The organism is Streptomyces sp. Y309 (assembly GCF_056712025.1).
Window position 1 is genome coordinate 517,907 of record NZ_CM160048.1, and the last position, 57,671, is coordinate 575,577.

The following is a 57,671-nucleotide window of genomic DNA, read 5'->3' on the forward strand; positions in this document are numbered from 1 at the left end:
TCCGGCGAGGCACGTACCCTGCGCGCCGACGGCCCTGGCTGGTCCATGGTCGCCAGGACTGACGACATCGCGTTCGTGCTGCTCGACGAGGAGCCCGGAGAGGTCCTGCCGGTGGGGCGCGGGCCCGAGTTGCCGGGGCTGCTCGAAGCGCTCGACAAGATGGCCGTGCGCCCCGCCTGAGTCGTGCCTCCCGCCCGGTCGTGGATGGGTGTCGCTCACCCTCCGAGTCGCTCTGAGCGGCGCGTCGGTGACCGTTCGACGGCAAGGCGTCGTTCGACAGCACGGCATCGTTCGACGTCGAGGCAGCGCTCGGCGGCGTCCTTTCGGAGCCATGGCGCCTCGGCCATCAGCGCCGCTTCGCCTCCACAAGGAGCGCTGCCGCAGCCGTGTCGGCGTCAGCGTGGTCTCGCAGGGCGGACAGTTCATCGCGCCACGTGTTCTTCCAGGAGGTCGCCCGCCCTCCCACGCCCACCAGCGCAAGAGCCATCACCGCCGCGACCGGAGTGCCACGTTCTCGCAGCATGCGGGCAGCGGCGAGCAGGGCCTCCCGCGCGCGTGGGCCGTCGATGTCCAGATACAGATCGCCCTCCAGGGGGAGCCGGTCCGGCCGCTCCTCGACCAGGAGCAGCAGTCTTTCCCAGCGCTCGGGGTCGTACTGTCCGTGCCGCAGGGCCGCGAGTGACGCCTCCCCCATCAGCTGGGCCGCCTCTCTGGCCAACCCGACAGTGTGCAGCGTCGCAGCGACTGCGTCGGCGGCGGGCAGCGCCCCAGCCGGGCCCCGCTGCACTCTCAGCGCACCGGCGATGTCCGCGAGGCGGCGCAGCGCGTCGGCCCGCACCTGTGGGTCCGGCTCGCTCGCGCGCTCTTGGAGTGCACCGAGGACACCCGTCAGGACGGACTCGCCGCCCGGCCCGGGCGGGAAGTGCGCCAACTCCTGTGCCGCGACGCTCCGCAGGCGCCGGTCACGCGCCGGATCGACGACAAGGTCCGCCACGGCCCGCATGGCGTCGACGGACTCCGGAGTGAGCCAGCCGGGCAGGGCCCGGCACGCGGCGACGGCGGTGTCGTCGTCGCCCTCCCGCACCAGGCGCGTGAGGAAGGCACGATAGGCGGCGGTCGCGGAGTGGGGCACCGGTCCCACGCGCGCGTGGATGACCGCATCCCGTACCGCAGGCTCCGCGACCCCCGTCATCAGGCGATCGGCTGTCCCCGGGCGGTCGATGGCAGCGAGCAGCAGCCCGGCTACGACGGCACGGACGTCGCGATGCTGTCCGGGTGCGTCCCAGGCCGAGAGGAGGGCGGCCAAAGCGGCGTCACCCGTGAGCGTTCCCAGGGCACGTGCGGCTTCCTTGCGGGTGCCGACCGGTGTGTCCGGCGCGCAGGCCACGGGCGTGAGCAATGCGATTGCCCCGCGGTCGGGCAGGGTGTCGAGGAGGCCTCGCAGGGCCGCCATGGCTGCGCGTCCGCGGACACCGCCGGTGGCGGCGTGGCGCAGCAGGAGGTCACGGAGCGGCTCCTCCTCGGGAGTCGCGCTGTCGTGGATCGTGCTCCGGTCGCTCCGCATCGTGCCGGTGGCCGAGCTCAGCGCGATGAGTGCCGCGGCGGCGACCGGTTGGGGTGCGGTGTCCGCCAGTGCGGCGAGCAGCCGCGGGTCGTGCACGTACGCGACCGCGTCGGCTCGGGTGCGCAAGGCGGCGTGGTCGTCCTGCGCCACGCGTGCGTGGTGCTCGTCCCATGCGCGGCGCTGTTCGGGCAGCCAGCGGCCGGTGATCGCGGTGTGCAGCCGTGGCGTCCAAGGGGCGAGGCATGGGCGCACGCGGCCCTTCAGGCCGTGTGGGGCGGCCGTCAGGATGGTGTCGATGAGGTCGGTGCGGCGGGTGGTGGCCGTGCGCAGGATCAGGGGGACCGTCGCGAACGAGGCGTCGATGCCGATCAGTTCGGCGGCGCGCTGCTCGCGGACGTCGCCCGGTGCCACCCATGCGGCTGCGGCGCGGGCCGCGAGGTCCGGGTCGTCACCGTCGACCGCCGTGTGCCGTACGAGCGCGTCGAGTTCGGGCAGGGCGGTCAGGTGAGGCGCCAGGAGTTCGGCCAGGCAGGTGTGGATGTGCGCACGCGCGCGGATGTGCGGGGTTGTGGCGTTCCAGATGGCACGCGCCGTCGCTTCGTCGAGGCGCAGGGGGCGAACGGATGCACAGGAGCGGGAACGGGAACGGGGGTCGGAGACCACCTGGCAGAGCAGCTCCGCGGTGTACGAGGCCCGGCTCCGGCTGCCGTCGGCCGCCGCGACGTGGGTGACGCGGCGCAGCAGGCTCTCGGCGGCCCTCAGGGTGCGCGGGGTGGAGTCGCGGGACTGGACGGTGGTGAGGACCGCGTCGCGGAGCACCCGGTCCGGGAGCGCGGCGACCAGGCGCGCGGGGGCGCCCGCGAGTTGCTCCAAGGCCGCGCGGCGCACTTCGTCCTGGTCGTGCCAGGCCCGCTCGCAGTCGATCGCGACGCGGGCGAACTCATCCGGGTCGCCCTCGAGTTCGGCGCAGGCGAGCAGAGCGGGCCAGGCCATGGCCCGGAGCTGGGATCGGTGCCGCTCGGTGACCGCCCGCAGGAGCGGTTCGCCATCGGTGAGCGGGAGGACGGCGGCGAGCCGGCACACCGCCCGGTCGCGGCATGATCGCTCCAGCAGAGGCTGGACGACGCGGGTCCGGTCAGCCGGCTCCAGCGTGGCGAGCGTGGGCAGCGGGATGCCGTGGACGGCGCGCGCACGCGCTGTGCGTTCCGCCGCGATGCGACCGCGTTCCGGTGCCGGCAGCAGCGCCAGCAGGCCGTCCGGCGTGACGTCGAGGCGTCCCGGGCGGTCGCGGCGGGCTCGTGAGGCCGGGCAGCGTCGTGCGAGGTCGGCCAGGTCGGCGGGTGGGAGGGCGCGCAAGGCGCGCCGCGCGGCCGGCGGCAGCGGTCCTGTGGGCAGCCCGACCTCGCGGGGTGATCCGTCGGGGTTCGGCGGCGTGGCGCGCAGTGCGTCGAGCATCTGGGCGGGCCGTCGCAGCAGGATGTGGAGGGCGGCACGGGTGAGGAGGTTGGGCTCCGTCTTCAGGAGCAGTGGCGCGGCCTCGGGGTCGCGCCGTGCCGTGCCGCGAGGCTCGCGAGTGCCCGGTGGCAGCGCGTGAGCCGGTACCGGTGGTGGTCGGTGGCCTCTTGCAGGCGGCTGGCTATCAGGCGCGCCACCGCCACCGGGCGGTGCGGGCCAGGGCGTGGAGCACGCCCTGGGGAGGGTCGAGGCGGGGCAGCCAGTCGGCGACGGTTTCGGCGGGGCATGCGGGCAGGAGCAGGGCGGCTTCCCGGGCTCCGAACCGGTCGTGCACGGCAGGCAGCAGTTGTGCGGCGAGGCTGTGGCGGCGGCTGAGCCGCAGGACGCGGTACGTCTCGTGCCGTACCGCGGCGACGGGACTCAGCGCGAGCTGTTCCAGGACCGTGGCGTCAATCGGCAGCCGGATGGCTGCGGAGAGGGCGCGGCGGCGCAGCAGTGGGTCGGTCAGGGCGGCGGCGATCGTGGTGAGGTCGCGGCGGGCGACGGCGAGAAAGAGGGCCGTGTGGCGCTCGTCCGACGTCCCGGCGTCGAGGGTGCGGTGCAGCGTCGCGTACGCGTCCGGGGTGAGCGCCCGGGCGTAGCGCGCGAGGGCGCTCATGCGGGCGGGAAAGGGCAGGGGGTCGAAGTGCGTCCTGAGCCAGGCCGCGGTCAGGGGTGCGGGCGCGCTCTGGGGCGTGGTCGGGGACTGCGGGGTGTGCGCCTGGGGCGCGTCGTGTCCGGCCATCAGCGATCACCGTGGGATCGCTGGGCCTCCTTTCCGGAAGTCATGGGCGTCATGGTCACGGGCGAACGTCCGCCGTCGCAAGGGGTTTTCCGAGCCGCGAGGTCTTCCTGTCCGCATGAGGCTTCCGATGCGTAGGGCTTCCGACGCATGGGGCTCCGATGCGCGGGGCTTCCGATGCGCGGGGCTCCCGATGCGCCCGCGGGGCGGCGTCGGCTGCTCCGCGGGCGGTGCGTGGTTCCAACGGGGTGTGATCGCAGGTGTGGGGTGCGTGGCCTTCGTGGCCCTCGGCCTGGCGCGTCGCCCGGTCGGTGAGCCATGGCGGCTCAGCGGCCGAGCTCCTTGCGGCTGACGCGGCGCAGCCTGCGCCGCTGCTCGGAGTCGAGCGTCAGATAGGCCGCCGCCGGGACGCCGAGCACGATCAGGAGTGCGGCCCACCAGGGCAGCCAGATCAACAGGATGATCCCTGCCGCCACGCCTCCCGCGGCGATCTTCGCCTTCTTCGACATGTCCGTCGCCTCCTTCGCGGCTGGTGCCGCTCTCTGTCTTGAGAAACGGGATCGGACCGCGCCCAGTTCCGGAACGCGACCCTGACCGATCCCTGACGTACGACCCCTACTCGACCCTGAGTGGTTCGCCCACCTCGTACATGTGGCGAAGTACCTGCCGGTAGGAGTCGACGAGCCCGGTCTCCGCGTAAGACATACCCACAGCATGACAGTGCGCGCGGACGAGGGGCTGGGCCAGTCGCAGATGCGGCCGGGGCATGCTCGGGAACAGGTGGTGTTCGATCTGGTAGTTCAGCCCGCCGAGGAGCCAGTCGGTGAGGGCGCCGCCGCGGATGTTCCGGGAGGTGAGGACCTGGCGCTTCAGGTGGCCCCAGCGCTCGCCGTCGGGGTCGGGCATCTCCATGCCCTTGTGGTTGGGGGCGAAGGCCATGCCCAGGTGCAGGCCGAAGAGTGCCTGGTGGAGGGCTGCGAAGGCGATCGCGTGGCCCAGGGGCATCGCGGTCAGCAGAAGCGTCACGTAGCCCACGAGGTGCACCACCAGGAGGGGCCCTTCGACGGCTCGCTCGCGCGGGCTCTGACGGCGCAGGTCGCGGAAGCCGTAGACCTTCATGGCGATGCCCTGCAGCAGCGTCAGGGGGAAGAACAGCCATGCCTGGTTGCGGGTGAGCCAGCTGCGGAAGCCGGCGCGGAGCCCGGCCTGCTTCGCGGTGAACACCAGGATGTCGGCGGCGACATCGGGGTCCTTGTCGATGTGGTTGGGGTTGGCGTGGTGCCGGTTGTGCTTGTCGTTCCACCAGCCGACGCTCATGCCCAGGAGCAGGTTGCCGTGGAAGAGGCCGATGAGGCGCGCCACCGCGCGATTGCCCGTTATCTGGGAGTGCCCGGCATCGTGTCCGATGAAGGCGGTGCGGGCGCACAGCACGGAGAGCACGGGCGCGAGCAGCAGTACCCACCAGGTGTGCCCGACGGCGAACAGCCCCGCGCACACGGCCACCAGGGCTGCGGTGTTGAGGGCCATGCTGCGCAGGTACCAGCCTGTGCGCCGGTCGAGGAGCCCCCGCGCTTTGATGGTGCGTAGGAGCGGCGCGAAGTCGCTCCCGGAGGGGTGCCGTGCGGTGACGTCGGTGGGGCGTTCCGCGACGGCTGCGGCAGCCTGGGGCATGGCGAGGGTCTCCGGTCTCCGTGAGAATGCGCTGACCTCAGGAAACGTACGGATCTGTGACCTTCGGCAACCATGGCGCCACCACCCGTGTTCAGCCGGGTGCCAGCGCCCGCGCGGAGGGGTGCTGGGTACACCCCCGCCCACACGGCCCCACACGGAGGACTCCGAGCACACCTCCAGCGAAGTGAGCCAGATCACCGCGCAGCTGGCCCTCAAAGGGAAGATCGCACTGTATCCTCGGCCGCTCCGGTCTCATTAGTCAAACTTGAGGAATGCGCCATCGCTGTGCACAGGCTCTCCGCTGTCACCCCCTCCGAGATCTCAGAACTGTCCCGCTGCTCCGTCGTGTTCGTGCCCGGTGACCCCGGTCGCACCGGGCACGTCGCGTTCTGGCATGCCGACGGCGACACCCCGCCCATGTCGGCATCAGCGACCGCCGGTGAGCTGACCGTCGCCACGCCCGGGCCCGACGGAATCCACCTCGGGGTCGTCCCGGCGTCACTGCTGCCGGTGGGCGCCGCACTGCCCGTGCTCACGCGCGCACGGGCGGCGTCCGGCGCGCATCCGACTGCCGCGTTCTGGGGCACGGCAGCGGTGCTCGCCCTGCAACTGGCCGCCCGCGGGCTGCTGTTGCCCGGGCTCACCGAGAGCGACCACGACGCCTGGCGCGCGGGCCCCTTGAGCACCGAGGACCTGCGCAGGCTGCGCGACCTCGCCGCCGCGATGCCGCCCGCCGCCCATGCCGTCCCCCTCGACGCCGGCCCGCTGGTGCGCCTGCCCGCACCGGAGCGGCTGCTGCGCCGATTCCTGGACGCGGTCGCCGACACGCTGCCCCGCTCCCCCGCCGCCGTGGCGGCCGCCGGGCACCCCGCGTTCGCTTCGCCCGAGCCCCAGCACGTGCCGACGCAACGGGCCTGGGCCACCGACGTCGCCGCGGGCCACGACGCCGGAGTGCGGCTCTCGCTGCGTGTCGAGGTGCCCGGTCTGGTCTCGGACACGTCCGAGGAGACCCGGCTGCCGTTCCGGGCCGTCGTCCAGATCCACAGCGTCAGCGACCCGTCGCTCGTCGCGGACGCCGCCGAGGTCTGGGCCGGTTCCGGAGCCGCCGCCGGGGCATTCGGGCCACGCGCACGGATGGATGCCCTGCTGGCTCTGCGCCGCGCCACGCGCGCGTGGGCACCGCTCGGGCCGCTGCTCTCGGCGCCGGTGCCGGACGCGGTCGAACTCGCCGACGAGGAGGTCACGGAGCTCCTGGGCGAGGGGGCGCGCATGCTCGCCGTGGCCGGCGTGGATGTGCACTGGCCCAGGGAACTCGCCCGCAGCCTCACCGCCCGCGCGGTCATCGGCCCCGAAGACCCCGACGGCTCCGACAGCGGCGGCGAGAAGGGTCCCGGAAAGCTCGGGTCGGACGCGCCGTCGCATCTCTCCGCCGACGCCCTGCTGGCCTTCAACTGGCGCTTCGCACTGGGCGATCAGGAGTTGACCCGTGCGGAGCTCGACCGCCTCGCGGAGGCCAACCGCCCGGTGGTGCGCCTGCGTGACCAGTGGGTGCTCATCGACCCCGAAGAGGCACGGCGCGCCCGCGCACAGCAGGACCACAAGGTCACTCCCGTCGACGCGTTGAGCGCCGCCCTGACCGGCACCACGGAGGTGCAGGGCCGCCGCTTCGATGTCGAGCCCACGGGCTGGCTCGCGACCCTGCGTGAACGCCTCGCGGACCCCGAGGGCATGGACCCCGTGGGGCAGCCGGCAGCGCTCGCCGCCGAGCTGCGCGACTACCAGCTGCGGGGCGTCAACTGGCTGGCCCGGATGACGTCTTTGGGGCTCGGCGGATGCCTCGCCGACGACATGGGGCTCGGCAAGACCATCACGCTGATCTCGCTGCATCTGCACCGCCAGAGCGAGGAGACGACCGCGGGCCCCACGCTCGTCGTGTGTCCGACCTCGCTGATGGGCAACTGGCAGCGGGAGATCGAGAAGTTCGCGCCCGGCACGGCCGTGCGCCGCTTCCACGGGGCACAGCGTGGCCTGGACGACCTGGCGGACGGCGAGTTCGTGCTGACCACGTACGGAACGATGCGGCTCGACACGGACCGGCTCGCGGCGGTCGGCTGGGGCATGGTCGTCGCCGACGAGGCGCAACACGTCAAGAACCCGTACTCGGCCACGGCCAAGCAACTGCGCACCATCAGCACCCGCGCGCGCGTGGCGCTCACCGGCACCCCCGTGGAGAACAACCTCTCCGAGCTGTGGGCGATCCTCGACTGGACGACCCCAGGACTGCTCGGCAGTCTCGGCACCTTCCGCACCCGCTACGCCCAGGCCGTGGAAGGCGGCACCGACCCGGGCGCGGCCGAGCGGCTCTCCCAACTGGTGCGGCCCTTCCTGCTGCGCCGCCGCAAGTCGGACCCGGGCATCGCCCCCGAACTGCCGCCGAAGACGGAGACCGACCGCGCCGTCTCCCTCAGCACCGAACAGGCGGGCCTCTACGAAGCGGTGGTCCGCGAGACGCTGGCCGAGATCTCCGGCGCCGACGGCTTCGCCCGCCGCGGCCTGATCGTCAAGCTGCTGACCGGCCTGAAGCAGATCTGCAACCACCCCGCGCAGTACCTCAAGGAGGACAAGCCGCGCATTACGGGCCGCTCCGGGAAGCTGGAGCTCCTGGACGAACTGCTCGACACCATCCTCGCCGAGGAGGCGAGCGTGCTCGTGTTCACGCAGTACGTGCAGATGGCGCGTCTCATCGAACAGCATCTGTCGTCCCGCGGCATCGCCTCGCAGTTCCTCCATGGCGGGACTCCGGTGCCCGCGCGCGAGGCGATGGTCCGGCGCTTCCAGGACGGTGAAGTCCCGGTCTTCCTGCTGTCGTTGAAGGCGGCGGGCACGGGCCTCAACCTCACGCGGGCCGAGCACGTCGTGCACTACGACCGGTGGTGGAACCCCGCCGTCGAGGCCCAGGCCACCGACCGCGCGTACCGCATCGGGCAGACGCAGCCCGTGCAGGTGCACCGGCTGATCGCCGAGGGCACGATCGAGGACCGCATTGCCGAAATGCTGCTGCGCAAGCGCGAACTCGCCGACGCCGTCCTCGGCTCCGGCGAGGCGGCCCTCACCGAGCTGACCGACTCCGAACTGGCCGACCTGGTCGAGCTGCGAGGGGGGACGACGCGATGACCGACGCGTACGAGGAGACGTACGGCGAAGCACACGGCAGCGGCGGCAACGACAGGAGCGGCGACTTGACCTCGTACGACAACGAGCGGACCTTCGAGGCCCTGCCTCCCGCGCACGGGAAGGGGTTCGCGCAGACCTGGTGGGGCCAGGCGTGGATGAAGGCCCTGGAGGACACGGCGCTGGACCTCGCACAGCTCAAGACGGGCCGTCGGCTCGCCCGGGCGGGGGCCGTGGGCGCCGTCTCGGTGCGCCCCGGGCGCATCACCGCGGTCGTGCAGGACAAGAACGGCACAGCGCACCGCTCCGACGTGCTGCTGCAGGAGCTGAGCGACGACGAATGGGACCGCTTCCTCGGCATGGCCGTGGAGCGGGCCGGGCACATCGCCGCGCTGCTCGACCGGGAGATGCCGCCGCACCTGGTGGAGGACGCGGCGGCGGCAGGCGTCGAGCTGCTGCCCGGTATCGGCGACCTGGAGCCGGAGTGCGACTGCGAGGCGTGGGACCACTGCGGGCACACGGCCGCCCTGTGCTACCAGTTGGCGCGCCTGCTGGACCAGGACCCGTTCGTGCTGCTCCTGATGCGCGGACGCGGCGAGCGTGAACTCCTCGACGAGTTGCAGGTGCGCAGCGTCGCGCACCAGGCCGCGCCGGACGCCCCGGAGGAGGAGGCGCGGGAAGCCGCCCAGGAGGGCGTGGACGCCGCCGAGGCGTACGCGGACGGCGCGATACTGCCGCCGCTGCCCGGACCGCCCGTACTGCCCGCAGAGCCCGGTCTGCCGCCTTCGCTGGACACGGAGGCGGAGTCGGCGCCCGGCGTGGACGTGGCGGCGCTGGAGTTCCTGGCGGCGCGTGCGGCGGCCGAGGCTCACCGACTGCTGGCCGAGGCCCTCGCGCCCGGTCACGAGCGGCAGCCCGTCGAGCCCGGGCTGACACTCGGCGAGGATGCCGTCCGGCTGGCCGCCGCCTCTCCGGAGGCCTCGATCGCGGGGCGTCTCGCGGAGAGTTCGGGCCGCGACGGGCACGGCCTGGCACGAGCGGTGACGGCCTGGGGGTACGGGGGGCGTTCCGCGCTGGACGTCCTCGAGGAGGAGTGGGCCCCGGAGGCGGACTCGCTGGCACGCGCGCGTGCCGCGCTGGACAGCGCCTGGGACGAGGGCGAGCGCCCCACGCTGCGCGCCGCCCGCAACCGCTGGACGGTGGTCGGCGCCGACGCCCAGCTGCGCCACGGGCGCGACGGCCGCTGGTGGCCCTACCGTAAGGAGCACGGCCGTTGGGTACCGGCCGGACCGGCGGCGCACGATCCGGCGACCGCTCTGGCGGCCGTCACCGCGGGTGACTGACCGGTGCACTGCGCATGGCTGAAACCGCACAGCGGCCACCGGCGTGACCGCGTTGGTGACACGTGCGCCGGGAACACCGGCACACGCACTCACCCCGGTCAGCGATTGAGCAAGGTCATGACATCCAGGACCGTGGAACGCGCCCGCTCAAGCGTGCGGGTCCAGCCGAAGGCGAGATGACAGGGGCGTCGCACCCCCGCCGCCGCTGATCGCCTCGGTGATGACGGCGCCTCCTGCCCCTCGCGGGAGGCGCCGTCGGCGCGTCACGCTCCGTTCACTCATGAGCCGTCAGGCGTTTGCGCCGGCGGCGAAGGGTGACGCCGTCACCGAACTCACGCCCCAGGAGGCCCTGATGCCCTCACACGCCGCCGGCCGGCACCGCGTACGCCGCTCCGTCGCCCTCGGCGTGCCGCTCGCCCTGCTCACCGCCGCAGCGGTCACCGGCACCGCGATGGGCGTCCAGAGCGGGGCCGCGGGCGAGACCCGCGGCAAGGGCAGTGCGCCGCGCGTCACCCACACCGCGACGCTCGGCGACGTCCCCCTGGGCACCTTCAGCAACCGCCTCCTCCCGGGCACGGTGCGCGACGACCGCGGCGTGGACCTCGGCGGCATCGGCAGTGACATCTATCCAGCGGGACGCAAGGGCGAGTTCTGGACAGTCACCGATCGTGGCCCCAACGGTCAGATCAAGGTCGACGGCAAGAAGCGCCGCACGTTCCCCGTGCCCGGTTTCGATCCGGCCATCGTGAAGATCCGGGTGTCGGGGCGCTCGGTGAAGGTGATCGACGCGCTCCCGGTCACCACACGCTCCGGGAAGCCCGTCACCGGTCTGCCCAACCAGGAGGGGCGCGACGAGGCCCCGTACACGTACGACGCCAAGAAGCCCCTCTCCTACGACCCGAACGGTCTGGACACCGAGGGCATCGTCCGGGCCCATGACGGCAGCTTCTGGCTGGTCGACGAGTACGGCCCGTCCCTGGTCCACGTCTCCGCGCGCGGGAAGGTCATCAAGCGGTACGTCCCCAGAGGCCTGAAGCTGCGCGGTGCCGACTATCCGGTGGCCGAGGCGCTGCCCGGCGTCCTGCTGCACAGGAAGACCAACCGCGGCTTCGAGGGGCTCGCGCTGCTCCCGGGCGGTGACCTGGTGATGGCGGTGCAGAGTCCGCTGTCCCTTCCGGACGAGGACGCGGGTGAAAGGTCGCGGACGGCACGGCTGCTGCGGTTCTCGCCGAAGAAGCAGACGGTCTCCGCCGAGTACGCGTACCGCTTCGACCCGGTCGGTGTCGTCGACCCGGGCGAGGACGACACCTCCGAGCTCAAGATCTCCTCCGTTGTCGCCGTGGGCCGTGACCGGCTGCTCGTCGAGGAGCGCACCGACAAGGCGGCCCGGCTGCACCTCGTCCGCCTGAGCAAGGGGACGGACATCCTCGGCGACCGCTGGGACGACGCCGCGACCCGCCCCTCCCTGGAGGAACTGGACGACCCGGCCGCCTCCGGAGTGCCGGTCCTGCGCAAGCGCCTGGTCGTCGACCTGGGAACCGTCGACGGTGTGCCCGGCAAGATCGAGGGTGTGGCCCGGGTGAACAGCCGCACGCTGGCGCTGATCAACGACAACGACTTCGGGATGACCGACGGACCAGAGGCGTTCGACAAGGACGGCCGGCTCGTGGACAGCGACGTAGAGACCACGGTGACGTTCGTGCGGCTCCCCAAGGGGCTGTGACCGCCCTCTCCGGGACAGCGATTTCCCGAATCCGGTCCGCTTATTGAGTCCGGTTACTGAGTCCGGTCCAGTTCGCTGGGCAGCCCCGTGGGCAGCGTCGGGAGATCGCTGGGCAGCCGGGTCGGGAAGTCACTGGGCAGGTTGCTCGGCAGCTCCGTGGGGATCTCTGTGGGGATCTCCGAGGGAATGCTCAGCGACGGCGTGGGCCGGGGATCACTGCTCCTGCTGCTCTCGGTCGGGGTCTTCTTGTCCGGAGAATCGTCGTCCCCGGTGGCCACGACGACCACCGCGGCGACGGCTCCGGCGGCGACGATCGCGGCGAGCAGGACGACCAGCTTGTTGCGCCTGCGGGGTGGTCCGCCGCCCGGCGGCTGCGGGGACCATCCGTCGTCCCCAGGAGGCGGCCCGTACCCGCCCGGCGGAGGGCCGTACCCTCCGGGAGGCGGGCCGAAGTCACCACTCCCCGGAGGGGGTACGTCACCCGGCGGACGGGGAGGCTGCGGTGGTACCGGCGGCATGGCCATACCACCAAGAGTCGCCTCGAACCGGTCAAGAGGCGACCCTTGCGCGGAAGTTGCTACACGCTCATCCCGCGGACCGGAGGATTCCGGGGCGCACACCGGGTCGGCTCACGCCGCTCGGCACTGGCACCCCGGGATCAGCTCCGTACGCCCAGCAGGTGATCCATGGCCAACTGGTCGAGCCGCTCGAAGGCCATGCCGCGCGCGGCGGCCCCCTCCACGTCGAAGGCCTCGTAGGCGCTCCTGTCGGCGAGCAGGCCGGCGAGCCCGTCCTCGGCGGTGGGACACGCCAGTTCGTGCAGGCGCGCCTCGCTCAGCGCGTCGACCACGTCGGGGTCCGCGCGGAAGGCCGCCGCACGCTCGCGCAGGATCAGGTAGTTGCGCATGCACCCTGCCGCGGAAGCCCATACTCCGGCGTCGTCCTCCGTACGCGGCGGCTTGAAGTCGAAGTGGCGCGGTCCGTCGTAACCGGCCCTCTCCAGGAGGTCGACCAGCCAGAAGGCGCTGCGCAGATCGCCTGCGCCGAAACGGAGGTCCTGGTCGTACTTGATGCCGCTCTGGCCGTTGAGGTCGATGTGGAAGAGCTTGCCCGCCCACAGCGCCTGGGCGATGCCGTGCGGGAAGTTCAAGCCCGCCATCTGCTCGTGTCCCACCTCGGGGTTCACGCCGTACAGTTCGGGCCGCTCCAGGCGCTCGATGAACGCGAGGGCGTGGCCGACCGTGGGCAGCAGGATGTCTCCGCGCGGCTCGTTCGGCTTGGGCTCGATGGCGAAGCGCAGGTCGTACCCCTGCTCGGTCACGTACTCGCCGAGCAGGTCGAAGGCCTCCTTCATGCGCTCCAGGGCGTCTCGTACGTCCTTGGCGGCGCCGGACTCCGCGCCTTCCCTGCCGCCCCAGGCGACGTACGTGCGCGCGCCGAGCTCGACGGCGAGGTCGATGTTGCGGATCGTCTTGCGCAGCGCGTAGCGGCGCACGTCGCGGTCGTTGGCGGTGAACGCGCCGTCCTTGAACACCGGGTGCGTGAACAGGTTCGTGGTCGCCATCGGCACGACAAGTCCGGTGGCGTCCAGGGCCTCCCGGAAACGCTTGATGTGCCCCGCGCGTTCGGCGTCCGTCGATCCGAACGGGATGAGGTCGTCGTCGTGGAAGGTCACTCCGTAGGCACCCAGTTCGGCCAGATGCCGTACGGAGTCGGCCGGGTCCAGTGGCGCCCGGGTGGCGTCCCCGAAGGGGTCCCTGCCCTGCCAGCCGACGGTCCACAGGCCGAAGCTGAACTTGTCCTCAGGGGTGGGCTGGTAGTTCATGCGCGACTCCTTGCCGGCTCCTCGACCATTTCGTCATGGCGATTGACAAATTAGTATCCCCAAGCACCGCTGGGAAGGTCGAAGGAAGAAAGTTCCCGTGCGCAGGCCCGGGAGAGTCACCAGAACGGAGTCGCGGATGTCATCAGCGCCATCAGGCCCCCTCGTCGTAGGTGTGGACAGCTCCACGCAGTCCACCAAGGTCCTGGTCGTCGACGCGGCCACCGGGGAGGTCGTGGCGAGCGGCCAGGCGCCCCACACGGTCAGCTCCGGAGCCGGCCGGGAGAGCGATCCGGAGCAGTGGTGGGACGCCCTGTGCGAGGCGCTGCGCCAGTGCGGCACGGCCGCGCGGGAGGCCGCCGCGGTGTCGGTCGGCGGCCAGCAGCACGGACTGGTCACGCTGGACGCCCGGGGCAGGCCCGTACGGCCCGCGCTGCTGTGGAACGACGTACGGTCCGCGCCGCAGGCCCGGCGCCTGGTCGAGGAGCTGGGCGGCGCCAAGGCGTGGGCGGACCGTGTCGGCAGCGTGCCGACGCCGTCGTTCACGGTGACCAAGTGGGCCTGGCTCGCCGAGCACGAGCCCGCGTCGGCCCGCGCCACGGCGGCGGTGCGACTCCCCCACGACTACCTCACACAGCGTCTGACCGGCTCGGGGACGACCGACCGCAGCGACGTCTCCGGTACGGGCTGGTGGGCATCGGCGACCGAGTCGTACGACGAGGAGATCCTCCGCCTGGTGGACCTGGACCCGGCACTCCTGCCGCGCGTGGTGCACTCCGGAGAGGTCGCCGGCACCGTGCACGCCGACGGCGAACTGCCCTTCTCCAAGGGGACGCTGGTGGCGCCCGGCACCGGCGACAACGCGGCCGCCGCCCTCGGCCTCGGGCTGCGCCCCGGCACACCGGTGCTGAGCCTCGGTACGTCCGGCACGGTGTACGCCGTCTCCAAGCACCGCCCCACGGACCCGACCGGAACGGTCGCCGGTTTCGCCGACGCGCGCGGCGCCTGGCTGCCGCTGGCCTGCACGCTCAACTGCACCCTGGCCATCGACCGGGTGGCCGCGCTGCTGAGCCTCGACCGGGAGGCCGTGCAGCCGGGCGGAGGCGTCACCGTGCTCCCCTACCTAGACGGCGAGCGCACGCCTGACCTGCCGCACGCCTCGGGAATGCTGCACGGTCTGCGCCACGACACGACGCCCGGCCAGGTTCTCCAAGGGGCGTACGACGGCGCGGTGCACGCCCTCCTTGGCGCACTGGACGCCGTCCTGGACGCGGACGCCGACCGTTCCGAACCGCTCCTCCTCATCGGCGGCGGAGCACGCGGCACGGCATGGCAGGAGACCGTACGCCGCCTCTCCGGAAGGCCCGTGCAGATCCCGGAGGCCCGCGAACTGGTCGCGCTGGGCGCCGCCGCGCAGGCGGCCGGCCTGCTGACCGGGGAGGACCCGGCGGCCGTGGCGCGGCGCTGGGGCACCGCGCGCGGGCCCGTCCTCGACGCGGTCGAACAGGACGAAGCGACGCTCTCGAGGATCTCATCGCTCCTCTCCGAAGCCGCTCCTTTGCTGGATGGGGCGCTGGACGGACCACATGGGGCGTGAGGATACGAAGCGGCATGAGGGTACGAAGCGGCGTCAGGGTACGGAGCGGCTCGACACCCCGAGGGAGCGGGAGCCCGACAGCCGTCAAGGGCGCCTGCCCGACACCCAACAGGGCATGCGTCGCCGCAACCTCTCACGGGTCATGCACACCGTCGCCGCCCACGGACCGCTCTCCCGGGCCGCCGTCGCCTCACGGATCGGCCTGACCCGGGCCGCCGTGTCCACGTTGGTGGACGAGTTGATCCGGACGGGGCTCCTGGAGGAGCTGGGTCCGGAGCGCCCGGCGAGGGTGGGCCGCCCGGGCTCCGCACTCGCGGTGAGCGCGCAAGGTCCGGCCGGCATCGGAGCGGAGGTCGGCGTCGACCATCTGGCGGTGTGTGCCGTCGATCTGCGCGGTGCGGTACGCGCGCGTGCCGTGCGGCACGTCGACAACAGGGGACGCGCTCCGGAGCCCGTGCTCGCGGACCTCGCTTCGCTGGTACGGCAAGTGGCCGAGGAGGCCGAGCAGGAAGGAATGCGCCCGGCCGGCCTGGCGATCGCCGTCCCCGGCCTGGTCGCACGCGACACGCACACCGTCGTCCGCGCCCCCAACCTCGACTGGCACGACGCCGACCTCGGTGCCCGGCTGCCGCCGGAGCTGCCCCTGACCGTGGACAACGAGGCGAACTTCGGCGCCCTCGCTGAGCTGTGGCTCGGCGACACGGCACCGGCGGACTTCCTGCATGTGTCGGCCGAGATCGGAATCGGCGCGGCGCTGGTGGTCGACGGGCGGTTGCTGCGCGGAAGCCGCGGCTTCGCGGGCGAGCTGGGGCACGTACCCGTTTGGCCCGAGGGGCCGGAGTGCGCGTGCGGCGGGCGCGGCTGCCTGGAGCAGTACGCGGGCGAGGAGGCGGTGCTCCGGGCGGCCGGTCTGGCGCCCGGGGCGGACCGGGTCGCGGTGCTCGCAGAGCGTGCCGCGGCCGGCGATGAGCAGGCGCGGGCGGCGCTGGGGGAGGCGGGGGCGGCGCTGGGGATCGCGCTCACCGGAGCGGTGAACCTGCTGGATCCGCGGGCGGTGGTGCTCGGGGGCACGCTGTCCCGGCTCGCCCCGTGGCTGCTTCCCTCTCTGGAGGGCGAGTTGGGACGGCGCATCACGGGTCCGGGCTGCGACGTCGTGGTCTCCCGCATCGGGTCGGACGGTCCGCTGCTGGGGGCGGCTCATGCCGTGGTGCGGGCGGTGCTCGATGATCCGGTGGGGCTGGCCCCCGCCAAGGCGGCCACCCCCAGTCGAACCGATTCATCCGCGTCGGCCCGGTCCGCACCAGGCGCCTTCCATTGATCCGCGAGGCCGGACGGTGCGGGGGCCGGGGCGGGGATTGGGCCGGGTCCGGGGCGAGGCCGTCGCCGTTGGTTCAACGGCTCGGCCCCGCCCGCAGGCACGTCAGTGGCCGGTGACCTGCTCCTCCTTCAGGTGGCGGTTGATGATCTCGCAGATCTCGGCGCCGGGCTTCGGCTCGTGCAGGCCGATGTGCGTGGCGTGGATGTCGTACGCGTGCACAGGCCCCTCGACGTGGGGCTCCCAGAGCGGGGCGTACGACTCGTCGCGGTCGAGGGCCGCGTTGAAGAACAGCGTGACCCCGCGGTAGCCCCGGGGCTGGCTGAACTCCCGCACCATGCGGACGTGTTCGACCAGAATGCGGGCGCCGTTCCCGACGAGCCGCTCGCGCTCGACGTCGTCGACGACGCCCGATGACGACAAGTAGTCCGCGATGTCGCCGCGCGCCGTGGACAGGTCGGGTGCCGCCCTCCGCCGGGCGAACCAGTCGCCGGGAACGGAGTCGAGGATCGCGAGCAGCGGCACCTCGTGCCCACGGCTCTGGAGCTCCACAGCGACGGCATGGCCGAGGGTGCCGCCGATGGAGTGCCCGATCACGTGGAAGGGCCCGGTCGGCTGGACGCTGAGGATCTGCTCCACGTAGTCGGTGACCATCGCCTCCATGGACTCCGGCAGCGGCGCCCCGTCGAAACCCCTGGCCTGGATGCCGTAGACAGGCCGGTCGCCCAGCTGGGCGGCCATGCCCAAGTAGGGCCAGCACAGCCCGAGGCCCGGGTGGATGAACCAGATGGGCCTGCCGCTCCCGCCACCCCGCAGCGGCAGGACCACCCCGAACGGGTCGGTGCGGCCCGTGGGCTCGGCCCCCGCGGTGAGGTACCGCGCCAGCTCCGCGACGGTCGGGCACTCGAACACAAGGCGCATCGGCACGTCCACCGTGAGCACCGACCGGATGCGGCTGACCAGGCGGGTCGCGAGCAAGGAGTGCCCGCCCAGGTCGAAGAAGCTGTCGTCGATCCCGACGCGGTCGACGCCGAGCACGCCGGCGACGACGCCCGCCAGGATCTCCTCCTGGGGTGTACGGGGAGCGCGGTAGGGAGCCGTGCCGGCGAATTCGGGCTGAGGCAGTGCCTTGTGGTCCACCTTTCCGTTCGGGGTCAGCGGGAGGCGGGCGAGGGACAGGTACGCCGACGGCACCATGTGTTCGGGCAGCCGGTCCGCCACGAAGGAGCGCAGCTCCGCCGGGGCCGGTCCGTCTGCCGTCGGATCGGCGGGCACCACATAGGCGACGAGCTGGTTGCCGGAGTCCGCGCCGGCCCGGGCGACCACCAGCGCCTGGGCGACCACATCGTGCCGCGCCAGGGCAGCCTCGACCTCGCCGGGCTCGACGCGGAAGCCGCGGATCTTGACCTGGGTGTCGGCGCGGCCGCGGAAGTCCAGGCGGCCGTCGTCGGTCCAGGCCACCACGTCGCCGGTGCGGTACATGCGCTCGCCCGGTGTACCGAAGGGGCAGGCGACGAAGCGTTCCGCGGTCAGGCCGAAGCGGCCCAGGTAGCCGCGGGCCAGGCCCGTCCCGGCCAGGTACAGCTCCCCGGGCACGCCCGGCGGCACCGGGCGCAGCGCGGAGTCGAGGACGTAGGCGCGCATGTTGTCCATGGGCCGGCCGATGGGGATCGCGACGGGGACCGCGTCGGCCTGGGGCACCGGTTCGCACGTCGCGAAGGTCGTGCCCTCCGTCGGCCCGTAGACGTTGACGACCCGTATCCCTGGACGGGCGCGCAAGGCCCGCCGCACCGCTTCGGGGGACGTGACCTCTCCGCCGGTCCAGATCTCCGTGAGGCCGGCGAGGGCCTCCGGCCGCACCTCGGCGATCACCTTGAACAGGCCCGACGACAGGAAGGCCCCGGTCACCCGGTGCTCCTCGACGGCCTGGGCCAGCGTGCCGGCGTCCAGGCGGCCGGGCGGCGCGACCACCAGCGTGCCGCCGCGCAGCAGTGGAATCCACAGCTCGTAGGTGGAGGCGTCGAAGGCCTGCGCCGAGTGCAGCAGCACCCGCGCGTGGGCGGCACCGGCGAAGCGGCCGTCGCGTGCCAGGTCGAGGACGGCGCGGTGGGTGGCGCCGACACCCTTGGGCCTGCCCGTGGAGCCGGAGGTGTACATCACGTACGCCAGCTGCTCCGCGTGCCCGGCCAGCTCCAGGGGCTCGGCCGCGGCGGCGGAGAGGGCCGCGCGCGTGTCCGGCTCGTCGAGGAGGAGGTACGGGCGGCCGCCGTCCGGCAGGCCCGCCGCGATCCCGGTGCGGGTGACCACCAGGACGGGTGCCGCGTCGTCCAGTACGAACGCCAGGCGCTCGGCGGGATACTCCGGGTCCAGCGGCAGATAGCTGCCGCCCGCCTTCAGGATGGCGAGCACGGTCACGACCTGCTCCACCGAACGCGGCAGGGCGAGACCCACGACCGAGTCCCGGCCCACGCCCCGCGCGGTCAGGACCCGGGCGAGCCGGTTCGCGCGCTCGTCCAGCTCCCGGTACGTCACCTCCCGCTCACCGGAGACCAGCGCGACCCGGTCCGGGCCCGCGGCCACCCGCTCCTGGAACGCCTCGGCGATGCCGCGCCCGGCCCGCTCCCGGCCGGTGTCGTTGAACCGCTCCAGGACCAGGTCGCGTTCCATGTCGTCCAGCGGAACCAGGCGGGCCACAGGAGTGTGCGGGTCGGCGGCGGCCAGGTCGAGGAGCTGCCCGAACCGGGCGGCGATCCGCTCCGCCGCGGCCCTCGGGAACAGGTTCTCCTGGTACTGGAGGTCCGCGCGCAGGTGCGGCTGCGCGGTGGCGACCACCGCGAGCGGGTAGTGGGTGCCGGTGACCGCGCGGACACCGGTGAGGGCGGCACCGGCCACCGCGTGCGCTTCCGCGAGGCCCGCCTGGTCCACCGGGTAGGACTCCAGGACGACCACGGTGTCGAACAGGGTCGGGAGCCCCAGGGCCTCGTGGATCTCGCTGAGGCCATGGTGCTGGTGGTCCAGCAGCGGTGTCCGGCGCTCCTGAAGACAGGCCAGGGTCTGCGCGAGCGTGGCCCCGGGCGCGGACGTGACGCGCACGGGCAGCGTGTTGATGAACAGGCCGACCATCTCGTCGACGCCCGGCACCTGCGGCGGCCGCCCGGAGACCGTCGTGCCGAGCACCACGTCCCGGCGCCCCGTCAGGTAGCCGAGGAGCACACCCCAGGTCCCCTGCAGCAGGGTGCTGAGGGTGACGCCCAGCTCGCTAGCCCTGCGGGACAGCTCCTCGGCGGTCCGCTCGGCCAGCGGCACCTCGATCTGGCCCAGACCGCCCGACTCGGCGGCGGCGATCCCGGCCGACGCGGCCAGGAGCGTCGGCTCCTCGACGCCCTCCAGCTCCCGCGCCCAGGCGCGGGCCGCCGACTCGCGGTCCTGCCGGGCCAGCCAGACCAGGAAGTCGCGGTAGGGCCGCACCCGGGGCAGCGCCGAGGCGTCCCCGCCCGAGCCGTACAGCCGCAGCAGGTCCCGCAGCAGGTGGGGCAGCGACCAGCCGTCGTACAGGGCGTGGTTGGCGGTGAAGACCAGTTCCGTGTGGTCCGGGCCCATGCGGACCAGGGTGATGCGCAGCAATGGCGGCTTGTCCGGCTCGAAGTGGGCGGCCTGGTCGGCGGCGAGCAGCCGCTCGAAGGCCGCGTCCTGTTCGGCCGCCGTGAGGTCGCCCAGGTCCACCGCATGCCAGGGCAGCTCCATGTGGTCGAGCACGAGCCGCACCTGCTCCCCGGCCGCGCTCGTGACGAAGGCGGTCCGGAGCGTGGCGTGCCGGTCGAGGAGGGCCTGCCCGGCCGCCCGCATGCGCTCGGGGTCCACGTCACCGGACAGCCGGAAGGTGAGCTGCGTGTGGTAGGCGTCGAACGACGACCCCGCGAGCATGCCGTGGAAGAGGATGCCCGCCTGGGTCGCCGTCACCGGCCACACGTCGGCGGCGGTGCCCGCGTACCGCTCGTGCCACCGGTCCAGGTCTCGCTGGGTCACCCGCACCAGGGGCACGTCGGACGGGGTGAGCCCGCCCGATCCGGGGGCGGCGGCGTGCCGTGCGAGGTTCTCCAGGGCCGTGCGCCACAGCTCGATCAGCTCGCGCGCCTCTTCGCGGCCGAGGAGTCCGCTCGGGAAGCGGATCTGTGCATGGAGCTGCGGGCCCTGCGCGGTGTCGGAGACCAGCGCGGTGACCTCGACCGTCGCCATCGCGGGCATGTCCGGGTCCAGGTCGGCGCCGATCAGGCCGTTGCCGTCGGCCGGCGTCCAGCCGAGGCCACGCTCTTCCTCGGGCGTGTCGTCCGCGGAGAACCGGCCCAGGTAGTTGAACGAGATCTGCCCGCCCGCAAACGCCTGGAGGACTTCGGCGGTTTCCGGGTTGAGGTAGCGCAGCAGCCCGTAGCCGATGCCCTTGTCCGGGACGGCGTGGAGCTGTTCCTTGACGGCCTTCAGGACCTGGCCCGCGGCCGGGCCGCCGCTGAAGGCGTCCTCCAGGTCGACACCCCCTACGTCCACACGCACGGGGAACAGGCTGGTGAACCAGCCCACGGTGCGGGACAGATCGGCCCCCGGCACCGCGGACTCCTCCCGGCCGTGCCCCTCCAAACGGATCATCGCCGCGGACTCGTCGACACCGCGCGCCCGCCGCCACTTCGCGAGCGCGAGCCCGAAGGCGGCGAGGAGGCCGTCGTTGACGCCCGTGCGGAAGGCGGCGGGCGCGGTGGTCAGGAGTGCCTCGGTGGCCGCCACCGGCAGCTCCATGGACACGTCCGCCACCGTGGCGGCCACGTCGACCGTGGGGTCGAACGCCCGGGAGCCGAGGTCTGGGTCGGGTGCGGCCACAACCTCGCGCCAGTAAGCGAGTTCGGCGGCGCGCTCGGGGCTCGTGGCCTGCTCGGCCAGGGCATGGGACCACCGCCGCACTGAGGTGGCGACCGGCGCGAGCCGGGGTGCCCGGCCCTCGCGGACGTGGCTCCAGGCGGTGGCGAGGTCGGGCAGCAGGATCCGCCAGGACACGCCGTCGACGAGGAAGTGGTGCAGGACGAGAAGCAGGCGGCCGGGCGTGTGAACACCCGCGTCGCACCAGACGAACTGCGCCATGACCCCGGCCGCCGGGTCGAGGCGGCCGGTGGCCCGGTCGAGCTCGGCGTCCGCGCGGTCACGCCAGGCGGCCTCTTCCCAGCGGCCGTCGCAGGCGACCCGGTGGATCAGCGTGGACGGGTCCACCGATCCGGGCGCGGAGGCCTCCAGGACCGGCTCGCCGTTCTCGGTGACCACGAGCCGCGAGCGCAGGATGTCGTGGTGGTCGAGGACCGCGCCCAGGGTGGCCGCGAGCTGCCGCTCATCGATGCCGCGCGGAAGCTCGACCGCCATGGACATCGCGAACCGGCCGAAGCCGCCGCCCCGCTCCGTCAGGTCCAGCAGGTAGCGGCCCACGGGCAGGAGCGGCATCCGGCCGACACCGCCCCCTTCCAATTCCGCGAGCACGGGGACGCCCCGGCCGTCGTGCGCGGTCCGCTCGGCGCGGTCCGCGAGTTCGGCGACGGTACGGCACTCGAAGATCTGCCGCGGGGTGACCTCGACGCCCTGCGCGCGGGCGCGCGAGACGACCTGGATGGAGCGGATGGAGTCGCCGCCGATGGCGAAGAAGTCGTCGTCGACGCCGACCCGGTCGAGGCCGAGGACCTCGGCGTACGCGGCAGCCAGGACTTCTTCGGCGACCGTGCGCGGTGCCTGGTGGGCACCGCCGGTGAACTCCGGCTCCGGCAGCGCCGAGCGGTCCAGCTTGCCGTTCGGGGCGAGAGGCAGCCGGTCCAGCGTCACGAACACCGACGGCACCATGAACTCGGGCAGGCGCCCGGCCGCGTATCGGCGCAGTTCGCGCTCGGAGACGTCCGGTGTGGCAACTTCCTTGTGGGGGGCGGGCACCACGTAGCCGACCAGCTGCGTGCTGCCGCGGACGTCCCGGGTGACGACGGCGGCCTGCGCCACACCCGGCTGGGCGGTGAGCGCCGCCTCTATCTCGCCCGGCTCGATGCGGAAGCCGCGCACCTTGACCTGCGCGTCGTCGCGGCCCACGTACTCCAGGTGTCCCTCGCGGGTCCAGCGGGCCAGGTCGCCGGTGCGGTACATGCGCGCGCCGACAGGGCCGAAGGGGTCCGGGAGGAAGCGTTCGGCGGTCAGCGGCGCCTGCCCGTGGTAGCCGCGCGCCACGTCGCCCGCGACGTACAGCTCGCCCACGACGCCGACGGGGACGGGGGCGAGCCCGGAGCCCAGGACGTAGGCGCGCATGTTGCCCAGCGGCGTGCCGATCGGGGCACTCGCGCCGCCGGTCCACTCGGCGCCGGCGGCGAAGACGGTGGCGTAGAACGACTCCGTCTGGCCGTAGGCGTTGACGACGCGCGCGCCGGGCAGGGCCTCGCGCACCGACCGCACCAGCGGGGCGGGCAGCGCCTCACCGGCGAAGACGACCGCGTCGGCCCGGATATCCTCGCCGCCCTGGTCGAGGAGTTCGGCGAACACCGAGGGCACGGTGCTGATCACGCCGCCCTCCCAGCCGCCGCGCTCACCGATCACCAGGACGTCCCGGACCAGTTCGACGGTGCCTCCGGCCGTGAGCGTGGTGACGATCTCGAACACCGACACGTCGAAGTTCACCGACGTGCCCGCGAGCGTCCTCGTGCCCGCGTGGATCTCCACCGCGTCGGCGAGCCGCAGCACGCCGTTGACGACGGCCCGATGGGTCACCGTCACGCCCTTCGGAGTGCCGGTGGAGCCGGAGGTGTACATCACGTACGCGGCGTTCAGCGGCAGCGCCCGCGCGAACGCGCCGTCCCGCGCGGGCGCGTCCAGGTCCAGGTCCTCGACGAGCAGGCTCGGGACTCCGACGTCCGGGAGCATGCCGACCGTGTCCGCGTCCGTCAGGACGAGCACGGGGCGGGCGTCCGCCAGGATGAAGTCCAGCCTGGAGCTGGGGTACCTCGGGTCGATGGGCACGTACGCGCCACCCGCGCGCCAGATCCCCAGCATCGCCACGACCAGGTCCGCCGAGCGCGGCAGCGCCAGACCCACGAGCGTCTCCGGCCCCACCCCACGGTCGGCCAGCTCACCCGCGAGGCGTTCGACGCGGGCGGCCAACTCCGCGTACGACCACCCCCGCTCCTCGCAGACCAGCGCCGTGGCCTCGGGCGCCGCCGCCACCCGCCGCGCGAACAGCTCGGCGACCGTCAGCTCCGGCGTCTCGGCCGCGGTGTCGTTGAAGCCGCGCAACACGAGCTCCCGCTCGTCCGGCCCGACGAGTTCGACACCATGCACGAGCTCGCGCGGGTCAGCGGTGAGCCGGTCGAGGAGGCGGACGTACCGGTCCGCGATCCCGCGGACCGTGGCCTTGTCGAAGAGGTCGGTGGCGTACTCCAAGGAGCCGATCACTCCGCCGAGCTCGGGCAGGTCGACCATGTTGAAGAAAAGGTCGAACTTCGCCGACTCGCTGCGCGTGCGCTCGAACTCCACCCGCAGCCCGGGCAGGTCGAAGCCGTCGAGGTCGAAGTTCTGCCAGGCGAACATCACCTGGAACAGCGGGGCGTAGGCCGTGGAGCGCTCCGGGTTGAGTTCCTCCACCAGTCGTTCGAAGGGGACGTCTTGGTGGTCGTAGGCGGCGAGGGATTTGGTGCGTACGTGGTCGAGTACGTCGGTGAAGGTCGGGTTGCCGTGCAGGCGGGTCCGTAGGACCCAGGTGTTGACGAAGAAGCCGACCATGTCGGTGAGGTTGTCGTCGGTGCGGTTGGCGATGGGTGAGCCGATGGTGATGTCGTCACCGCCGCCCAGGCCGTGCAACAGGACGACCAGGGCCGCTTCCAGGACCATCGCCTCCGTCGCCCCGTGCGCCCGGGCGAGGTCCGTCACGGCGCTCATGACCCGGCCGTCCACGGAGAACTCGACGGCGGCGCCGCGGTGACTGGCCTGGGGTGGCCGGGGGCGGTCGGTGGGCAGTTGCAGGGGCTGGGGGGCGTCAGCCAACTCTTCGCGCCAGTAGGCTACTTGGGTGGACAGGAGGCTGTCGGGATCGTTCTCGTCGCCGAGCAGGTCACCCTGCCAGAGCGTGTAGTCCACGTATTGGGCGGGCAGTTCCGTCCATTGCGGGACCTGGCCCGCCAGGTATGCGGTGTAGGCGGTGGCGAGGTCGCGGGCCATGGGGGCCATCGACGCGCCGTCGCAGGCGATGTGGTGCACCAGCCACACGAGCACGTGGTCCTTGGTGCCCAGGCGCAGGAGCACCGCCTTGACCGGGATCTCGGCGGACAGGTCGAAGCGGTGCGCGGCGAACGCAGCGAGGGCCGCCTCGACTCCGCCGGGATCGACATCCAGGACCGGCACGTCCACGTGGGCCTCGTGTACGGGCAGTACCCGCTGGAAGGGCACCCCCTGCTCGTCCTCGGCACACAGGGTGCGCAGGCTCTCGTGTCGCGCCACCACATCGCGTACCGCCTCCGCCAGCGCGTCGGCGTCGAGCTCACCCGTCAGCCGCAGCGGGAACGGCGCGTTGTACGTGGCCGAGGGCCCCTCGAACCGGTCGATGAACCACAGGCGGCGCTGCGCGTACGACAGCGGCACCCGCTCAGGCCGCGGCTCGACGCGGGTCAGCGGCGGCCGTACCCGCTCTCCCTGGTCGAGGCTTTCGGCCAGCGCGGCCACGGTGGGCGCTGCGAAGACGGTACGGATGGGCAGCTCCACACCGACGGCGGTGCGGATGCGGCTGACCAGGCGGGTGGCGAGGAGGGAGTGGCCGCCCAGGTCGAAGAAGCTGTCGTCGACGCCGACGTCGTCGATGCCGAGCACGTCGGCGAAGATGCCCGCGAGGATTTTCTCCTCGGGGGTGCACGGGGCGCGGTAGGGCTTGGCGCTGGTGAACTCGGGCTCCGGCAGCGCCTTGTGGTCCACCTTGCCGCTCGGGTTCAGCGGGATGCGCGCCAGCGGCACGAACGCGGCGGGCACCATGTGGTCCGGCAGCCGCGCCGCCGCGAAGAAGCGCAGTTCGGCGGGCTCGGGTCCGTTCTCCGGGTCGGTGAGGACCGTGTAGGCGATGAGCTGTTTGCCGAACTCCTCGCTGTCGCGGGCGACCACCAAAGCCTGGGCGATGGCGTCGTGCCGGGTCAGGGCCGCCTCGACCTCGCCGGGTTCGATCCGGAAACCCCGGATCTTGACCTGGGTGTCGGCACGGCCCTGGAAGACCATCTTGCCGTCCCGTGTCCACACGGCCACGTCGCCGGTGCGGTACATGCGCCCGCCGGGTGTGCCGAAGGGGCAGGCGACGAAGCGTTCGGCGGTGAGGCCGTGGCGGCCGAGGTAGCCGCGGGCCAGGCGGTCCCCGGCGATGTACAGCTCCCCGGGCACGCCCGGCGGGACCGGGCGGAGCGCGGAGTCCAGGAGGTGGACGCGGGTGCCGTCCATCGGCCGGCCGATCTCGCCGAGGACGCCGATCTCCTCGGGAGCGGTCACGGGGTGGATGGTGGTGGCCATGGTGGCCTCGGTCGGCCCGTACGCGTTGACCACGCGGATGCCCGGGCTGGCCGCGAGCACCCCCTCGAACGCGGAGCGGGACACCACATCGCCGCCGGACCACGCCTCGCGCACACCGGCGAAGGCCTCCGGCATCTCCTCGGCGACCACCCGGAACATGCCCGAGGAGGACATCACCGAGGTGAGGCGGTGTTCGCTCACCATGCGGGCGAGGGTGGCGGCGTCCATGCGCCCGGGCGGCGCCACGTACAGCGTGCCGCCCTTCAGGAGCGGGAACCACAGCTCGTAGGTGTTGGCGTCGAAGGCCTGCGGACACTGCGTCAGAACCCGTTCGTGGACGTCGGCGCGGTGCCTGCTGTCCGAGACGAGACGTATGACGCCGCGTTGGGTGACGCCGACGCCCTTGGGCCTGCCGGTGGAGCCGGAGGTGTACATCACGTACGCGAGCTGGTCGGGGTGCGCCGCGGTGGCCAGGGGCTCGGCCGACTGCCCGGCGAGCGCGGCCTCGGTGTCCGGCTCGTCCAGGACGAGGTACGGGCAGGCACCGTCCGGCAGGTTCGACGCGCTCCTGGTGCTGGTGACCACGAGGGGCGGTGCGGCGTCGCGCACCATGAACTCCAGGCGCTCGGCGGGGTATTCGGGGTCCAGGGGCAGATAGCAGCCGCCCGCCTTCAGAATGGCGAGCACGGTCACGATCTGCTCCGCCGAGCGGGGCAGGGCGAGGCCCACCACCGAGTCCCGGCCCACACCCCGCGCGGCGAGCAGCCGGGCGAGCCGGTTCGCGCGCGCGTCCAGCTCCCGGTAGGTCAGCCGCTGCTCGTCGCTGACGACCGCGAGCCGGTCCGGGGCCGCCGCGACCCGCTCCTCGAAGAGCTCCGCCATGGTGCGCCGCACGGCTGGCACCGCCGTGTCGTTGAAGCCCGTGAGGGTCAGCTCACGCTCGGGCGTCGCGAGCAGGTCCACCGACCCGATGCGCCGCCGGGGGTCGGCGGTGAGCTGTCCGAGCACCTGGACGTACCGGTCCGCGATCCCGCGGACCGTGGTCTCGTCGAAGAGGTCGGTGGCGTACTCCACCGAGCCCACGACCCCGCCGCGCCCGGGCTCTTCGATGAGGTTGAAGGTGAGGTCGAACTTCGCCGCCTGGCTGCGCATCCACTCGAACGCGGTCCGCACGCCGGGCAGCGCGAAGTCCTCGCTGCTGTAGTTCTGCCAGGCGAACATCACCTGGAACAGCGGGGCGTAGGCCGTGGAGCGCTCCGGGTTGAGTTCCTCCACGAGCCGCTCGAAGGGGACGTCTTGGTGGTCGTAGGCGGCGAGGGATTTGGTGCGTACGTGGTCGAGTACGTCGGTGAAGGTGGGGTTGCCGTGCAGGCGGGTCCGTAGGACCCAGGTGTTGACGAAGAAGCCGACCATGTCGGTGAGGTTGTCGTCGGTGCGGTTGGCGATGGGTGAGCCGATGGTGATGTCGTCACCGCCGCCCAGGCCGTGCAACAGCACGGCGAGTGCGGCCTGCAACACCATCGAGGGGGTTGCCCCGTGCGCGCGGGCCAGGTCCTCGACGGTGGCCATCTGGTGCGTGTCGAGGGTGAACTCCAGAGAGTCGCCGTGGTAGCCGGCCTGGGGTGGGCGGGGGCGGTCGGTGGGCAGTTGCAGGGGCTGGGGGACGTCGGCCAACTCCTCTTGCCAGTACGTGACTTGGGTGGACAGGGGGCTGTCGGGGTCGTTCTCGTCGCCGAGCAGGTCGCGCTGCCAGAGCGTGTAGTCCACGTATTGGGCGGGCAGTTCCGTCCAGCGCGGGGCTTGGCTCGCCAGGCGTGCGGTGTAGGCGGTGGCGAGGTCGCGGGCCATGGGGGCCATCGACGCGCCGTCGCAGGCGATGTGGTGCACCAGCCACACGAGCACGTGGTCCTTGGTGTCCAGGCGCAGGAGCACCGCCTTGACCGGGATCTCGGCGGACAGGTCGAAGCGGTGGGAGGTGAAGTCCACGATCGCGCGTGCCAGTCCGGCCGGTTCCACGTCCACGACGGGAATCTCCGGGCGGGCCTCGTGCACGGGCACCACTCGCTGGAAGGGCACGCCGTCCTCGTCCTCGGCGAAGACGGTGCGCAGGCTCTCGTGCCGCGCCACCACATCGCGTACCGCCTCGGCCAGCGCGTCGGCGTCGAGCTCCCCCGTCAGCCGCAGCGGGAACGGCGCGTTGTACGTGGCCGAGGGCCCCTCGAACCGGTCGATGAACCACAGGCGGCGCTGGGCGAAGGACAGCGGCACGCGCTCGGGGCGCGGGGTCACACGGGTGAGCGGCGGCCGTACCCGCTCTCCCCGCCCCAGGTGGTCCGCCAGTTCCACGACGGTCGGGGCGGAGAAGACGACGCGGATGGGCAGTTCCACCCCGAGGGCCGTACGGATGCGGCTGACCAGGCGGGTGGCGAGCAGGGAGTGGCCGCCCAGGTCGAAGAAGCTGTCGTCGACGCCGACCCGCTCCAGACCGAGCACTTCGGCGAACAGGCCGCACAGCAGCTCTTCCTGCGGTGTGCGCGGGGCCCGGCCCGTGGCCGCAGCCGCGAAGTCAGGGGCGGGCAGCGCCTTGCGGTCCAGCTTCCCGTTCGCCGTCAGCGGCAGCTCGGGGATGGCCACCACGGATGCGGGCACCAGGTGCTCGGGCAGCCGCTCGGCGAGGTACTCGCGCAGGGAACCCTCCGCACCCGGCAGCGGACCCGTCCCGTCGAGCCCCGGGCCGTCCGGGTGCGGCACCACATACCCCACCAGGCGCCGCTCGCCCAACTGGTCCTCGCCGAACGTCACCAGCGCGTGCGCGACGCCCGGGTGCTCGGCCAGCACGCTCTCGATCTCACCCGGCTCGACCCGGAAGCCGCGGATCTTGACCTGCGTGTCCACCCGGCCCCGGAAGTCCAGACGGCCGTCCGCGGTCCAGGCCACCACGTCGCCGGTGCGGTACATGCGCTCACCAGGCGCGCCGAACGGGCAGGCCACAAAGCGCTCGGCGGTCAGGGCGAAGCGGCCCAGGTAGCCGCGGGCCAGGCCCGTCCCGGCCAGGTACAGCTCGCCGGGCACACCCGGCGGCACCGGACGCAGCGCGGCGTCCAGCACGTAGGCGCGCATGTTGTCCAAGGGCCGCCCGATGGGGATCGAGTCGGGGACCGCGTCGGCGTGGGGAACCGGTTCGCACGTCGCGAAGGCGGTGGCCTCGGTGGGCCCGTAGCCGTTCACGACCAGGACGTCCGGGCAGCTGCGCAGCGTGGCGCGCGCCGCCGCAGGGGACACCACGTCACCGCCGGCCCAGATCTCCTTCACGCCGGAGAAGGCATCCGGGCGTACCTCGGCGATCACCTTGAACAGGCCCGCGGTGATCCACATCGCGGTCACCCCGTGATCTCGGACGACCCGAGCCAGCGTGGTGGCGTCCAGGCGGCCGGGCGGGGCGAGCACCAGGGTGCCGCCGCGCAGCAGCGGAATCCACTGCTCGTAGGTGGAGACGTCGAAGGCCTGAGCCGAGTGGTGCAGCACCCGCCGGTGCGCGTCCGCCGCGTAGCGGTGGTCCAGGGCGAGGTCGACCACGGCCTCGTGGGTGACGCCGACGCCCTTGGGCCTGCCCGTCGAGCCGGAGGTGTACATCACGTACGCCAACTGCCCGGGGCGGGCGGACGCCGCCACCGGTCCGGGCGCGTCCCGCGTCAGGGCCGCGCGCGTGTCCGGCTCGTCGAGGACGAGGTACGGGCGGCCGGCGGCCGGCAGGCCCGCCGCGATCCCGGCGTGCGTCACCACCAGGAGCGGGTCCGCGTCCCGGAGCAGGAACTCCAGGCGCTCGGCCGGATAGTCGGGGTCGACGGGCAGATAGCAGCCGCCCGCCTTCAAGACCGCGAGGAGCGTCACGATCTGGTCCGTCGAGCGCGGCAGCGCCAGACCCACGACGGTCTCCGGCCCCGCGCCCCGGCCGGTCAGCATCCGCGCGAGCCGCTCGGCCCGGGCGTCGAGCTCCGCGTACGAGAGCTCCTCCTCACCGCACACCAGGGCGACCGCGTCCGGCGTGGCCGCCACCTGGCGCGCGAACAGCTCCGGAATCGTCACGTCGGGCGTCTCGGCGGCGGTGTCGTTGAACCCGTACAGCACGAGCTCCCGCTCGTCCGGCTCGACGATCTCCACGGCGCCGACGCGCTGCCGCGGCTCGGCGACGAGCCGCCCGACCAGCCGGGTGAAGCGGTCGGCGAGCCGCTGGACACTGTCGCGGTCGAAGAGGTCAGTGGCGTACTCGAGGTGGCCGACGACGTCCTCGCCGGGCTCCTCGACCAGGTTGAAGAAGAGGTCGAACTTCGACGAGCGGCTGTGCAGCCACTCCAGCTCGACCTCCACGCCGGGTAGCGCGAAGTCCTCGCGGCTGTTGTTCTGCCAGGCGAACATGACCTGGAACAGCGGCGAATAGGCCGTCGAGCGCTCCGGGTTGATCACTTCCACGAGTCGCTCGAAGGGCACGTCCTGGTGGTCGTAAGCGGCGAGGGACTTGGCACGAACCTGCTCCAGCACGTCCGTGAACGTAGGGTTGCCGTCCAGGCGGGCGCGCAGGACCCAGGTGTTGACGAAGAACCCGACCATGTCGGTGAGGCTCTCGTCGGTCCGGTTGGCGATGGGCGAGCCGATGGTGATGTCGTCCCCGCCTCCCAGGCCGTGCAACAGGACGGCCAGAGCCGACTCCAGCACCATCGAGGAGGTCGCCCCATGGGCGCGGGCGAGCTCATCGACGGCCGCCATCAGCTGCGCGTCGAGGGTGAACTCCAGGGAATCGCCGCGGTAGCCGGCCTCTGCCGGACGGGGCCGGTCGGTGGGCAGTTGCAGGGGCTGCGGGACGTCGGCCAGCTCCTCGCGCCAGTAGGCGACCTGGGCCGACAGCAGGCTGTCGGGGTCACTCTCGTCGCCGAGGAGCTGGTGCTGCCACAGGGTGTAGTCGACGTACTCGGCGGGCAGTTCCGTCCAGCGCGGGGCCTGGCCCGCCAGGCGTGCGGTGTACGCGGTGGCCAGGTCGTGGGCCATCGGCGTCATCGAGGCGCCGTCGCAGGCGATGTGGTGCACCAGCCACACCAGCACGTGCTCGCGTGCGCTCAGGCGCAGCAGCACCACCTTGATCGGAATCTCGGTGGCCAGGTCGAAGCGGTGCGCGGCGACCTTCTCGACGGCCGAGGCGACGCCCCCGGACTCCACGTCCACGACGGGCACGTCCAGACGGGCCTCGTGGACGGGCAGCACCGTCTGGAAGGGCACGCCGTCTTCGCCCTCGGTGAAGACGGTCCGCAGGCTCTCGTGGCGAGCCACCACGTCCCGCATGGCGTCGGCGAGCGCCGTCGCGTCCAGTTCGCCGCGCAGGTGCAGCGGGAACGGCGCGTTGTAGGTGTTCGCCGAGGGTCCTTCGAAGCGGTCGAGGAACCACAGGCGGCGCTGGGCGAAGGACAGCGGCACCCGCTCGGGGCGCGGAGTGACGCGGGTGAGCGGGAGGCGCACCCGGTCGCCCCGGCCCAGGTGGTCCGCCAGTTCCACGACGGTCGGGGCGGAGAAGACGACGCGGATGGGCAGTTCCACGCCGAGCACTGCCCGTACCCGGCTGACCAGGCGCGTGGCAAGCAGTGAGTGGCCGCCCAGGTCGAAGAAGTTGTCGTCGATGCCGACCCGGTCCAGGCCCAGGACCTCGGCGAACAGGCCGCACAGCAGCTCTTCCTGCGGTGTGCGCGGGGCCCGGCCCGTGGCCGCGGCCGCGAAGTCAGGGGCGGGCAGCGCCTTGCGGTCCAGCTTGCCGCTCGCGTTCAACGGCACCTCGGCGATGGCCACCACGGAGGCGGGCACCAGGTGCTCCGGCAGCCGCTCGGCAAGGTAGTCGCGCAGCGAGCCGACCAGTGTGCCGATCCGGGCCGCGGCGGCGGGGTCGCTGGCCAGCGTCCGGCCGGTCCGGTGGTCGGCCCGGTCGGCGGCGGCGTACCCGCCGGATATCAGCCGCCCGGCCACCGGCCGTCCGTCCGGGAACACGACCGCGTCGAAGCACTCGAAGGCCGTGGACGACCACGTCAGGACAACGCTGTAGCCGTGCTCGGCCGCCCAGTCGTGAAGGTCCTGCGGGTCCAGGGCGGCGCCCGCCACGGCGGGCGCGTCGATCACGGACATCGCGGTGGCCGCCTCGGCCTCTCCGCTGAGGCGGGCGTTGGGGATGCCCGCCACCCGCAGCGGGGCGTCGCCCTGGGCACGGCAGCGCTCGCGCAGGGCGGTGAGGTCGCCGACCTGGCGGCCCCACCGCAGGGTAGGTGTCTCGTCGGCCGCCACCGGCTTGACCGGGGTCTTGTGGAGGGTGACCTCGTAGCGATGGCGGGTCAGTTCGTTGTGCGCCCGGCCCGGCTTCAGCCGGATGTCCACCCCGGCCGCGCCGTGCCGCAGGCCCCAGCGCGTGAACCAGTCCGGGTCCAGCACCAGTTCCGGCTCCATCAGCATCGAGCGGGCCACCGCCGCCCGCGCCACCGACGGTGCCGCCTCCGGATGCTGCGCCCGCTGCACCCCGGCCCGGAACAGCCGCAGGGTGGCCGCGTTGCGCACATCACCGACCACGATCCTTCCGCCCGGGGCGAGTAACTCGAAGGCCTGCGCGAGGACCCGGTCCAGGTAGTCGGTGTCGGGGAAGTACTGCACCACCGAGTTCAGGACCACGGTGTCGAAGTGCCCACGCGGCAGCCCCGACACATCGTCCGCCATCTGGTGGCGCAGGGTGACCTTGTCCTCGTACCCGGCCCGCGCGACCTCCTGTCCGAGCCGCCCGATGACCTGGGAGGACAGATCCGTCGCCCAGTACTCCGCCACGTCCGCGAGGAGCTGCGACATCAACAGGCCGGAGCCGACACCGAGCTCCACGACCCGGCGCGGCCCCCAGCAGGCGATCTGTTCCACCGCGGCGTCGCGCCACTCCCGCATCTCGGGCAGCGGGACCGGCCGCCCGGTGTAACTGGAGTCCCAGCCGGTGAAGTCCTCACCCCACACCGTGGCCGCGGCCGAGTAGACCTGGTCGTAGATCTCTTCCCACTGGCCCACCTGCCGGAAGGCGTCCCCGGCGTGGTCCGCGCCCTCCGGGTGCGGCACCACATAGCCCACCAGGTGCCGCTCGCCCGTCTGGTCCTCGCCGAACGTCACCACCGCGTGCGCGACGCCCGGGTGGTCCGCGAGCGCCGCCTCGACCTCGCCCGGCTCGACCCGGAAGCCGCGGATCTTGACCTGGGTGTCTGCCCGGCCCTGGAAGACCAGACGGCCTTCCGGCGTCCAATGGGCCACATCCCCGGTGCGGTACATGCGCTCGCCCGGCTTGCCGAAGGGGCAGGCCACGAAGCGTTCCGCGGTCAGGCCATGGCGTCCGAGGTAGCCGCGGGCCAGGCGGTCGCCGGTGATGTACAGCTCGCCGGGGACGCCCGGCAGGACCGGGCGGAGCGCGGAGTCGAGGACGTACAGGCATGTGCCGTCCATCGGCAGCCCGACCTCGCCCGTCACGCCGATCTCCTCAGGGGCGGTCACGGGGTGGATGGTGGTGGACATCGTCGCCTCGGTCGGCCCGTAGCCGTTGATCACGCGGATGTCCGGGCAGGCGGCGAGGATCTCCTCGAAGGCGGAGCGCGGTACGACGTCACCGCCGGACCACGCCTCGCGCACGCCGGCGAAGGCTTCCGGCATCTCCTCGGCGACCACCTTGAACATGCCCGCGGAGGACATCACCGAGGTGAGGCGGTGTTCGGTCACCATGCGGGCGAGGGTGGCGGCGTCCAGGCGTCCGGGCGGCGCGATCACGAGGGTGCCCCCCTTGAGGAGGGGGAACCACAGCTCGTAGGTGTTGGCATCGAAGGCCTGCGGGCACTGCATGAGTACGCGCTCGTGGGCGCCGTCGCGGTGCCCGCTGTCCGACATGAGGCGTACGACACCGCGCTGGGTGACGCCGACCCCCTTGGGCCTGCCGGTGGATCCGGACGTGTACATCACGTATGCGAGCTGGTCGGGGTGCGCCGCGGTGGCCAGGGGCTCGGCCGACTTCCCGGCGAGCGCGGCCTCGGTGTCCGGCTCGTCGAGGCGCAGGTACGGGCAGACACCGTCCGGCAGTTCTGCCGCGATCCGGGCATGGGTGACCACCAGGACCGGTGCGGCGTCGCGGAGCATGAACTCCAGGCGCTCCGCGGGGTATTCCGGGTCCAGGGGCAGATAGCAGCCGCCCGCCTTGAGGATCGCGAGCACGGTCACGACCTGGTCCGCCGACCGGGGCAGGGCAAGGCCGACCACCGAGTCCCGCCCCACGCCGTGGGCGGCAAGCACGCGCGCGAGCCGGTTCGACCGCTCGTCCAGCTCCCGATACGTCAGCTCCTGTTCACCGCAGACCACCGCGACCCGGTCCGGACCCGTCGCCACCTGCTCGGCGAAGAGCTCCGCCATGGTGCGTTCCACTACGGGCGCGGCGGTGTCGTTGAAGTCGGTGAGGAGCTGCTCGCGTTCAGCGGGCGCGAGTACGTCGATGTGGCCGACCCGGGCCTTGGGGTCCTCGGTGATCCGCGTCAGGACGCGGGCGAAGCGCGTGGCGTAGTCGTCGGCGGTGGCCTGGTCGAAGGCGTGCCGTTGGAACTGGATGTTCAGGCGGGGGTGCGGGCCGTCGGGGTAGACGAAGACGGCCAGCGGATAGTGGCTGGGGGTGAAGGCGCGGATGCCGGTGACGGAGATCCCGGCCGCGGCGCTCGCCTCGGCGATGGCCGCCCGGTCCATCGGGAAGGACTCGAAGCCTATGACAGTGTCGAACAGCGTCTTGTGGCCCGTGAGCCGGTGCAGGTCGCTGAGTGCATGGTGGTGGTGGTCCTGCAGCGCGCCCTGGCGGTCCTGGAGACCGGCCAGGAGATCGGCGAGCGTGTCCGACGGCGCGCAACGCACCCGTACGGGGAGGGTGTTGAGGAACATGCCGACGATCGAGTCCACGCCGGGCAGCTCGGGCGGGCGCCCGGCGACGCCGGAGCCGAGCACCACGTCCTGACGGCCCGTCATTTGTGCGAGGAGCAGAGCCCAGGCGCCCTGGATGACGGTGTTGAGGGTCAGGCCCAGCTCGGCGGCCGTGCGCGCGAGGTCACCGGCCTGCTCGGCGGTCAGGGGTACGTCGACCTGACCGATGCCGAAACTGCCGCCGGGCCCCGTGGCGGGAGCAAGCAGCGTCGGTTCCTCTAAGCCGTCCAGCTCCTGGCGCCAGGCGCGCGCCGAGGCGTCGGTGTCCCGCTCGGCCAGCCAGGTGAGGAAGTCGCCGAAGCCTCGATGACGCGGTGCCCCGCTCGCGGCCTCGCCGCTGTCGTAGCAGCGCAGCAGGTCGCCCACCAGGACCGGCACCGACCAGCCGTCGAACAGGACGTGGTGCGAGGCCACGACCAGCTCGAAGCGCTCCTCGCCGAGGCGCACCAGGTGCAGGCGCAGCATCGGCGGCTCTGCCGGGTCGAAGTGCTCTTCGAGGTCGGCGGACAGGATGTCCTCGAAGGCTTCGTCCTGGGCCGGGCCGGTGAGGTGGCCGAGGTCGGTGTACGCGTAGGGCACCTGCACGCCGTCTATGACGAGTTGAACCAGGCTGCCGTCGGCGTCCGGGACGAAGGCGGTGCGCAGGACCTGGTGCCGGTCCAGGAGCGCCTGCCCGGCGGTGCGCATGCGCTCGGTGTCGACGGGTCCGAATAAGTGCAGGGTGTACTGCTCTTGGTAGGTGTCGAACGAACCGTTGCCGCCGGTGGTTCCCGTGCCGGTGGCCGCTTCGGCGTCGGTGGCGTGCAGCTGGCTGTGGAAGAGGATGCCGGACTGCACGGGCGAGGTCGGCCAGATCTCGGACAAGCCGGGGTAGCGCTGTTCCCAGCGGTCGATGTCGGCCTGGGTGACCGCGACCAACGGCGCGTCGGAAGGCGTGAGTCCGCCCGCGTGGGCACGGCTCGCGTGCCGGGCCAGGGCGGTGAGGGCCTGAACCCACAGGTCGGCCAGTTCACGGACGTCCTCGGGAGCGAGCACGCCTTCCGGGGCGGCGAACAGGCCGCTCAGGCACGGGCCCTGGGCGGTGTCGGTGACCGCGGCATTGATGTCCAGCTCGGCCAGGGCGGGCATGCGGGGGTCGTGGGCGGCGTCCAGGACCGCCAGCTCGGCCACGTCCTGGGCCTGGGTGAAGCCCAGACCTTGTAGCTCGGCGGGCATGTCCGCGGCCGAGGAGAAGCGGCCCAGGTAGTTGAAGGAGACCTGGCCGAGGGAATGGGGCGCCAGCGACAGCGCGGTGTCGGGGTTGAGATGACGCAGCAGGCCGTAACCGATGCCCTTGTCCGGGATCGCGCGCAACTGCTCCTTGACCGCCTTGACGGCATCCCCGGCCGCCTCCCCGCCCGCGAAGGCGTCCGCCAGATCGGTGCCCGCCAGGTCCAGCCGGACGGGGAAGACACTGGTGAACCAGCCCACCGTACGGGCCAGATCGGCACCCGGTGCGGCGGCCTCCTCGCGGCCGTGGCCCTCCAGACGGATCAGCGCCGACGACTCCCGCACCCCGCGCGCCTGCCGCCACCGGGCCAGCGCCAGCGCGAGCGCGGCCAGGAGCCCGTCGTTGACCTCACCGCGGAAGGCGGCGGGCAGCTCGCCCAGGACGGCCTCGGTTACGTCCGCGGGCAGTTCGACGCGGGTCTCGCGCACCGTGGCCCGTACATCCACGGCCGGGTCGACGAGCCGACTGCCGAGGAGCGGGTCGGGGCCGTTGACGATGGACCGCCACAAGTCGAGCTCGGCCACCCGGCCGGGACTTGCGGCCGCCTCGGCCAGGGCGTGCGCCCAGCACCGCACCGACGTACCCACGGCCGGAAGCCGAGGCACCCGCCCGTCGCGGACCTGGCCCCAGGCGGCCGCAAGATCGGGCATCAGCACACGCCAGGACACCCCGTCGACTACCAGGTGATGCAGCACCACCAGCAGCCGCCCTGCCCTCTCGGGTCCGGCATCGAACCACACGAACTGAGCCACCACACCCGCACCCGGGTCCAACCGGCCCGCGGCTTCGTCCAGTTCGGCCAGCAGCAGCGACCGCCACGTCTCCGCGCGCGCCGCCCAGTCGCCCTCGTACGCCACGCGGCGCACCAGCGACGCCACGTCCACCGTGCCCGTTCCGGCGACCACCAGACCGCCCTCACCCTCCTCCACCAAACGGCAGCGCAGCAGGTCGTGCCGGTCCACGACCGCCGCCAGCGTCCGGGTCAGGCCCTCCTCATCGATACCGTCGGGCAGATCGAGGACCATCGCCTGCAAGAACCGCTCGAAACCCGGACCCAAGTCCTTCAGCCAACGCGCCACCGGAAGCAGCGGCATCCAGCCCGTGCCGCCACCGTCCAGCTCCTGGAGGACCGGTGCCGCGGCTCCCTGGGCTCCGGCGGCCTCCGCGAGGCGGGCAACCGTACGGCACGCGAAGACCTGCCGGGAGGTGATTTCCACACCTTGGGCACGTGCCCGCGAGACCAACTGGAGGGACTGGATGCTGTCGCCGCCGAGCGTGAAGAAGTCGTCGTCGACGCCGACCCGGTCGACCGCGAGGACCTCGGCGAACAGCCGCGCCAGCGCTTCCTCGGGCGCCGACTGCGGCGCCCGGTAGCGGCTTCCCTGGAACACCGGTTCGGGCAGGGCCGCCTTGTCCACCTTGCCGTTGGGCGTCAGCGGCAGCCGGTCGAGCACCAGGACCCGCGCCGGGACCATGAATTCCGGCAGGCGCCCGGCCACGAACGCCCGCAGCTCGCCCGGCCCGAACCCGGCGTCGAGGGCCAGATGCCCGGTGCCGCGTCCCACCTGCTGCTGCACGTCGGCCTCGGCGGGCACGACGTACGCGATGAGCTGCTTACCCCGGCTGCCGTGCGCCGCGTGTGCGTCGCCTGCGTCGTACGTGGTGACGACGGCGTGCGCCACCCGCGGGTGGGCCGCGAGCGCCGCCTCGACCTCGCCGGTCTCGATGCGCAGACCCCGGACCTTCACCTGGTCGTCGGAGCGGCCCAGGTACTCCAGCTGACCGTCGTCCCCCTGGCGTACGACGTCCCCGGTGCGGTACATCAGTGCGCCCGCGGGGCCGAACGGGTCGGCGAGGAACCGGGCCGCGGTGAGACCGGGACGGTTCAGATAGCCGCGGGCCAGGCTCGGACCCGCCACGTACAACTCGCCCGCTGTGCCGGGCGCCACCGGGTCGAGGTGCTCGTCGAGCACATAGAGGCGGGAGCCGGTGACAGGTGTGCCGATCGGGGCGCGGTCGGAGGCCAAGGACGTGCTGAGGGCGGCGCAGACGGTGGTCTCGGTGGGGCCGTAGGCGTTGACGAAGCGGCGGCCTGGGCCCCACTGGGCGGCCAGGTGGGGCGGGCAGGCCTCGCCGGCGACGATGAGTGTGTTGAGGCCGGTGAGCGTCGTGGGAGCGTCCGCGGGCAGCGTGGTCACCACCGCCGGCGGCAGCGTGGCGTGGGTGACGCGGCTGTCGGCGAGAAGCTGGGCGAGTTCGTCGCCGACGAGGCGCGCCTGCTCGGGTACGACGAGGGCGGCACCGTTGGTGAGGGCCATCAGCGCGTCCCACACCGCCGCGTCGAAGCTGGGCGAGGCGAACTGCAGGACGCGCGCGTCGGGCGTGACGTCGAAGCGCGCGCGGTGCGTCGCGCGCAGCGCGGCGAGTCCGCCGTGGGTGACGGCGACGCCCTTGGGCCGGCCGGTGGAACCCGAGGTGTAAATGACGTAGGCGCTGTTGGCCACCGCGGGGCGGGGCCGGTCGGCATCGGTCAGCGGGGAGGCGTCCGCCGCGGCGACTTCAGCCGCCGACTCCGCCGCGTCCAGGCTCAGGACGGGCGCGGGCAGGGCGGGAAGCCGTCCGGCGACGGCCGTCTCGGACAGGACGAGGCCGGCCCGCGAGTCCGTCACCATGAACGCGAGCCGCTCGGCGGGATAGTCAGGGTCCAGGGGAAGGTACGCACCGCCCGCCTTGAGCACCGCGAGCGCCGAGGCCCAGAAGCGTGGCGATCGCGGCAGCGCGACGCCGACGATCGACTCACGGCCCACGCCGCGCCCGACGAGGAGTCGCGCCAGCCGGTTCGCCCAGGCGTCCAGCTCCCGATACGTCAGTTGTTCTGTACCGGACACCACGGCCACCGCATCCGGTGACGCCATCACCTGCCGGTCGAACAGCTCGGAGAACGTCGTCATCGGCATTTCCGTGGTCGAGGCGGAATCTAACATTCCGAAAAACTCCCTCTCTGGATTGCTGGCCGCCCCCGGGAGGGGGCGACCCTCAGTACCCCTTACTCAAGGTTCCAGGCCGCCACACGCGATCACAATTTTTTGTCCGGGCAACGGGACAGACGTAGTTGGCTCGGCCACCAATCAACCGGCAAGGAAACGGCCAGATTTCACTGGAATCGGAACCCGAGTTCGGCGGACAGGGAAGGAGCGCGAAGTCGGAAAACCGTGGAGCGCAGCGAGCAAACCCTTAACGAATTCACCGCCTTCTCCCACACCGTGAACCATGACGCCATGGTCGACTTCACGCCAAGATCGCAAATGCGTGCCCCGAAGAGAATCTCCTTCGCGATCGCGGGGGCCACCCTTCTGGCCCAGTCGGAGGCCTGCCCTGTCCCCCACACGGGTGGTCGGCCTTTCCACAGTCGCCGTGCCGTGCACAGATGTCGCCCGGGCCCTTCCAGCTCAACGAACAGGGCCCGTACCGTAATTCGCGTGAGGCCGCCGCCGCTCCGGCGACGGGCGGGCGTGCGCCGCCCCCTCCCCCCCGGCCCCCCACCCAGGAACCGCGCCGTCCATCTGCTCCCCCCACCGAGAGGCAGATCAGCCATGGATCGAGCGAGAGCCCGAGCGAAGGACACGCCACAGGAAACGCCACAGAACGAGACAGCAGCAGCCGGGAACGAGATACAGGAAAGCGAGGTAGAGGTACAGGAAGGATCGAGGAGGCTGTTGCCGAGCAGGCGTCGACTGCTCCAGGGCGCGGCTCTCGCCGCGATTCCGTCCGCCCTCCTGACCGCCCATCACGCCGCTGCCGCTCCGCGCGCGGTCGACTACCCCTCGGCCGAATGGGTCCCGGCCAGCACCTCCAACTACACCGTCTCCAACCGCCCCAGCACCTATCCGATCGACTACGTGATCATTCACGTCACGCAGGAGACGTACGCCGACACCCTCGCCATCTTCAAGAACCCGGCGAAGAAGGTCTCCGCGCACTATGTGATCCGCTCGGCGGACGGGCACATCGCGCAGTGCGTCCGCGAGCGCAACGTCGGCTGGCACGCGGGCAATTGGAGCTACAACACACGCAGCATCGGCATCGAACACGAAGGGTGGGTGGACAAACCGGAATACTTCACGGACGAGATGTACGAAGAGTCGGCGGCCCTGACCGCGGCGATCTGCAAGAAGTACGGCATCCCGAAGACCCGCGAGCACATCATCGGCCACGTCGAGGTCCCCGGTACGGATCACACCGACCCCGGCCGGTACTGGGACTGGACGCGCTACATCCGACTGATCAACTCCGTCTGATCGCATCACCTTTGAGGCGGCCGACCATCCTGCACGGTCGCCGCAGGCGTCACGCAGACGTCACGCGGCTTCCGGCAGCGGCAGTCGGAGACGGGCCAGTGTCGGTGCGCGGACGGTTGTCGGCTTCTGTTCCCGGGGTGACGATGGCAGCACCGCATCGCCGTCCCGGGAGGCCCGAGTTGACCGATCCATGGCTGGCTCTGGAGCCCGGCACCGACCCCGCCGAGCGGGTGCGGACGATGCGGAGCGCGCATGAGCGGTTCACGGCGGCGGGAACCGTCTCGCGCCCCGTGCGCTCCGTGGTCGCCGAGTCCTGGCGTCGCTCGGCGCGGGCACGGGTCAGCCCGGAGGACACCGGGGCCTCGGTCGAGCTGACGGCCGGGGACCTGGGGGCCTATCGGGCGGAGCATCCGCTGTCGCGGGTGATGCCGCTGTTCCGCGAGTTGGTCGGCGGCTTCGCCAAGGACGGGGAGCACCTGCTGGCGGTGTGCGACGCGCACGGCAGGCTGCTCTGGGTCGAGGGCCATCCGGCCACGCGGCTGCGGGCGGGGCGGATGAACTTCGTGCCGGGCGCGCGGTGGGCGGAGTCGGCGATGGGTACGAACGCGCCGGGGACGGCGGTGGCCGTGGACCGGCCGGTGCAGGTGTTCGCGACGGAGCACTTCGTGCGCAGGGTGCAGCCGTGGACGTGCGCGGCGGCTCCCGTGCACGACCCCCGCTCCGGTCGCCTGCTCGGTGCCGTCGACATCACCGGCGGGGACGGCCTGGCGCACCCGCACAGCCTGGCCTTCGTGCAGGCCGTCGCGCGAGCGGCGGAGTCCCAACTGGCGCTGCTGGCACCGCCGGTGGAGGCCGACGGGACGCTGGAGCTGACGGCACTCGGGCGGGACGAGGGCCTGCTGGTCGTGGGCGGTCGCAAGCTGCGGCTGAGCCGACGGCACAGCGAGATCGTGGTGCTGCTCGCCCGTCATCCGGAGGGGCTGAGTGGGGATGAGTTGCTGTGCGCGCTGTACGCGGACGAGTCAGTGACGCCGGTGACGCTGCGGGCGGAGCTGGCGCGGCTGCGGCAGGTGCTGGGGCCGGAGATGCTGCGGTCCCGGCCGTACCGCCTCGCGGTGCCGGTCACGTCGGACGTGGATGTCGTCGAGCGGCGGCTGGGGTGCGGGGCGGTGACGGCGGCCGTGTCGGCGTACGCGGGCCCGTTGCTGCCGGGGTCGCAGGCGCCCGCGGTGGTGCGGCTGCGGCGGAGGCTGACCGACCAGGTACGGGCGGCGCTCATCGCGCGCGGCGACCCGGACCTCCTGTCGGACTGGGTGCACGCGCCGTGGGGCGAGGACGACGTGGAGGTGTGGCGCGCCCTGGCGGCGGTGCGGCCGACGGCGCCCGTCGTGGCGCGGCTGCGGACCCTCGACACGGAGCTGACGGCCGCCCCGGCGAGCCCCGTCGGCCGCCGCCCCTAGGTGCACGCCAGGCAGGAGCTCCCGCCGTACGCCAGGCAGGACTTCCCCGGCACACACGCCGGGCAGCACTTCGCGGGCCCACGCTTGGAAGACGTTCCTGGCGCACGCGAGGGCGGATGGCGGTGCCCACGCCACGCGGAGCCACACGGACATCTTCCCGGCGCGCACGAGGGCGGGATGGTGCGCCTGCGTCGGCCCGGCGGCCGACTGGGGCACAGCGAACGCGCACGCCCCGCAACCTCCTTGCAACCTCCGCGTCCCTAGCCTCGCGCGGAGAGCTGCCCGACGGCGGGCGGCGTGTCCGGGGAGGCAGTCAAGATGGCCCGTTACGCAGCGCCCGGTACGGAGGGCGCAGTCGTCTCCTATCAGGCCCGGTACGACCACTTCATCGGCGGGGAGTACGTGGCGCCGGCGCGGGGGCAGTATTTCGAGAACCCGAGTCCGGTCAACGGGCAGCCGTTCACCGAGATCGCCCGGGGCACGGCCGAGGACGTGGAGCGCGCGCTGGACGCGGCGCACGCGGCGGCGCCCTCGTGGGGCCGTACGTCCGTGGGTGAGCGCGCAGCCATCCTCCGGCAGATCGCCGACCGCATGGAGGCCAACCTCGAGACGCTCGCGGTGGCGGAGAGCTGGGAGAACGGCAAGCCGGTGCGGGAGACGCTGGCCGCCGACATTCCGCTGGCCATCGACCACTTCCGCTACTTCGCGGGGGTGATCCGCGCGCAGGAGGGCTCGCTCAGCCAGATCGACGACGACACCGTCGCGTACCACCTGCACGAGCCACTGGGCGTGGTGGCGCAGATCATTCCGTGGAACTTCCCGATCCTGATGGCGACGTGGAAGCTGGCGCCCGCGCTCGCCGCCGGGAACGCGGTCGTCCTGAAGCCCGCCGAGCAGACCCCGGCGTCGATCCACGTCTGGCTGAGCCTGATCGGCGACCTGTTGCCGCCCGGCGTGGTCAACGTCGTGAACGGCTTCGGCGTGGAGGCGGGCAAGCCGCTCGCGTCCAGTCCGCGCGTCGCGAAGGTCGCCTTCACCGGGGAGACGACGACGGGGCGGCTGATCATGCAGTACGCCTCGGAGAACATCAAGCCGGTGACGCTGGAGCTGGGCGGCAAGAGCCCGAACATCTTCTTCGACGACGTGTGGGCCGCCGACGACGACTTCCGCGACAAGGCGCTCGAAGGCTTCACCATGTTCGCGCTGAACCAGGGTGAGGTGTGCACGTGTCCGTCGCGGGCGCTGATCCAGCGCGGCCACTACAGCGAGTTCCTCGAGGCGGCGATCGCCCGGACCGAGCAGATCAAGCCGGGACACCCGCTCGACACCGACACGATGATCGGCGCCCAGGCGTCCAACGACCAGCTGGAGAAGATCCTTTCGTACCTGGACATCGGCCAGCAGGAAGGCGCCAAGGTCCTGACGGGCGGCCACCGCATCGACTACGACGGCGAGTTGGCGGGCGGCTGGTACGTCCAGCCCACGATCTTCGAGGGCGACAACCGGATGCGGATCTTCCAGGAGGAGATCTTCGGCCCGGTCGTGTCGGTCGCGTCCTTCAACGACTTCGACGACGCCATCAAGATCGCCAACGACACCCTGTACGGCCTGGGTGCCGGGGTGTGGACGCGGGACATCAACACCGCGTACCGCGCGGGCCGTTCCATCCAGGCGGGCCGCGTATGGACGAACTGCTACCACGCGTACCCGGCCCACGCGGCGTTCGGCGGGTACAAGCAGTCCGGTATCGGCCGTGAGACGCACAAGATGATGCTGGAGCACTACCAGCAGACGAAGAACCTTCTGGTGTCGTACTCGCCGAAGAAGCTCGGCTTCTTCTAGACGCGCAAACAGAGGCGCCTGACCTGGGCTTTCGCCCGTCAGGCGCCTCCCGACGACGCAATCATCAGCGAGTCCGTTTTGCTCGATGAATTCCAGTTCCTCCCGCGGGAATCCCACTCCTGACCACTGCTTCCGGACCAGTCACGGACCAAACGCGCCCCGCGCAGCCCTCCCATGCCTCCCCTCGGCTGACGCGGTCCCACTCCAGCCTTGTCAACACGGTCTCACGCGACCGCGCCCAGTTCTTGGTGTACGCGGACGCATCGACGTACTTGCCGGCCTGGCTCCGGAACAGCCGGCCGTCGCCTGCCACACCGAAGCGGTCGATGTGCGCCCGCAGGACCGGACGCCCCGTGACACGCCCACGACCCCCGGGAAAGATCGACTTCGACGGAAGGTGGGGGGTTTCCCTAAACCCGGTTCCACTCCATGAGGCCGCTCACGATCGGGGGTTTAGAGTCAACGCGTCGACGCGACAGCGTGTTCGGTCCGGACGAAAGAGCGTGTGAGTATGACGGCATCCGCCACCGAGAGCGGCGCCAAGCGAACGTTCGCCGTACGTGCCGGAGAGGCGAGCGGTGACCGCATACGGCTGAGCGTCTACGACATGCTCATCGGCACGGTCTACACGCCTCGTGTCTTTTTCTACCGGGAGACACTCGACGGCGAGGCGCTCCGCGCCTCCCTCGGCAGGACATTGCGCAACTTCCCGATCCTTGCCGGCCGCATGAAGAGGGATCCCGACGGCGGTCTCAGCGTGCTCTGCGACGACGCCGGTGTGCGCTTCGTCGAGGCACACGCATCCGTGCCCATGCCGGACTACGGGCCTCGCCACACGGCGAAAAAGGGGCTGGAGCGCCATCTCAGTCACGCCATGCCGTTCTGGGTGGTTGACCGCGATACGCCGCTTTTCACGGTGAAGCTCACCCATATGAAAGGCGGCGGCTCCATTCTGGGCCTCACGATGAACCACGCCGTGGCCGACGGGACCAGCTATATGAGCTTCCTGGAGAGCTGGGCGCGCGAGCACCGGGGCCTCGGGTACCCCAAGCCCAGCCACGACCGTGGAGTCATCGACGCGCTCGCCGCGTCGGCCGCGGGTGACACCTGTACGGGCGGCGCCCATCTCACGGTCATGGAGCGAGGCCAGAAGGCCGCCTTCCTCGGCCGCATCCTGCGGGGCAGCCTCGGCAGCGTGACGACGGTGACCACCCGCTTCACGGCGGCTGAACTGGCCACCATCAAGGTCACCGCGATGGCCGACCTCGCGGGCACGGAGCGGTGGGTGTCGACCAATGACGCGCTGACCGCCCATCTCTGGAAAGTCCTCGGCGCATTGCATGACCGCCCCGACACGAGCGAGGAAAGGCTCGGCCTCATCGCCGACTTCCGTTCGTTCGTCGGCGGAGCCGTACCGGATGACTACTGGGGCAACGCCGTCACCAATACCCGGCCCAGGATGACCGCAGCCGAACTGCGCTCCCGCCCCCTCGGCGAGGTCGCCGTGACGGTCCGCGCGGCTCATGCCGAGAACACGGAGGAGAGAATCCGCGAGGAAGTGGCATTTCTCTGTGCCGAACGCGATGCGGGGCGCTTCAAGCGCGTCATGACCACGATGGCTCTGGACTCGTTCGACAGCACGATCGCGATCAACAACTGGTCGAAGCTGCCCTTCTACAGCATCGACTTCGGGCAAGGCACCCCCTTCTGGTACGACTTCACCTCCATGGTGGTTCCCTGGACCGTGCACATCGCGCCGACCCCGGCCGACCAGGACGGTGCCCGCGATGTGCATATGGCACTGCCCCGTGCCCAGGTCCGTGCCCTTCAGGAGCCGTCCTGGGCCGGCCGGTTCCACCATTACGCGGATTCCGGCGAAGTATTTCCGCTGACTTTTATGGATGCCAAAGCGAAGCAGTGAGGGCATGATCTCGTCGAATCCATCTGGGGCCAGCACTTGTTCCCCATCGAGAGTTCCTGCTGCCACCTGGCCGTATTCCCCCTCCAGCGGTCCTCGTTGAATCTCGTGGTGACCCCCGTTTTCTCCAGGTGCTGCCTTGAGCGTTCAGGCGTGAGGAAGGTGTGCCGGTGGGCGAGGCGAGACTGCAGGTCATCGCGGGTGGGGCCGTCCCGCAGGTGCCGCTGGTGATGGACCCGTGGCAGTTCCAGGCCGTGTGCGTCGACGCGTTCGTCGCGTCCTGGCAGGCTCGCGGGTTCGCCTCTTGATCCGCGGTGAACACCTTTGCGACCAACTGCCCGACCCGTGCGCCTGGTTGGACGATTTCGTCGCTCATGTCGCAGCCCGCCATTGTGTCGGCCGGGCATGCGGATTCGTCGTGGACCTGGGCCGCCTCCTTCAGGACGAGCGCTCCAACTCGCCCCAGGCACTTATCGAACGGTCCCCCAGACCGGGTCGGTCCGTGGGCTCCTTCGCCCGTGCCCTCGAGGACTTCTTCACCCTGCGCGGCCTGGCCCTGCCCGCCGACCAGTCCGAACGGCTCGCCGCCGGGCGCCCGCGGGGCGGGAACCCGCCCCGCAGTGATCACACGCTGGAAACGGCCCTGGCCACCATGCGGGACCTGACACTGTTCCTCATGAACCATCGAGCCAAGACCGACTGGGCCCTGGTGGATGTTCATGACGTCGAGGCATTCCTGGTCACGCTGCCCAAGGGGGGCGCAAGCGCAGGCTGACCGTGCTGCGGCAGTTCTTCCGCTTCGCGCACTCCCCCAGAAGATGGCGCTGGTCGGTCCCACCCGGACCCTGACCGTGAAGGAGTCGAACGGCTTCCGCGGCCGGACACTCACTCTCGATCAGCAGCGTGAACTCTTCCGCCGCTGGCCCAGACGGTTCGGCTCGGCAAACGACCCCACCCCGTGCCACGGGACCCTGCTTCCTGGGCCGTGTTGCTGCGATGCCTCGATCATCGTGACGGCTGGCGAACCGACAACCGCCTGGCCGCGGCCCGAGCCCAGGGGATCGTCCAGGCGTGTCTCGCACCATAAGTTCTCATCCTGGCGGACCGCAGTTCTCATCCTGGCGGACCGCGCCTGCCAGGGAGCCGGCGCCACCGACCGGACTCCCTGCTCCGGCCACCGCGAACTGCCAGAGCGCTATCAGCAGGACACCCGGGACCAGGCCGCTTGCGCGCATCCGGCGAGCACGCCTTCGCCCGGCTCCAGTCCCGGCGCCTGCTGCCACAGCAGCACGATCGGGTAGTTGGCCTTCTCCTCACCGGAGTGTCCAGGTGCCCACGGCCAAGGGGGAAGCTTCAACTGCGTATCTCCCGCCGCGTTCAGCTCGTGTCCCTCTCTGTTCTCGCGGACCCGTACTGCTCGGACGGATCGGCGGACACCCGGGGCGGGATCAAGACGCGCCAGGGATCCTTCCGTCCTGCGACTCACCGAGGGCGCGGTCGCCCGGCGCCTGTCCCGGCTGTACGTCCGCACCGGAATCGCTCCCGCACCGAACTCGTCACCGCCGTACTCACCGGCTCCCGCTGACACAGCAGGACCCATGAAGCGCCCCGGCCACCCACCCCAGCAGCCGTCCGACGGACCTGACAAGGACACTACGGTTCGCGTCCGGTTTCCCTGTACTTAGCCGCTCACCAGCTACAAGGGCCGAAACAGCCGCTCACACCTGCCACGATTTCAAACGCAGCAGCACACTAGATGTTCAGAAACGGAGTCCCTTGAACATGGTTGACATCGCGAGACAGGACTTAGGGCAGGCGGACGACGCACAGTCGTGGCCCGACGGCCGTACGCGCGGCACCACCCCGCCTGGCCGGGGTGGTGGACTCCGGCATGGGCGTTGGCGTGCGGCAACGCCTCACCGGCGTGGTGACCAGCGGCGGCATCGTGGTCTGGGAGACCGACGTGCTCAACCCTCCCAGCGCTGCGCTCCACTGTCCGCCACACACCTCGTGGCTGCTCTTCCTCGAGTCCGACCAGGTGCGGCAACTGCGGCTGATTCCACCGCTTCGCGGACGACAGCTGACTCTTCAAAAATCTCCGGCGAGCGAACTTCTCGGGGTTCCGGCGCATCGCGTGTGTGATCTGTTCCCCGATGAGGGAAGGCAGCCGTACCACGCCCCGAACCCCCTCCACGTTCGTCCTCATCCTCGGCGCCTGGCAGGGCGGCGGGTCGTGGCGGCCGGCGGCGCGAGTGGTGTTTGTCGGGCGTTGATCAGCTATTGATCGCCTGTTCCTAGCCTCCTCGAGACAGAGACCCGGGTAACAGCACCGGGGTCGCGATGCGAGGCAGAGGACGGGCCACCATGAGGAAGTCGCTGAGGAAGCCGCACATTTGGGGCACGTTGACCCTTGCCGTCATAGGTGTCACCGCCATGCCGTCCACGGCGCAGGCGGCTCAGTTACAGGGGCAGTTCGCCCGCGGGTGCGGTGCCGCTCTACTGGCCGTCTCCTCCGGCAAGGCCACGCCCGGGCCCGCCGCCACCGGCTCGACATCGGCGGCAACCGCAAGGTCAACTCCGTGCTGCACACTGTGTCCACGTCCTCGAGGTCCGCTGCCACGATTCAGCCCGATCCTTCGTGACCAGGAAGACATGCCCATTTGGGCAACAGCTCTGACCGTATATCTCTAGTGTCGGCTCATTAGTGTCGGCTCATTCTGATCCCTACCTTTCTGATCATGCAGATCAGCCACCACGACGGCGCAGATGTCGGCGACAGGGCGGCCCGGCCGTCGATACGGGAGTGGATCTGCCGAAGCGGCACCACTTGCCACTCGATCTGTCACTCCCCGACGGTCCGCTCTGGCCGGCGCCTGAAACCGGGCCAGCGAGCAGCAAGCGCGCTCGCGGTGCCGGTCAACCCGATGACGCCCTCCGACGAGTACGCAGATTCAGTGCGTGGCCGCCCGCCCCGCAGGGGCATCGCAGTTTTTCCGCTGCGGGTCAGGTGAATCGTTGACTCTCGAAGTAAGCCAACCATGATGTCACCGCCAGCGGCACAGAAATAGCGCATCCGATCCTTCCACTGGTTTGCAGCGCCGATTCCGCTGCGGATTTATTGTTCAGCCGACACTCGGGAGAGGTTTTCATGCTCCAGAACACCGACCGAACGACCATGGCCGGCGGCCTTCCCCTACCCGTGCAAAACACTGTTCACCGAAATCGTCGGACAAACGGGCCGCACCTTTTCACCTGTATGGCGAGTCTCGACGCCGAGCTCAACATCGAAGCAGCGAACTCCGACTTCTTCCGTCATGTCGCGCGTCCCTCACGGGAGATCTGCGGGCAGAGCATCTACGACGTGCTGCACCCGAGCGCCCGCAACATCCTGCCCAAGCATTTCAGCCATCTCTCGGACGGCCATGGCGGAAGATTCGTGGAGAAAGTGGTCGCGAAACGCGGCCATGACCGGGTCTTCTCGACCGAGATAACAGGCATAGCGATCCAGGGAGAGGGGGACGCCTTCTCAGGTGTCGTCGTCCTGATGACCCCCGACGACGACCTGTCCGAGGCGGCCCCGGCAGCGAAGTCGACGCCTCTCCTCACGCCTCTCGACGCCCGCATCCTGGAGGGGGTCGCCACCGGCGCATCGACCGTCCAGCTGGCCTCGCGTCTGTACCTGAGCCGTCAGGGCGTCGAGTACCACGTGGGTCTGATGCTGCGCCGATTCAAGGCGCCCAACCGCGCCACGCTGGTCTCCCGCGCCTATGCGATGGGCGTCTTCACGGTCGGCAGCTGGCCGCCCCGCGTGCTGCCCGACTTCGTGAAGTGACCGACGAAGAGCGGCCACCCGGCTGTCGGTCCCGGCGGCCGCCGCGGAGCCGGGCGGCCGCTCAGCGGCGGTGGCCGCCGATCCCCTCGTCGTCAGCGTCGTGCCAGGCCACTTTGTGGTCGAAACTCTCTTGTATGCGGACGACATCGCGGGCGACGTTCGCCACGGCCATCTGCGTCAACGTGGCCACAGAGGCGGTCATCGAGGCCAACTGGTCCCGCGATTCGGGGTCGTCCATGTCCAGCTCAAAACGGTCTAGATCATTCATCAGCCTGCGGACGTACGGAGAGTCGCCCTGGCCGTTCCGCAGCGCGTTCAGGCTGCCACGTAGCTTCATCAAGGCTTTTCGGATTTCCACGAGCTCCGCGCTCATTATGCGTTCCTCCGTCTCTTCCGAACCGGCCAGTCCATCGCCACCTGTGCCGATCCAGGATCCCGGGCATACAACTCCCGTCGCTTCGGGGGGGCCGGACCTATTAAGGAGGAAGACCTGGGTATGCGCAACACCTGTTTCGCCCTCGGCGCGACATCTGGTCGTTTCCCAAAACACGGGGCGCGCCGAGACCTCGTGAAGTGCATGGGGCCGGGCGGATTCTAGGGGCCGCCTTAGTACATGCGCCCTTGGCGTGAAGAGCCGGCGGCACGCGCGCCGTCGGCGTGCATGCGGTGCCCGAAGGCTGAACACCATCGCCGTCATCGGCATGGCCTGCCAACTGCCGGGCGCCGCGCCCCGAGCCCTGAGGCCCTGTGGCGGCTGCTGCGGGCCGGGGACAGCTCGGTGCGGCCCACTCCCGCCGACCGGCTGCGCCTCGGCGACGCCGATGCCGAGGGCAAGAACGACACCGAGGGCGCGGGCACGGACACCGAGACGGGCTCGGGCGAGTGTGTTCAGGGCGCTGAAGAGGCGTGCCGCTGGGGTGCGTTCCTCGACGAGGTCGAGCGCTTCGACGCCGGATTCCTCGGGGTCTCCCCTCCGGAGGCGGACCTCATCGACTCCCAGCAGCGACTCGTTCTCGAACTCCCCCAGGAGGCCCTGGAGGACTCCCGCATCGTTCCCGACGCGCACGGCGGCACGAGGACCGGCGTGTTCATAGGAGCCGCCCACGACGACTACGCCACGCTGCTCCACCGGCTCGGCGACGAGCGCGTCACGCACCGGACCTTCACCGGCGCGCACCGCGCCCTCATCGCCAACCACCTCTCCTGACCTGCCCGCAGCAGGCTTGGTGCCGCGCGGGCGGTGGTCCTGCAGCAGCTCGCGGAGACGGTGGCACCGTACCGGGCGCACGAGGCGGAGCAGGCGCTGCGTACGGCGTACGACCTGGCCGTCGCGTGCAACGCGGCCCGGGTCGCCGCCGGGGCCCAGGAGACGCTCGGGCCGACGGCGGTCGGCGGGGCCGCCCCGGTGCCGTTGACGCCGACGGAGCGGATGGTGGCCCAGGGGCTGACCAGCCAGGCCATGGCCGACACCCTCGGCGTCTCCGGACGGGTGGTGGAGAAACATCTGACGAGCTGTTACCGCAAGATGTCGACCTCCGGCCGCCCGGGGCTCGCCGCCGCGCTCAAGGACGCGGGCCTGTTCGACAGGGGAAGGCCGGAGGGCCGGACGGTGCCGTTCCCACTTCGGCTCCGGCTCCGGCTCAGACCCCGTCCGGGACGCTCAGCGCCGCGAAGTGCTCGTCGAGGACGCTCAGCACGTCAGCGGCGCGTTCGTTGAGGTAGAAGTGCCCGCCGGGGAAGATCCGCAGGTCGAAGTCGGCCGTGGTGTGCCGATCCCAGTCGCGGGCCTCGTCGATCGTCGTCTTGGCGTCGCTGTCGCCGACCAGGGCGGTGACCGGGATGTCCACCGTGACGCCGGGCGGGCAGCGGTATGTCTCCACTGCCCGGTAGTCCCCGCGCAGCGCGGGCAGGATCATGCGTAGGAGTTCGTCGTCGCCGAGCACCCGGTCGTCGGTGCCGCTCAGGGCCTTGACCTCGGCGATGACCCCCTCGTCGTCGCGTAGGTGGACGTTCTCCTCGCGGTGGCGGGAGGGGGCCAGCCGGCCGGAGACGAAGAGCCGTACGGGGGCCGTGCGGCCGTCCCGCTCGAACCTTCGAGCGACCTCGAAGGCGAGGAGCGCGCCCATGCTGTGGCCGAAGAAGGTGAGCGGCCGGTCGGCCTCGCCGCGCAGCGCCTCGTGCACGCGGTCCGCGAGTGTGCCGATGTCGTCGATCAGCGGTTCCCTGCGCCGGTCCTGGCGGCCCGGGTACTGCAGCGCGACGACGTCGACGTGCGGGGCGAGGGCGTTGGCGACGGGCACGTAGTAGCTGGCCGAGCCCCCCGCGTGCGGGAAGCAGATCAGACGGTGGGCGGCGGGGGACACCGGTTGGAACCGGCGGCACCACTGGCCGTCGTCATGGGGGCTCACACTCACGCTGCTTCCATTCCCTTTTCTCTCTTTGCTTCTGTGTATCGACTGTGGAGCATTGCCTGTTCAGGTGGACACCGCACCACTATCGGGGACGCGTGAGTCCAGGGGGGTCACGCGTCGGGAAGTCTGGGCGAATCCCTTGTCCTTGGCCCGGCACGCCGGTCACGCGTTGAAGGAACGGGTGGGCCGATGGCATAAATCTGAGCGCCGGACGCGAATCGAGGCGCCGGACGCGCAGCGAGGAGTTCGGCATGCCCAGCACCACGAATCCGCGGATCTCCAACGGCGAAGCAGTACGCGGCCCCACGGGCAGACGGCTCTTCGCGGTCAGCGACCTGCACGTCGCCTACGAGCAGAACCGGGCGGTCGTAAAGGATCTGCACCCCTCCGACCTCTCCGACTGGCTGATCGTCGCGGGTGACATCGGGGAGTTGACCGCGGATGTCGAGTGGGCGCTGCGGCTGCTGGCCGAGCGGTTCGCCCAGGTGGTGTGGGTGCCGGGCAACCACGAACTGTGGACACACCCCGACGACCCGGTGCGGCTGCGTGGCGAGGCCCGCTACCGCGGTCTTGTCGAACTGTGCCGATCCCTCGGTGTGTTGACTCCGGAGGACCCGTACGCGCACTGGCCGGGCCCGGACGGGCCGGTGGTGATCGCGCCGCTGTTCCTGCTGTACGACTACTCGTTCCTGCCGCCGGGTGCCACCGGCACCGCCGACGCGCTCGCGCGGGCCGAGGAGGCGGGGGTCGTGGCCACCGACGAGTTCCTCCTGCACAGCGACCCCTACCCGGACCGCGCCGCCTGGTGCCGGGCGCGGCTGGCGTACACCCGTGAGCGGCTGGACGCCTGCCCGCCCGAACTGCCCACCGTGCTGGTCAACCACTTCCCGCTGGTGCGCGAGCCCACCCGGACCCTCAGGTACCCCGAGTTCGCGCTGTGGTGCGGCACCACCGCCACCCACGACTGGCACCGCCGTTACCGGGCAGTCACCGTGGTCTACGGCCATCTCCACATCCCCCGCACCACCTGGCACGACGAGGTGCCGCACCGCGAGGTGTCTCTGGGCTACCCGCGCGAGTGGCAGGCCCGCGGCCGACCCGATCCGCTGCCGCGCGAGATCCTGCCCCGCCGGGGTGCCCTGTCCCAGCGAGGTGCCCGATGACGCCGCTGATGCGTCGGCTGCTGCCGGACCAGGTCGAAGTGACCGAGGTGCGCGGCGAGTTGGCGGCTCCGCCGCTGTTCCCGGAGGAGGCCGCGACGGTGGCCCGGGCGGTGGTCAAGCGGCGACGGGAGTTCGCCACCGGCCGCCGCTGCGCCCGCCTGTCGCTGGCCGCGCTCGGCCGCACGGCGGCCCCGCTGTTGCCGGGCCCGTCGGGTGCGCCCTGCTGGCCCGCCGGGGTGGTCGGCGCGATCTCCCACTGCGACGGCTACCGGGTGGCCGCGGTCGCCCACGATCGCGATCTGGCGGGGCTCGGCATCGACGCCGAACCGGCCGGCCCGTTGCCGGACGGTGTCCTCGACGCGGTGTCGCTGCCCGAGGAACGGGCCGACCTGGCCCGGCTGACGAGCGCGGCGCCCCACATCCCCTGGGACCGGTTGCTGTTCAGCGCCAAGGAGGCGGTCTACAAGGTGTGGTTCCCCCTCACCCTCAAACCGCTCGGCTTCGAGGACGCCCGGCTGCGCTTCACCCGCGAGCCAGGAGCGGCGGGCCTGGAGCACGGCACGTTCTCGGTCCGGCTGCTGGTGCCCCTGCCGCCCGAGCTCATACGGGCGGCCGACGGCGGGGCCGTGGACCTGACGGGCCGGTGGCTGGTGGGCGAGGGCATGGTGCTCACCGCGCTGACGCTCCCCGCGGTCGGCTCCGGCACCGAGCGGCCCGCCTGAGAACCGGCCGAGACACCGGCCGAGACACCGGCTGAGACACAGACGAGGCAGCTGATGCCGACACGTCCCGCAGTCCCAGAGCCACCCCCGTCCCCCATCACGGCCCGCGGCGGGTGCCACGGGCCGGCCTCGTCGCCGCCGGGGTCTCCAGCACCTCCACCGCCCGCCCCGCCCAGTACGACCGTGAGGCCGAGGTCGTCTACGACGCGCTGGAGGAGCGCCGACGGGCCGGGCGGCGGCTGGTGTTCTTCTCGACGGCCTCCTTCTCCATGTACGGCTTCCCCGACGGCGAAGCCACCGTGACCGGCCCGGTACGGCCGCCGTCCGTGTACGGTCGGCACAAGCCGGCCCTGGAGTGGTGCGCTCCTCGGGCGTCCCGTATCCGATCCTGCGGCTGAGGCGTGTCGTGGGCCGGCTCCAGCGGCCGTACCACCTGCTGCCCACGCCCGTCCGCACCGTCCTGGACGGGCGGGTGACGATCCACGAGGGCGCGAACCCGCTCTGCACCATGCGCCGCAACCACCCCGGCGGCGGCGCGGGACAGGTCGACGGCGACGTCGCCGCGGACCCGGCCGCCGATGCCGTAGACCGCGGCGAACTTCCCCTCGGTGGGGCTTCCTTCGACGACGTGGCACCGCTCGGTCCCGCCGACCTCGCCGAACACCTGGACCTTGAGATCTTGCTGGTCGGTCCAGAAGTACGGCAAGGGCGCGAAGGGCGTGGCCCCGGCGCCGGCGAGCAGGTTCCGGGCGACGGCCACGGCCTGTTCGGTGGCCTGTGTGCGGTGTTCGCGGCACCGTCGGGCCGGTTCGCCACGTCGCCCACGGCCCACACCCCGGGCCCGGCCGCACCGAGCGCGCCGCAGACGACTCCGCCGTCGGCCGGGACTCCCCCGCCTCGCAGCCACTCGGTGCTGGGCAGCGAACCGGTCGCCACGAGCACGACGCCGACGGGCAGCAGCCCACCACCAGCCGGGGCCCGCCGATCAGAGCCGTCCGCAGGGCGAGGGCGTCGTCGAGGGTGCGCAGCACGGGCACACCGCTCAGCCCGTCGCCGCCGGGCAGCCGCCGGGGCCGTACGCCGGTGGTGACGACCACGGCGTCGGCGGGCAGCCAGGGGCCGTCGGCGAGTTCGACCGTGCGGCCGGTGCGGTCCAGGCCGACAGCGTCGGTGCCCGGCCGCAGGTCGATGCCGAGGCGGTCGTAGGCGTCGGGGGCGCGCAGCCGGATCCTGCGCTGGGCAGGCAGCAGCGCGGCGACGACCTCCACGTCGTCGGCCAGGTGCCACGGTCCTGGACGCGACACCGGCGACGTACCGCAGCATCCTCGACATCATCGCCCCGCCGCACAGGCCGAGCCGGCCGGGGTACGGATGTTCTGCAGCGGCACGGCCTCGCTCGGCGGCCACCTGATCGCCGACTACGTCAAGACGTTCGGGGAGATCCTCGTACTCACGCCCGACATGATGCAGGGCTTCCTGGCGACGACGGCACCGTCCAGGAGGCCGATCGCGGCTGGTACCCGACCGGCGGCTTCGGCCGCCTCGTCGCGGTCGGCAACCTCTTCGTGGCCGGCCGCAAGTTCGCCGTCCACTGCATGAGTTACATGCTCCCTCTACACGATGAGCCCGCCGGTGCACGCCGCCGCCTTCGGAAAGCTGCGCCAACGGGTCGAGGAGGAGGTCTTCGGCGACTTCGGCTTCTCGACACCCGGGCTGCCGGTGGTGGCCGACCAGGACGGCTCACCGTTGACGACGGCCGCGGGCCTTCGCACCATGCTGCTCGACACGACCGACTTCGAACTGCTCTCGGCCACTCCGGACCGGACGCTGCGGCAGCGCGACTGAGGGATCTGCCACGAAGAAGCGGTCCCGTGTGCCGGGTGCACACGGGACCGCTTCTTCGTGGTGCCTCCGGGTCAGAACTCGTCCAGTTCCAGGGGCGCGAGCTCGGCGAACACATCCCCCGGCCCGGGGTTGGCCGGATGGCTGCCGCCGCCGAGATGACGTACGACACCCCACACGACGTTCAGCGCCGTGGTGACCGCGCCCTCCGCGAAGCCGCCGGTCCAGGAGACGTCGTCGCCGGCCAGGAAGAATCCCCGCTGGTGCTCAGGCAGCGCACCCTGCATGAAGTGGGTGAACAGGCGGCGCTGGTAGCGATAGTGGCCCGGCAGGTTGGCCTTGAAGGCTCCGGTGAACCAGGGTTCGTTCTCCCAGCTGACGGCCACCGGCGGCGCGATGATGTGCGACCGGATGTCCACGCCCGGATAGATCTCGCCGAGCGAGCGCAGGACGACCTCCAACCGCTCCTCGGCGGACAACGCGGCGACCCGCTGCGAGTCGTCGTTCCAGGTGTAGGACAGACACATCACTCCGGGTCGGCCGGGCCCCCGGCCGAAGAGGTACACCGAACGCGGCAGCCTGTCGGTGAGCGTCATGCCCATCACGTCCCGCCCGGTCGCGGCGTCGATGTCCAGCCAGAACGGCCGGTCGGTGAGCGCGAACAGTTTGGAGGAACTCATGTAGTGGGTGCGCTCGATCGCCGACCGGACCGGCCCGGGCAGCAGCGCGTCGTCGCAGGCGACCCGGCTGTTCAGCAGCCGGTGCTGCCCGGTGAAGACCACCGCCCGGTAGCCGCGCGTCCGGCCGTCGGCGTCGGTGACCTCGATACGTTCCCCCGCACGACGCAGCGCGGTGACGGCGGGCCGGGGCCGGTCTTCGTGGAGCGTGGCGAGCGACGTACCGGCCGGCCAGTGCGCGAGGCCCTCGGGAGCGTGCCGCCACAGGCCCAGCGGTACCTGTTCGCAGCCTCCCTCGATGGTCTGCTGGTCAACGTCGGCCTCGGTGTAGACGACGCGGAGGATCTCCAGCATCGAGTTGGGGAAGTCGGTGTCCCAGCCGCCGGTGCCGAAGCCGACCTGCCCGAAGAGCTCACGGAGCCGGAAGGAGGCGAAGGCGGGCGTGGAACTGAGGAAGCCGTAGAAGGACTGGTCGTCCAGCAGCGGCACGAGGCGGTTCCACATCGCCTTGATCGTGGCCGTGTCCCGGGTGCGGATCGCCTCCTGCATGACCCATACGTCGGCCTGCTCGCGCAACGTCTTGTCCCAGGCGTCAGCGACCTCCCGGTAGACGGGCGGCAGATCGGCCTCGGTCCGGGCCCAATGGGTGACGCCGCCGATGTCCAACACCGTCATGGGGGTGCAGGGGCTGAGCGGGTTGGCGAACGGCGTGGTGCGCAGGCCCAGCGTGCGGACGTAGTGGAACAGCGCGGTGGCCGAGAGCGGGAACCGCATGGCCCCCAGCTCGGCCACCTCGTCCGGAAACCCGTCGAAGCCGGCGGAGCGCATCCGGCCGCCCAGGCGTCCCGCCTCGTGGAGAACCGGACGCAGTCCCATCCGCATCAGTTCGTACGCGGCGACCAGCCCGGCCATCCCGCCGCCGACGATCGCGACCTCGGTTCCCATAGCGTCGGCCGGGACGCTGCCCAGGCCCGCCGGGTGGCGCAGCCAGTCGTCGTAGGCGAAGGGAAAGTCGGGGCAGAGCATGGTGATTCGAGAGCTCGACGGGCCATTCCCGTGGAGGGCGGTGAGGAGCATGTTGGACCTATCCCCTCGTCACGCCGGGACCCGCTTCGGGCCGACCGGCCCTTCCCCGTGGTAACAAACCCTGACCTCGCGCATCACACATGGCTTCTTCCTGTGGTGGGTGGGCGACCCATAGCCCAGCACGCCATGCAGGGCACGGACCAGCGAGGACAGAGGACTCTA

29 protein-coding genes and 3 pseudogenes (1 of these 32 cut by a window edge) are annotated in these 57,671 nt (G+C 71.7%); 20 read left to right on the plus strand and 12 right to left on the minus strand.

Going from position 1 to position 57,671, the window contains the following annotated elements; genetic code table 11:
* Positions 1-180: the 3' portion of a hypothetical protein gene (locus tag AC0KTA_RS02175; protein WP_481053361.1), read on the plus strand. Its footprint begins 693 nt before the window's first position; only the last 180 of its 873 coding nucleotides appear in the window; its start codon lies beyond the left edge, outside the window; the stop codon is at positions 178-180.
* A gap of 166 nt (positions 181-346) precedes the next feature.
* On the opposite strand, the gene AC0KTA_RS02180 is transcribed toward AC0KTA_RS02175, so the two are convergent.
* The 4 genes from AC0KTA_RS02180 to AC0KTA_RS02195 form a co-directional block, all read right to left on the minus strand.
* Positions 347-3,019 (minus strand): hypothetical protein, encoded by a 2,673-nt coding sequence (locus AC0KTA_RS02180; RefSeq protein ID WP_481053362.1) that lies wholly within the window; start codon positions 3,017-3,019, stop codon positions 347-349.
* A 184-nt stretch (positions 3,020-3,203) separates the two neighbouring features.
* A complete protein-coding gene (locus AC0KTA_RS02185; protein ID WP_481053363.1) occupies positions 3,204-3,803 on the minus strand; it encodes a hypothetical protein in 600 nt (199 codons plus the stop codon).
* A gap of 323 nt (positions 3,804-4,126) precedes the next feature.
* Positions 4,127-4,309 (minus strand): hypothetical protein, encoded by a 183-nt coding sequence (locus tag AC0KTA_RS02190; RefSeq protein WP_481053364.1) that lies wholly within the window; start codon positions 4,307-4,309, stop codon positions 4,127-4,129.
* A gap of 106 nt (positions 4,310-4,415) precedes the next feature.
* A complete protein-coding gene (locus tag AC0KTA_RS02195) occupies positions 4,416-5,471 on the minus strand; it encodes a fatty acid desaturase family protein (RefSeq protein ID WP_481053365.1) in 1,056 nt (351 codons plus the stop codon).
* A 417-nt stretch (positions 5,472-5,888) separates the two neighbouring features.
* Between AC0KTA_RS02195 and AC0KTA_RS02200 the strand changes: the two genes are divergently transcribed.
* From AC0KTA_RS02200 to AC0KTA_RS02210, 3 genes are all read left to right on the plus strand, one after another.
* The gene (locus tag AC0KTA_RS02200) at positions 5,889-8,645 is read left to right on the plus strand and encodes a DEAD/DEAH box helicase (RefSeq protein ID WP_481053366.1); all 2,757 of its coding nucleotides are present in this window, start codon (positions 5,889-5,891) and stop codon (positions 8,643-8,645) included.
* Positions 8,642-9,985 (plus strand): SWIM zinc finger family protein, encoded by a 1,344-nt coding sequence (locus AC0KTA_RS02205; protein WP_481053367.1) that lies wholly within the window; start codon positions 8,642-8,644, stop codon positions 9,983-9,985. The genes AC0KTA_RS02200 and AC0KTA_RS02205 overlap by 4 nt, the downstream gene beginning before the upstream one ends.
* A gap of 352 nt (positions 9,986-10,337) precedes the next feature.
* Positions 10,338-11,708, plus strand: a complete 1,371-nt coding sequence (locus AC0KTA_RS02210) for an esterase-like activity of phytase family protein (protein WP_481056283.1) — start codon at positions 10,338-10,340, stop codon at positions 11,706-11,708.
* 53 nt (positions 11,709-11,761) lie between these two features.
* On the opposite strand, the gene AC0KTA_RS02215 is transcribed toward AC0KTA_RS02210, so the two are convergent.
* Positions 11,762-12,232: a hypothetical protein gene (locus tag AC0KTA_RS02215; RefSeq protein WP_481053368.1), complete on the minus strand. Its 471-nt coding sequence runs from the start codon at positions 12,230-12,232 to the stop codon at positions 11,762-11,764.
* Between the two features lie 134 nt (positions 12,233-12,366).
* The gene (gene xylA, locus AC0KTA_RS02220) at positions 12,367-13,533 is read right to left on the minus strand and encodes a xylose isomerase (RefSeq protein WP_481053369.1); all 1,167 of its coding nucleotides are present in this window, start codon (positions 13,531-13,533) and stop codon (positions 12,367-12,369) included.
* Positions 13,534-13,669: 136 nt separating this feature from the next.
* On the opposite strand from xylA, the gene xylB reads away from it, so the two are divergent.
* A complete protein-coding gene (xylB, locus tag AC0KTA_RS02225) occupies positions 13,670-15,127 on the plus strand; it encodes a xylulokinase (RefSeq protein ID WP_481053370.1) in 1,458 nt (485 codons plus the stop codon).
* Between the two features lie 115 nt (positions 15,128-15,242).
* Positions 15,243-16,445: an ROK family protein gene (locus AC0KTA_RS02230; RefSeq protein WP_481053371.1), complete on the plus strand. Its 1,203-nt coding sequence runs from the start codon at positions 15,243-15,245 to the stop codon at positions 16,443-16,445.
* A 102-nt stretch (positions 16,446-16,547) separates the two neighbouring features.
* On the opposite strand, the pseudogene AC0KTA_RS02235 reads toward AC0KTA_RS02230, so the two are convergent.
* A pseudogene (locus tag AC0KTA_RS02235) lies at positions 16,548-39,254 on the minus strand (non-ribosomal peptide synthase/polyketide synthase); the annotation flags it as partial.
* 720 nt (positions 39,255-39,974) lie between these two features.
* On the opposite strand from AC0KTA_RS02235, the gene AC0KTA_RS02240 reads away from it, so the two are divergent.
* The 8 genes and pseudogenes from AC0KTA_RS02240 to AC0KTA_RS02275 all read left to right on the plus strand — a co-directional run bounded on the left by AC0KTA_RS02240 (position 39,975) and on the right by AC0KTA_RS02275 (position 49,608).
* Entirely contained in the window at positions 39,975-40,556 is a 582-nt protein-coding gene (locus AC0KTA_RS02240) for an N-acetylmuramoyl-L-alanine amidase (protein ID WP_481053372.1), read from the plus strand.
* A gap of 179 nt (positions 40,557-40,735) precedes the next feature.
* Entirely contained in the window at positions 40,736-42,016 is a 1,281-nt protein-coding gene (locus AC0KTA_RS02245; protein WP_481053373.1) for a GAF domain-containing protein, read from the plus strand.
* A gap of 318 nt (positions 42,017-42,334) precedes the next feature.
* Complete coding sequence (gene adh, locus AC0KTA_RS02250) at positions 42,335-43,858, plus strand: aldehyde dehydrogenase (RefSeq protein ID WP_481053374.1); 1,524 nt, start codon at positions 42,335-42,337, stop codon at positions 43,856-43,858.
* Positions 43,859-44,369: 511 nt separating this feature from the next.
* On the plus strand, positions 44,370-45,779 hold the full coding sequence (locus AC0KTA_RS02255) for an acyltransferase (protein WP_481053375.1): 1,410 nt from the start codon (positions 44,370-44,372) through the stop codon (positions 45,777-45,779).
* A 167-nt stretch (positions 45,780-45,946) separates the two neighbouring features.
* The gene (locus tag AC0KTA_RS02260) at positions 45,947-46,084 is read left to right on the plus strand and encodes a hypothetical protein (protein ID WP_481053376.1); all 138 of its coding nucleotides are present in this window, start codon (positions 45,947-45,949) and stop codon (positions 46,082-46,084) included.
* Between the two features lie 194 nt (positions 46,085-46,278).
* A complete protein-coding gene (locus AC0KTA_RS02265) occupies positions 46,279-46,551 on the plus strand; it encodes a hypothetical protein (RefSeq protein ID WP_481053377.1) in 273 nt (90 codons plus the stop codon).
* Positions 46,552-46,812: 261 nt separating this feature from the next.
* Positions 46,813-47,055: pseudogene (locus AC0KTA_RS02270) on the plus strand (IS5/IS1182 family transposase); the annotation flags it as partial.
* Between the two features lie 1,977 nt (positions 47,056-49,032).
* Positions 49,033-49,608, plus strand: a complete 576-nt coding sequence (locus tag AC0KTA_RS02275) for a helix-turn-helix transcriptional regulator (protein WP_164327954.1) — start codon at positions 49,033-49,035, stop codon at positions 49,606-49,608.
* Positions 49,609-49,669: 61 nt separating this feature from the next.
* Here AC0KTA_RS02275 and AC0KTA_RS02280 read toward each other — a convergent pair whose 3' ends face one another.
* The gene (locus AC0KTA_RS02280; protein WP_481053378.1) at positions 49,670-49,981 is read right to left on the minus strand and encodes a hypothetical protein; all 312 of its coding nucleotides are present in this window, start codon (positions 49,979-49,981) and stop codon (positions 49,670-49,672) included.
* Between the two features lie 405 nt (positions 49,982-50,386).
* On the opposite strand from AC0KTA_RS02280, the gene AC0KTA_RS02285 reads away from it, so the two are divergent.
* Both AC0KTA_RS02285 and AC0KTA_RS02290 read left to right on the plus strand, forming a co-directional pair.
* Positions 50,387-50,815, plus strand: coding sequence for a beta-ketoacyl synthase N-terminal-like domain-containing protein (locus tag AC0KTA_RS02285; RefSeq protein WP_481053379.1), 429 nt, complete (start codon positions 50,387-50,389; stop codon positions 50,813-50,815).
* A gap of 33 nt (positions 50,816-50,848) precedes the next feature.
* Positions 50,849-51,325, plus strand: a complete 477-nt coding sequence (locus AC0KTA_RS02290; RefSeq protein ID WP_481053380.1) for a LuxR C-terminal-related transcriptional regulator — start codon at positions 50,849-50,851, stop codon at positions 51,323-51,325.
* Here the strand turns inward: AC0KTA_RS02290 and AC0KTA_RS02295 are convergent.
* Positions 51,249-52,022: a thioesterase II family protein gene (locus tag AC0KTA_RS02295; RefSeq protein WP_481053381.1), complete on the minus strand. Its 774-nt coding sequence runs from the start codon at positions 52,020-52,022 to the stop codon at positions 51,249-51,251. The two genes, AC0KTA_RS02290 and AC0KTA_RS02295, sit on opposite strands and share 77 nt — an antisense overlap.
* A 248-nt stretch (positions 52,023-52,270) precedes the next feature.
* On the opposite strand from AC0KTA_RS02295, the gene AC0KTA_RS02300 reads away from it, so the two are divergent.
* The 3 genes from AC0KTA_RS02300 to AC0KTA_RS02310 all read left to right on the plus strand — a co-directional run bounded on the left by AC0KTA_RS02300 (position 52,271) and on the right by AC0KTA_RS02310 (position 54,302).
* Entirely contained in the window at positions 52,271-53,182 is a 912-nt protein-coding gene (locus AC0KTA_RS02300; RefSeq protein WP_481053382.1) for a metallophosphoesterase family protein, read from the plus strand.
* Positions 53,179-53,904, plus strand: a complete 726-nt coding sequence (locus AC0KTA_RS02305; RefSeq protein WP_481053383.1) for a 4'-phosphopantetheinyl transferase family protein — start codon at positions 53,179-53,181, stop codon at positions 53,902-53,904. The genes AC0KTA_RS02300 and AC0KTA_RS02305 overlap by 4 nt, the downstream gene beginning before the upstream one ends.
* Positions 53,905-54,017: 113 nt before the next feature.
* Positions 54,018-54,302, plus strand: coding sequence for an NAD-dependent epimerase/dehydratase family protein (locus tag AC0KTA_RS02310; protein ID WP_481053384.1), 285 nt, complete (start codon positions 54,018-54,020; stop codon positions 54,300-54,302).
* Between the two features lie 146 nt (positions 54,303-54,448).
* Here the strand turns inward: AC0KTA_RS02310 and AC0KTA_RS02315 are convergent.
* Together AC0KTA_RS02315 and AC0KTA_RS02320 are read right to left on the minus strand one after the other, a co-directional pair.
* A pseudogene (locus tag AC0KTA_RS02315) lies at positions 54,449-54,811 on the minus strand (oxidoreductase C-terminal domain-containing protein); the annotation flags it as partial.
* A gap of 511 nt (positions 54,812-55,322) precedes the next feature.
* Positions 55,323-55,496 carry a hypothetical protein gene (locus AC0KTA_RS02320; RefSeq protein WP_481053385.1) on the minus strand — a complete coding sequence of 58 codons (174 nt, stop codon included), beginning with the start codon at positions 55,494-55,496 and terminating at the stop codon, positions 55,323-55,325.
* Between the two features lie 28 nt (positions 55,497-55,524).
* Between AC0KTA_RS02320 and AC0KTA_RS02325 the strand changes: the two genes are divergently transcribed.
* Positions 55,525-55,749 (plus strand): hypothetical protein, encoded by a 225-nt coding sequence (locus tag AC0KTA_RS02325; RefSeq protein ID WP_481053386.1) that lies wholly within the window; start codon positions 55,525-55,527, stop codon positions 55,747-55,749.
* A 71-nt stretch (positions 55,750-55,820) separates the two neighbouring features.
* Here the strand turns inward: AC0KTA_RS02325 and AC0KTA_RS02330 are convergent, their stop codons facing one another.
* Complete coding sequence (locus AC0KTA_RS02330; protein WP_481053387.1) at positions 55,821-57,449, minus strand: flavin monoamine oxidase family protein; 1,629 nt, start codon at positions 57,447-57,449, stop codon at positions 55,821-55,823.
* Positions 57,450-57,671 lie beyond the last annotated feature (222 nt).

Excerpts from the sequence above, each read along its gene's own strand:
- AC0KTA_RS02255 (WP_481053375.1), top strand. The coding sequence starts at position 44,370 with ATGACGGCATCCGCCACCGAGAGCGGCGCCAAGCGAACGTTCGCCGTA.
- AC0KTA_RS02275 (WP_164327954.1), top strand. The coding sequence starts at position 49,033 with ATGGCGAGTCTCGACGCCGAGCTCAACATCGAAGCAGCGAACTCCGAC.
- AC0KTA_RS02325 (WP_481053386.1), top strand. The coding sequence starts at position 55,525 with ATGAGCCCGCCGGTGCACGCCGCCGCCTTCGGAAAGCTGCGCCAACGG.
- AC0KTA_RS02210 (WP_481056283.1), top strand. The coding sequence starts at position 10,338 with ATGCCCTCACACGCCGCCGGCCGGCACCGCGTACGCCGCTCCGTCGCC.
- xylA (WP_481053369.1), bottom strand. The coding sequence starts at position 13,533 with ATGAACTACCAGCCCACCCCTGAGGACAAGTTCAGCTTCGGCCTGTGG.
- AC0KTA_RS02195 (WP_481053365.1), bottom strand. The coding sequence starts at position 5,471 with ATGCCCCAGGCTGCCGCAGCCGTCGCGGAACGCCCCACCGACGTCACC.
- AC0KTA_RS02230 (WP_481053371.1), top strand. The coding sequence starts at position 15,243 with ATGCGTCGCCGCAACCTCTCACGGGTCATGCACACCGTCGCCGCCCAC.
- AC0KTA_RS02190 (WP_481053364.1), bottom strand. The coding sequence starts at position 4,309 with ATGTCGAAGAAGGCGAAGATCGCCGCGGGAGGCGTGGCGGCAGGGATC.
- xylB (WP_481053370.1), top strand. The coding sequence starts at position 13,670 with ATGTCATCAGCGCCATCAGGCCCCCTCGTCGTAGGTGTGGACAGCTCC.
- AC0KTA_RS02180 (WP_481053362.1), bottom strand. The coding sequence starts at position 3,019 with ATGCTCGACGCACTGCGCGCCACGCCGCCGAACCCCGACGGATCACCC.
- AC0KTA_RS02205 (WP_481053367.1), top strand. The coding sequence starts at position 8,642 with ATGACCGACGCGTACGAGGAGACGTACGGCGAAGCACACGGCAGCGGC.
- AC0KTA_RS02305 (WP_481053383.1), top strand. The coding sequence starts at position 53,179 with ATGACGCCGCTGATGCGTCGGCTGCTGCCGGACCAGGTCGAAGTGACC.
- AC0KTA_RS02185 (WP_481053363.1), bottom strand. The coding sequence starts at position 3,803 with ATGGCCGGACACGACGCGCCCCAGGCGCACACCCCGCAGTCCCCGACC.
- adh (WP_481053374.1), top strand. The coding sequence starts at position 42,335 with ATGGCCCGTTACGCAGCGCCCGGTACGGAGGGCGCAGTCGTCTCCTAT.
- AC0KTA_RS02330 (WP_481053387.1), bottom strand. The coding sequence starts at position 57,449 with ATGCTCTGCCCCGACTTTCCCTTCGCCTACGACGACTGGCTGCGCCAC.
- AC0KTA_RS02280 (WP_481053378.1), bottom strand. The coding sequence starts at position 49,981 with ATGAGCGCGGAGCTCGTGGAAATCCGAAAAGCCTTGATGAAGCTACGT.
- AC0KTA_RS02200 (WP_481053366.1), top strand. The coding sequence starts at position 5,889 with ATGTCGGCATCAGCGACCGCCGGTGAGCTGACCGTCGCCACGCCCGGG.
- AC0KTA_RS02215 (WP_481053368.1), bottom strand. The coding sequence starts at position 12,232 with ATGGCCATGCCGCCGGTACCACCGCAGCCTCCCCGTCCGCCGGGTGAC.
- AC0KTA_RS02300 (WP_481053382.1), top strand. The coding sequence starts at position 52,271 with ATGCCCAGCACCACGAATCCGCGGATCTCCAACGGCGAAGCAGTACGC.